This is a genomic window from Streptomyces griseobrunneus (genome assembly GCF_046713465.1).
GTDB classification, from domain to species: Bacteria; Actinomycetota; Actinomycetes; order Streptomycetales; family Streptomycetaceae; genus Streptomyces; species Streptomyces microflavus.
Genome location: NZ_CP177080.1, coordinates 7,897,811 through 7,955,481 on the forward strand (window position 1 = coordinate 7,897,811; position 57,671 = coordinate 7,955,481).

General features: G+C 71.9%; 39 protein-coding genes and 1 pseudogene (2 of these 40 running past the window's edge). 23 read left to right on the forward strand and 17 right to left on the reverse strand.

The features are described from left to right. On the forward strand, window positions 1-385 hold the 3' portion of the coding sequence (locus ACK8N7_RS35905) for an ABC transporter permease (protein ID WP_403215340.1). The gene continues 407 nt to the left of window position 1, outside the view; 385 of the gene's 792 nt are visible here — the last part of the coding sequence; the start codon falls outside the window, past its left edge; the stop codon is at window positions 383-385. 37 nt (window positions 386-422) lie between these two features. On the opposite strand, the gene ACK8N7_RS35910 is transcribed toward ACK8N7_RS35905, so the two are convergent. Then, complete coding sequence (locus ACK8N7_RS35910) at window positions 423-1,502, reverse strand: hypothetical protein (RefSeq protein WP_403215586.1); 1,080 nt, start codon at window positions 1,500-1,502, stop codon at window positions 423-425. Between the two features lie 270 nt (window positions 1,503-1,772). Here ACK8N7_RS35910 and ACK8N7_RS35915 point away from each other — a divergent pair, with 270 nt between their 5' ends. The 3 genes from ACK8N7_RS35915 to ACK8N7_RS35925 are packed head-to-tail and all read left to right on the forward strand — an operon-like array spanning window position 1,773 to window position 4,590. Next, entirely contained in the window at window positions 1,773-2,456 is a 684-nt protein-coding gene (locus ACK8N7_RS35915) for a response regulator (RefSeq protein ID WP_403215338.1), read from the forward strand. Between the two features lie 2 nt (window positions 2,457-2,458). Beyond that, window positions 2,459-3,940 (forward strand): ATP-binding protein, encoded by a 1,482-nt coding sequence (locus ACK8N7_RS35920; protein ID WP_403215337.1) that lies wholly within the window; start codon window positions 2,459-2,461, stop codon window positions 3,938-3,940. Next, on the forward strand, window positions 3,937-4,590 hold the full coding sequence (locus ACK8N7_RS35925) for a hypothetical protein (RefSeq protein ID WP_403215335.1): 654 nt from the start codon (window positions 3,937-3,939) through the stop codon (window positions 4,588-4,590). The genes ACK8N7_RS35920 and ACK8N7_RS35925 overlap by 4 nt, the downstream gene beginning before the upstream one ends. Window positions 4,591-4,753: 163 nt before the next feature. On the opposite strand, the gene ACK8N7_RS35930 is transcribed toward ACK8N7_RS35925, so the two are convergent. Further along, window positions 4,754-8,098, reverse strand: coding sequence for a S8 family peptidase (locus ACK8N7_RS35930; RefSeq protein WP_500445276.1), 3,345 nt, complete (start codon window positions 8,096-8,098; stop codon window positions 4,754-4,756). A 297-nt stretch (window positions 8,099-8,395) separates the two neighbouring features. Continuing rightward, complete coding sequence (locus ACK8N7_RS35935) at window positions 8,396-9,664, reverse strand: RICIN domain-containing protein (RefSeq protein WP_500445278.1); 1,269 nt, start codon at window positions 9,662-9,664, stop codon at window positions 8,396-8,398. Window positions 9,665-10,214: 550 nt separating this feature from the next. Between ACK8N7_RS35935 and ACK8N7_RS35940 the strand changes: the two genes are divergently transcribed. Next, window positions 10,215-13,052, forward strand: a complete 2,838-nt coding sequence (locus ACK8N7_RS35940) for a PQQ-dependent sugar dehydrogenase (protein WP_500445280.1) — start codon at window positions 10,215-10,217, stop codon at window positions 13,050-13,052. After that, window positions 13,049-14,869 carry a ThuA domain-containing protein gene (locus ACK8N7_RS35945; protein ID WP_500445282.1) on the forward strand — a complete coding sequence of 607 codons (1,821 nt, stop codon included), beginning with the start codon at window positions 13,049-13,051 and terminating at the stop codon, window positions 14,867-14,869. Before ACK8N7_RS35940 ends, ACK8N7_RS35945 begins: the two co-directional genes overlap by 4 nt. Before the next feature lie 152 nt (window positions 14,870-15,021). On the opposite strand, the gene ACK8N7_RS35950 is transcribed toward ACK8N7_RS35945, so the two are convergent. After that, complete coding sequence (locus ACK8N7_RS35950) at window positions 15,022-15,417, reverse strand: hypothetical protein (protein WP_403215326.1); 396 nt, start codon at window positions 15,415-15,417, stop codon at window positions 15,022-15,024. A 197-nt stretch (window positions 15,418-15,614) separates the two neighbouring features. Between ACK8N7_RS35950 and ACK8N7_RS35955 the strand changes: the two genes are divergently transcribed. Then, a complete protein-coding gene (locus ACK8N7_RS35955) occupies window positions 15,615-16,811 on the forward strand; it encodes a glycoside hydrolase family 64 protein (RefSeq protein WP_403215324.1) in 1,197 nt (398 codons plus the stop codon). Window positions 16,812-17,039: 228 nt separating this feature from the next. Then, a complete protein-coding gene (locus tag ACK8N7_RS35960; protein ID WP_500445284.1) occupies window positions 17,040-17,777 on the forward strand; it encodes a carbonic anhydrase in 738 nt (245 codons plus the stop codon). 92 nt (window positions 17,778-17,869) lie between these two features. Here the strand turns inward: ACK8N7_RS35960 and ACK8N7_RS35965 are convergent, their stop codons facing one another. From ACK8N7_RS35965 to ACK8N7_RS35975, 3 genes are read right to left on the reverse strand one after another with little or no spacing between them, the layout of a single operon-like run. Then, window positions 17,870-20,035, reverse strand: a complete 2,166-nt coding sequence (locus ACK8N7_RS35965) for an MMPL family transporter (RefSeq protein WP_500445286.1) — start codon at window positions 20,033-20,035, stop codon at window positions 17,870-17,872. Between the two features lie 38 nt (window positions 20,036-20,073). Further along, on the reverse strand, window positions 20,074-20,622 hold the full coding sequence (locus ACK8N7_RS35970; protein WP_403215321.1) for a TetR/AcrR family transcriptional regulator: 549 nt from the start codon (window positions 20,620-20,622) through the stop codon (window positions 20,074-20,076). Window positions 20,623-20,646: 24 nt separating this feature from the next. Then, window positions 20,647-21,426: a hypothetical protein gene (locus ACK8N7_RS35975; protein WP_403215319.1), complete on the reverse strand. Its 780-nt coding sequence runs from the start codon at window positions 21,424-21,426 to the stop codon at window positions 20,647-20,649. Window positions 21,427-21,726: 300 nt separating this feature from the next. Between ACK8N7_RS35975 and ACK8N7_RS35980 the strand changes: the two genes are divergently transcribed. Then, complete coding sequence (locus tag ACK8N7_RS35980) at window positions 21,727-23,190, forward strand: alpha/beta hydrolase family protein (RefSeq protein WP_403215317.1); 1,464 nt, start codon at window positions 21,727-21,729, stop codon at window positions 23,188-23,190. A gap of 95 nt (window positions 23,191-23,285) precedes the next feature. On the opposite strand, the gene ACK8N7_RS35985 is transcribed toward ACK8N7_RS35980, so the two are convergent. Beyond that, window positions 23,286-24,170, reverse strand: coding sequence for a glycoside hydrolase family 19 protein (locus ACK8N7_RS35985; protein WP_500445927.1), 885 nt, complete (start codon window positions 24,168-24,170; stop codon window positions 23,286-23,288). 312 nt (window positions 24,171-24,482) lie between these two features. On the opposite strand from ACK8N7_RS35985, the gene ACK8N7_RS35990 reads away from it, so the two are divergent. Beyond that, a complete protein-coding gene (locus ACK8N7_RS35990; RefSeq protein ID WP_500445288.1) occupies window positions 24,483-25,817 on the forward strand; it encodes a phytase in 1,335 nt (444 codons plus the stop codon). A gap of 64 nt (window positions 25,818-25,881) precedes the next feature. Here the strand turns inward: ACK8N7_RS35990 and ACK8N7_RS35995 are convergent, their stop codons facing one another. From ACK8N7_RS35995 to ACK8N7_RS36005, 3 genes and pseudogenes are all read right to left on the reverse strand, one after another. After that, entirely contained in the window at window positions 25,882-27,105 is a 1,224-nt protein-coding gene (locus ACK8N7_RS35995; protein WP_500445290.1) for an McrC family protein, read from the reverse strand. After that, entirely contained in the window at window positions 27,102-29,321 is a 2,220-nt protein-coding gene (locus tag ACK8N7_RS36000) for an AAA family ATPase (RefSeq protein ID WP_500445292.1), read from the reverse strand. The genes ACK8N7_RS35995 and ACK8N7_RS36000 overlap by 4 nt, the downstream gene beginning before the upstream one ends. A 184-nt stretch (window positions 29,322-29,505) precedes the next feature. Then, window positions 29,506-30,281 (reverse strand): annotated as a pseudogene (locus tag ACK8N7_RS36005) (helix-turn-helix domain-containing protein). Between the two features lie 114 nt (window positions 30,282-30,395). Between ACK8N7_RS36005 and ACK8N7_RS36010 the strand changes: the two are divergent. From ACK8N7_RS36010 to ACK8N7_RS36040, 7 genes are all read left to right on the forward strand, one after another. Further along, window positions 30,396-30,989: an NADPH-dependent FMN reductase gene (locus ACK8N7_RS36010; RefSeq protein WP_500445294.1), complete on the forward strand. Its 594-nt coding sequence runs from the start codon at window positions 30,396-30,398 to the stop codon at window positions 30,987-30,989. Window positions 30,990-31,192: 203 nt separating this feature from the next. Next, window positions 31,193-31,954: an isocitrate lyase/PEP mutase family protein gene (locus ACK8N7_RS36015; RefSeq protein WP_500445295.1), complete on the forward strand. Its 762-nt coding sequence runs from the start codon at window positions 31,193-31,195 to the stop codon at window positions 31,952-31,954. Between the two features lie 328 nt (window positions 31,955-32,282). Next, the gene (locus tag ACK8N7_RS36020; protein WP_500445297.1) at window positions 32,283-33,143 is read left to right on the forward strand and encodes a DUF4132 domain-containing protein; all 861 of its coding nucleotides are present in this window, start codon (window positions 32,283-32,285) and stop codon (window positions 33,141-33,143) included. Then, window positions 33,140-38,332: a hypothetical protein gene (locus ACK8N7_RS36025; protein WP_500445299.1), complete on the forward strand. Its 5,193-nt coding sequence runs from the start codon at window positions 33,140-33,142 to the stop codon at window positions 38,330-38,332. Before ACK8N7_RS36020 ends, ACK8N7_RS36025 begins: the two co-directional genes overlap by 4 nt. Continuing rightward, the gene (locus ACK8N7_RS36030) at window positions 38,329-39,549 is read left to right on the forward strand and encodes an ATP-binding protein (protein WP_500445301.1); all 1,221 of its coding nucleotides are present in this window, start codon (window positions 38,329-38,331) and stop codon (window positions 39,547-39,549) included. The genes ACK8N7_RS36025 and ACK8N7_RS36030 overlap by 4 nt, the downstream gene beginning before the upstream one ends. Before the next feature lie 3 nt (window positions 39,550-39,552). Beyond that, a complete protein-coding gene (locus ACK8N7_RS36035) occupies window positions 39,553-43,353 on the forward strand; it encodes a vWA domain-containing protein (RefSeq protein WP_500445303.1) in 3,801 nt (1,266 codons plus the stop codon). Then, entirely contained in the window at window positions 43,350-45,278 is a 1,929-nt protein-coding gene (locus ACK8N7_RS36040) for a WD40 repeat domain-containing protein (protein WP_500445305.1), read from the forward strand. The genes ACK8N7_RS36035 and ACK8N7_RS36040 overlap by 4 nt, the downstream gene beginning before the upstream one ends. 240 nt (window positions 45,279-45,518) lie before the next feature. Here the strand turns inward: ACK8N7_RS36040 and ACK8N7_RS36045 are convergent, their stop codons facing one another. Next, a complete protein-coding gene (locus ACK8N7_RS36045; RefSeq protein ID WP_403215296.1) occupies window positions 45,519-46,223 on the reverse strand; it encodes a GPR1/FUN34/YaaH family transporter in 705 nt (234 codons plus the stop codon). A 438-nt stretch (window positions 46,224-46,661) separates the two neighbouring features. Here ACK8N7_RS36045 and ACK8N7_RS36050 point away from each other — a divergent pair, with 438 nt between their 5' ends. Continuing rightward, window positions 46,662-48,410 carry a bifunctional phosphatase PAP2/diacylglycerol kinase family protein gene (locus ACK8N7_RS36050; RefSeq protein WP_403215295.1) on the forward strand — a complete coding sequence of 583 codons (1,749 nt, stop codon included), beginning with the start codon at window positions 46,662-46,664 and terminating at the stop codon, window positions 48,408-48,410. Beyond that, window positions 48,410-49,363 (forward strand): YihY/virulence factor BrkB family protein, encoded by a 954-nt coding sequence (locus ACK8N7_RS36055; protein ID WP_500445307.1) that lies wholly within the window; start codon window positions 48,410-48,412, stop codon window positions 49,361-49,363. Before ACK8N7_RS36050 ends, ACK8N7_RS36055 begins: the two co-directional genes overlap by 1 nt. 224 nt (window positions 49,364-49,587) lie before the next feature. On the opposite strand, the gene ACK8N7_RS36060 is transcribed toward ACK8N7_RS36055, so the two are convergent. Further along, window positions 49,588-50,100 carry a hypothetical protein gene (locus ACK8N7_RS36060; RefSeq protein ID WP_403215293.1) on the reverse strand — a complete coding sequence of 171 codons (513 nt, stop codon included), beginning with the start codon at window positions 50,098-50,100 and terminating at the stop codon, window positions 49,588-49,590. A 268-nt stretch (window positions 50,101-50,368) separates the two neighbouring features. On the opposite strand from ACK8N7_RS36060, the gene ACK8N7_RS36065 reads away from it, so the two are divergent. Further along, window positions 50,369-50,611: a DUF6411 family protein gene (locus ACK8N7_RS36065; RefSeq protein ID WP_403215292.1), complete on the forward strand. Its 243-nt coding sequence runs from the start codon at window positions 50,369-50,371 to the stop codon at window positions 50,609-50,611. Between the two features lie 175 nt (window positions 50,612-50,786). Here the strand turns inward: ACK8N7_RS36065 and ACK8N7_RS36070 are convergent, their stop codons facing one another. Then, window positions 50,787-51,200: a hypothetical protein gene (locus tag ACK8N7_RS36070; protein WP_500445309.1), complete on the reverse strand. Its 414-nt coding sequence runs from the start codon at window positions 51,198-51,200 to the stop codon at window positions 50,787-50,789. Window positions 51,201-52,334: 1,134 nt separating this feature from the next. Here ACK8N7_RS36070 and ACK8N7_RS36075 point away from each other — a divergent pair. Beyond that, window positions 52,335-52,796 (forward strand): hypothetical protein, encoded by a 462-nt coding sequence (locus ACK8N7_RS36075; RefSeq protein WP_403218119.1) that lies wholly within the window; start codon window positions 52,335-52,337, stop codon window positions 52,794-52,796. Window positions 52,797-52,907: 111 nt separating this feature from the next. Continuing rightward, a complete protein-coding gene (locus ACK8N7_RS36080; RefSeq protein ID WP_403218118.1) occupies window positions 52,908-53,264 on the forward strand; it encodes a hypothetical protein in 357 nt (118 codons plus the stop codon). Between the two features lie 157 nt (window positions 53,265-53,421). Here ACK8N7_RS36080 and ACK8N7_RS36085 read toward each other — a convergent pair whose 3' ends face one another. The 3 genes from ACK8N7_RS36085 to ACK8N7_RS36095 form a co-directional block, all read right to left on the reverse strand. After that, on the reverse strand, window positions 53,422-53,832 hold the full coding sequence (locus ACK8N7_RS36085; RefSeq protein ID WP_403218117.1) for an Imm10 family immunity protein: 411 nt from the start codon (window positions 53,830-53,832) through the stop codon (window positions 53,422-53,424). Window positions 53,833-54,039: 207 nt separating this feature from the next. Continuing rightward, entirely contained in the window at window positions 54,040-55,905 is a 1,866-nt protein-coding gene (locus ACK8N7_RS36090; protein ID WP_500445311.1) for a glycosyl hydrolase family 18 protein, read from the reverse strand. Between the two features lie 405 nt (window positions 55,906-56,310). Next, a complete protein-coding gene (locus ACK8N7_RS36095) occupies window positions 56,311-56,511 on the reverse strand; it encodes a hypothetical protein (protein ID WP_500445313.1) in 201 nt (66 codons plus the stop codon). Between the two features lie 584 nt (window positions 56,512-57,095). On the opposite strand from ACK8N7_RS36095, the gene ACK8N7_RS36100 reads away from it, so the two are divergent. Continuing rightward, window positions 57,096-57,671 carry the 5' portion of an IS630 family transposase gene (locus ACK8N7_RS36100; protein ID WP_500445315.1) on the forward strand. The gene runs 519 nt beyond the window's last position, so the window shows 576 of its 1,095 coding nt (coding positions 1-576); it begins with the start codon at window positions 57,096-57,098; the stop codon falls past the right edge of the window.

Consider the following 57,671-nt stretch of genomic DNA (forward strand, 5'->3'; position numbering starts at 1 on the left):
CATCGGCTTCCGGTCCACGGACGCGACCGCCGTGGAGTGGCTGGCGGCCTTCGGACTCCTCGTGCTCTTCGCCACGGCGCTCACCTGGATCGCCGTCGGCATGGGCCTGGTCAGCCCGAACGCCGAGGCCGCGAGCAACAACGCGACGCCGCTGATCCTGCTGCCGCTCCTCTCCAGCGCCTTCACCCCGGTCGACTCCATGCCCGGCTGGTTCCGGCCGATCGCCGAGTACCAGCCGTTCACGCCCGCCATCGAAACCCTGCGGGGCCTGCTGCTCGGCAGCGAGATCGGCCACTCCGGATGGCTCGCCGTTGCCTGGTGCGTGGGGCTCGCGGTGTTCGGCTACCTCTGGTCGGCCGCGAAGTTCGACCGCGAACCGAAGTGACCGCCACGGCGGCGCGGGTCGCGGGAACCGCCCTCCCTCAGGAGCGGGTGGCGGTCCCGCACCCCGCGTCGCCGGCTTCCCGCATACGCTCCTCCATCGACGTGCTCCGGTCGTACGGGTCGACCACGGCACCGTCGCCCGCACCGGTGGCAGCGCGCTCGGCGCCGAACACGGGCGTGAAATAGCCGGTACAGGTGTCGCAACCGCCGTTGGTGGCGTCCACCTTGTAGGAGACGAGGGAGAACGTCCCCGGCTCGACCTCGGCCTGCGCCGGGTCGTTCCAGCTCAGCACCACCTCACGGCGCACGATGGTCCGCACGACTTCGTCGCTGCCCGCCTCGGCGCGCACGACCGGATAGACGTACGTGACGTCGGTGGACACTTCCACCGCACCCCGCCCGCCCTCCCGGAAGCTGATCCGCCCGCGGGTCTTGACCACGTCCCCGACCAGCCGCACATCGGAGGGCCGGAAGCGGCTGAACAGCAGAAGGGGGTCGTTCTCGCGACCGGGCGCGCGGAACGCCTCCTCGATGAAGTCCTGGACGTCGGACTGGTGCGGGTCGATGAACGCCATGGCTCCGCTCGGCCGCTCCCCGCGCAGGACGGCGCCGTCGAGGCTGGACGCGGCAAGGAAGTCCCGGGTCCTGTCGAGCGCCTGCTCCACCTCCGACCGGCTCATCCAGCCGGTCGCCCGCGCCGCCGGCAGATGGATCCCCGCCTCACCGTCGGCCCGACTTGCCGCCGGTGAGCCGCTGAACGGCCTGTCCGGCGTGGGAAGCCGGCCCGCGGCCTTCTGCGCCGGCGGCCCGTCCGGACGCTGCGACTCCCCGGCGACACGCGGCGCGTCGGTCCCGTCCCCACCGCCGAACCAGCCGGCGACCAGCCCGGGGACGAGGGCCACGACCAGCAGAGCGACCGCGGCCGCCAGACCTACCAGGTACCAGCCCTTGCCGCGCCGCCGTCGCCGGGCCGGCCGGTACGTCCGCCACCCCTCCGGCTGACCGGGCTGCTCCCGCAGCCGCCGCGTCACCATCCGGGCCCGTGCCGACGGCTCCTCGGGCGCCCCCGGACTTCCCGCCTCGGCCTCCCTGAGGAACCGCTCCCGGCCGGAGATCAACTCCGAGGCGGCGTGCGCCTTCCCGCAACGGGCAGCTTCGTGGCCCCCGTTGCCGTAACGCACCGCCACAGCCAGGGAGTTCTCGAACCGGTCGGCGGCCCGTCCCACCGGCACAGGCTCCGGGCCGCCCGCACTCCCGGCGCCGACACGGGCGGGACACGCGGGGTAACCTCCTTCCTCGACCCCTTACGCAACGCAGGTGAGGACGGTCGCGCCGGAAGCCAGGGCCCTCCACGACTTCCCACTCCCCACGACCCCGGAGACACCGCCATGCCACGCGTCCTCCTCGTCGAAGACGACCCCTCCGTGCGCGAGGGAGTCGAGCTCGGGCTGCGGCGCTGCGGGCACGACGTCCTCGCCGCCGCGACCGGTGAAGCCGGTCTGGAGGCACTGCGTGCGTTCCGCCCCGACCTCCTGCTGCTCGACCTGATGCTGCCCGCCATGGACGGCGTCCAGGTGTGCTGCCGGGTGCGCGAGAACAGCCAGCTGCCGATCATCATGCTGACCGCGCTCGGCGACGACGTGGACATCGTCGTCGGCCTCGACGCCGGCGCGGACGACTACATCGTCAAACCCGCCCGCACCGAGGTCATCGAGGCCCGCATACGTGCCGTGCTGCGCGGCATCGAAGCCCCGAACGACGCGAGGCCCGCCGTCGAGCACCACGGTGAACTCGACATCGACCGTGGCGGTCACACCGTCAGCAGGTCGGGCGACCAGGTCGCCCTGGCCCCCTCCGAACTGAAGCTGCTGCTGCACCTGTCCGCCGCGCCGGAACAGGTCTTCAGCCGGCAGCGGCTCCTGGCAGATGTCTGGGACCACAGCTACTACAGTGACGTCCGCCTGGTGGACGCCTGCGTGCGGCGGCTGCGCATCAAGATCGAGGACCCGTCCTGCAGCCCTCGGTACATCCAGACCGTCCGCGGCCTCGGCTACCGGTTCGGTCCGCTGTGAGGATGCCGACAGCGGCCTCGGCGTTCGGGCTGCGCACCCGCTTGGTGCTCGCCTTCCTGCTGGTGGCCGCGGTCAGCGCCGTCACGACCGCCGCGCTGACCTATCGGGAGGCACGCAGCGCGGTCCTCGTACGCGCGCAGGACACCGCCGTCGTCTCCTTCCGCGAGGAGGCCGAACGGTTCGTCCCCAGCCTGCCCCTGGACCCCGAATCCCTCCGGTGGAACCTCTACGACATCGCCGCACGCGCCAAACCCCATCCGTGGATCGTCTTCGCCGAGTACGGCTCGCTGCGCGCCTCCTCGGGCGACCGGCCCGTCTCCGGCGTACTGACCGCGGAGCTGCGCCGCACCGCGCATGCCTCGCCGCACGGCAGCTTCGAACGGGTCGTCAAGGACGGGAAGGCGTATCTGACGATCGGGATGCCCGTGATGACCCGGGTCGTGGCCGGCGGCCGCGCGGTACCCAGCGGCCTGGTCCTCTTCGCCGTGATGCCCATGACGAACGAGGAGGTGGACATCGACGCCCTGGTGACCGCCGCCCGCGACGGCGCACTGCCCGGGCTCGCCGTCGCCCTGGTGCCCGCGCTGCTCGCGGCCCGCAGCGTCCTGCGCCCGGTCCGTGAACTGCGGCGTGCCGCGCACTCCATGGGCGGCGGTCAGCTCGACACCCGGATCGCCGTACGCGGCCGGGACGAAATGGCCGCCCTGGCCAGCACGTTCAACGAGTCGGCGGCCCGCCTCGAACACTCCGTACAGGAGCTGCGGGACGCCGGGACGCGGGCACGCCGCTTCGCCTCGGACGTCTCGCACGAGTTGCGCACCCCGCTCGCCGGCATGCTCGCCGTCACGGACGTGCTGGACGAGGACGCCGGGACGCTCGACCCGGACACCGCACGGGCGGTGCGCCTGATCAGCGCCGAGACCGGCAAGCTCGCCGTGCTGGTGGAGGATCTGATGGAGATATCCCGCTTCGACGCCCGGGTGGTGGCTCTCGTCGCCGACGAGGTCGACGCGGCCGAGGCCGTGCGCAGCACCCTGTCCGTCAGACAGTGGCTGGGACGGGTCCGTACGGAGCTGCCCGAGGGCTTCCGTATCCGCCTCGACCCGCGCCGCTTCGACGTCATCGTGGCCAACCTGGTCGGCAACGCCCTGCGGCACGGTGCCGAACCGGTCACCGTACGGCTGTCGAAACGCGGCGATGCGCTGATCATCGAGGTGCGCGACAGCGGCCCCGGGATCGCACCGGACGCGCTGCCGCACATCTTCGACCGCTTCTACAAGGCGGACGCCGCACGTTCCCGTTCGTCGGGCAGCGGCCTCGGGCTCGCGATCACCGAGGAGAACGTACGGCTGCACGGCGGCATGATCCACGCGCGGAACGCACCCGGCGGCGGCGCGCAGTTCACGGTGGAGCTGCCCTTCGAAGGGCCCGCGCAAGCCGCGGCACCGCCGGACGGCCGCGACGGAACGGGGGCCACGGCATGAGGGAGCAGACGTTCCGTGCGCGCAGGGCGGTCCGGCTGGCCGCGCTGCTGGTGCTCGCCGGAGCCCCGCTCACCGGCTGCGGTATCCAGGAGACGGCCGTGGTCGAGGCCGGCCGCCCGCCCGTCGCCGATCTGCTTCCGCCGCGTGAGGGACGTGTGCTGCTGTTCTTCATCTCCCCGGACGACGAACTGCTGCCCGTGCCACGGATCGTCGAACGGCCGTGGCTCAGCGGCACCGCCGGACCTGACGGCTCGTCCGCCGGCCCCGACGAGGTGCACGGACAGGACGGCCTGGGCGGTACGCCCCTGACGGGGGAGGAGATGAGCGAGCCCCTCCCCCCTCTCGCAGCCGTCACCGCCCTGCTCGCCGGGCCGGACAAGGCCGAACGGCGGGCCGGATTCCGCAATGCTCCCTCGCTGCCCCGTACGGCATCCGCCGCCGGCCGGATCGTGACGGGTGGCCCCACCGTCGAGGTGAACCTCAAGCTGAGGGTGACACGGCTGACCGCGCCCGCCCGCGACCAACTCGTCTGCACGGCCGCGTACGCGGCACATGCGCAGGGGGCCGTGTCCGTGAGCCTGGTGGGGCAGGACGGACGTCTCGCCCCGGCGGACTGCCCCGTTCGCGCGGTCCGGGTGCCGGCCCGCTGAGCCGTTGTCCGGGTGCCGGCACTCCGAGCCGTGGCGGAGGGCGCGCGCGCACGGCTGAGCGGCGGCCGGGGAGACCGGCCGCCGCCACGGCCCGCCGGAACTTCAGTTCCGGCGGGCCGCTCTCCTCCAACTCACCCGGGCGGGAGGCCCGCCCGGCGGAGCCTCACCTGCCGAAGAAGGCGTTGTGGATCGTGACCGCCGACTCGTTGTCGCTCTTGTCGGTGACGACGGCCTTCAGAGAGATCGCCCTGCCCTTCTCCGGGGCACGCACCGTGATCTTCCCGGCCACGACCGGGGCGGGCAGCCACTTCGCGTCGTCGTACGACACCAGCACCCGCAGCGTCTTCAGGTTGGCGCCGGCCGCCGCACCCTGCACCTCGACGGGAACGGTCTGCTTGCCGCCCGCCGGAACGGTGGAGTCCAGCGCGAGCTGCGGCAGGAATCGGACCGTGGAGACCGGAAGCATCGCCGGGCTCTCGGTGCGGGCCGAGGTGAAGGTCCACGAGGCGTCGATCCGGGTCCCGGCGCGGTTGACCGCGGGGTTCCGCTGGATCGTGGTCTCCACCTTGTACGCGGCGGATTCGGCCGGCAGCGCGAAGGGCTGCTGGTCGATGGCGGCGTCCTCCCGCAGGTACAGCCGGCCGTCGCGGTGGATGGTGGTGCTCGCCTTCGCGTACTCGGCGAATCCGGAATGCCCTGCCCCGTCACTGACCAGCGGGAACGCGCCGAAGATGTCGTCGCCGTCGCGTACGATCCCGTCGTCCGCCTTCATCCGCGGCCCCAGCACACCGACGTTGAAGGTCTCGGTGTACGTCGCCCCCGCCGAGAACTGCCGGTACCCGCCGAGCTCGTACGCCGAGTCGAGGCCCCGGTAGCCCGTCGGGTCCGCCTCGCCCAGGACACCCGCGACGATGTTCCAGGTGGCCCCGCCCGCCGTGGACAGGTACACATTCCGTGTCTCCGGTGCCGACCGCACGGTGTAGAGGGCGTCGACGCCGCCGCCGTGCTCCAGCATGCCGTGCGCCGCGAGGACACCGTCGACACCGGGTACGGACGAGCCGATCCTCGCCCTCACCAGGGCCATGTTCTTCGTCGTGTAGGTCCGGCTGAAGCCGGTGGCCAGTTCCCGCACCGGGCCGCCGGTGAGCATGTTGTACTCGTTGCCGTTCCGCTCCCAGTGGGCGGACCACTGCTGGGCGAGGGCACCCTCGGCCATCGGGGAACCCTGGTACGCGGTACGGAGGTTGTCGAAGCTGCTGTACTCGCGCCCCTCGATGATGAACGTCTCGGGTGTGCTCAGCGTGTACATCATTCCGGCGCGGGTGGGGCGCGCGGCCGCGTCCGGCACCTTGACGGTCACGGGCCGGGTGGTCCGGGCGTCGAGGGTGACCGTGGTGGGCCCGGTCACCGAGAGCTCGGGATTGTTGATCAGATCGGCGCCCTTGCGCGGGTCCACCGGGTCGACCAGCATGTCGGCGGCGAGGCTGTAAGTACCGCGCGGCAGCCGGACCGTGGTGGTGCCCGACGACAGATCGGGGAAGAACCGCAGGCCCGAGGCGGACTCGCGGTAGCCCTTCAGGTCGGCCTGCCAGGCGGTGCTGGGCGCACCGTCCCGTCCCAGGGTCTTGAAGGTGACGTCGTACGACTCGCTCTCACGCTCCACCGCAGCCGGGGTGCGCACGCTCACACTGCCTCCGGACGCGACGACCGTGGCCGAGTACGAGCCGTCGACCGTACCGCCGAGCCGGGTGTCGGCCGTCAGGTTCACGGCGGCGGTGCCGCCCGCCGGGACCGTGATCCGCTGCGCGTCAAGGGTGAAGAACCCGGCCGGGGCGGGCTGCCCGTCGCCGCCGGTGGGCGCCGCGAGCGACAGGTCCAGCGTCACGTCGGCGGTGCCGCTGTTGCGGTACGTCACCTCCTTGGTGACGGGGGTGTCGTCGGTGTGGGGCCACTGCTGGGTGGCCAGACCGACCGAGACCGGTTCGGAGACCAGTGTCCGGTCGATCGCCTTGTCGACGGCGAGCCGCCCCGCGCCCTGCTGGAAGACCGAGTGGGAACCGCCCTCGGCCGAGCCGGTCAGGGCGGCCTTGATCTGGGCGCCCGTCCAGGCGGGGTTCTTCTGCTTGAGGATCGCCGCCGCGCCCGCGACGTGCGGGGTGGCCATCGAGGTGCCGTCCTTGGTGGTGTACCCGGGCGGGTTCTGCCCCCCGGTGCCCGCCGCCGCGGCCGCCGTGATCGCCACGCCCGGCGCGGTGATGTCGGGCTTGACGGCTCCGTCCCCGGTGCGGGGCCCGACGCCGGAGAAGTCGGCGATCAGGTCGTCGTCGTCGACGGCGCCGACCGTCAGGGCCGCGTCGGCGCTGCCCGGCGATGCGACCGTGCCCCGCCCGGGCCCGCTGTTGCCCGCGGCTATCGCGAACAGGACGCCCTTCTCCGCGGAGACCTTGTTGACCTGGGCCTCCATCGGGTCGATCCCCGGGGTGTCGGGGCCGCCCAGACTCATGTTGATGACGTCGGCGCCCTGGGCGACAGCCCAGTCGACCCCCGCGATGATGCCGGAGTCGTCACCGATCCCACGGTCGTCCAGGACCTTGGCGCTGATCAGCTGAGCCCCGGGCGCCACGCCCTTGAACCGGGCGTCCTTCGCCCCGGTGCCGGCCGCGATGGAGGCCACGTGCGTGCCGTGTCCGACACGGTCCAGGGCGTCGGGGGAGCCGCTGAAGTTCCGCTCGGCCACCACCCGGCCCGTCAGATCCGGGTGGGTGGCGTCGATCCCGGTGTCCACGACGGCGATCTTCGTACCGGTGCCGTCGTACGAGCGGGCCCAGGCGGCCGGAGTGCCGATCTGCCCGGTGCTGCGGTCGAGCGACGCCTTACGGGTGCCGTCCAGCCAGATGTGCGCGATGCCGGAGGTCGTGGCCGCCGACCCGTCACCCCGCTGACGGGTCAGGGCATCCCACAGCGACCCCGTGCTGTCCGTGGCTCCGGCGCTGGTTACGGCATCGGCGTCGAGCGCCGACAGGGTCCGGCGTACGGTGGTGCCGTCGGAGGCCCGCACCTCGGCGCGGGCGGACCCGGCCGCCGACCCCCGGTAGCCGACGATCACCTTGAGTCCGGCCCGGTGGGCCTTGCGGCCCTCCGCCGCGGCGAGTCCGGTGATGTCGAACAGCCGCTGGTCCAGCGTGCCGTCGGCGATGAGCCGCCTGGCGTCCCGCGGCACCACATACGTACGGCCGTTCTGGGTCTGCGTGAAGAAGGGCATGTCCTCCCGGCCCTTCGCCCGCTCGATACCGCCGGCCCGGCCGCGGGAGTCCACGAGGACCCGGTCACCGGTGATCAGGGTGACGGTGTGCACGGTCCTGCCGACCGCCCCCAGGCCCTTGGTGGTGACCGGGAGAGCCGTGTCCGGGCCGCTGGTGTCCGCCGCTGCCGGACCTGTCATGCACGCCGTCAGCACGACGGCGGCCGCAGCGACGACGGCGTACGCCTTCTTTGATCGTTTACGCAAGATTGCCCCTGCTCAGGAGTGGATCGGGCGGGCGAAGGCCCAGCCCGCGCGGGGCCTGTTCGATTGCGCCCGGCCCCGGGGCTCTGAAGTATGCCGAGGCCGTTCGAACCCACTCAATGATCGTTGTGTAACAGCCGATCGGAGCGATGGGGCTTACGTGAGGGGCGACGGACAGGCCCGTACACGCGCACGTACATGTACGCGCCCGGGACCGTGTTCGCGGTCCCGGGCGCGTACGTGGTGCGTCCCGCGGTCAGCCCGTGCAGGGGCCGTTCACCGTGGGCGCGGCGGGGCTGTTCAGGCGAGCGTCCACTTCTGGTTGGCGGCCCCGGTGCAGGTCCACAGCTGGGCACGGGTGCCGTTGGCCGAGGAGCTGCCGGTGGCGTCCACGCACTTGTCCGCCTGTGGGTTGACGATGTCGCGGGCGCCGGTGACGGTCCATCGCTGGTTCGGGCCGGCACTGCAGTCCCAGAGCTGGAGCTGTGCCCCGTTCGCGGTGCTGTTGCCGGTCACGTCGAGGCACTTGCCGAGGGCCCGGACGGTGCCGTCGGAGCGTACGTCCCACTGCTGGGCCGCGGTGCCGTTGCAGTCGTAGAGCTGCACGGCGGTGCCGTTGGCGGAGCTGGCGCCCGCCACGTCGAGGCACTTCCCGCCGATGCCCCGGATGGTCCGGCCGGCCGGCGGGTTGGTGCCGCCGTCGGTGCTCACACGCACGTAGTCCACGACGAGCTGCTGCGGGAAGCGGGTGGAACCGTCGGGGTCGCCGGGCCAGTAGCCGCCGACCGCGAGGTTCAGGATCATGAAGAAGGGCTTGTTGAAGACCCACTGCCGGCCGCCGAGGTCGGCGGGGGTGCGGGTCTGGTAGACGTTCCCGTCCACCGACCACCTGATGGAGTTGGGGCTCCAGTCGATGGCGAAGGTGTGGAAGTTGTCCGCGAAGGCCGCTCCGCCCGGCAGGGTGTATCCCGCGCCGATACCGCCGGAGCCGGAGTAGCCCGGTCCGTGCAGCGTGCCGTGCACGGTGCCCGGCTCGAAGCCGACGTTCTCCATGATGTCGATCTCGCCCGCGGCGGGCCAGCCGATGTTGCCCATGTCGTTGCCGAGCATCCAGAAGGCGGGCCAGATGCCCTGGCCGCGCGGGAGTTTCATGCGGGCCTCGACGCGCCCGTACTGGGCGGTGAACTTCCCGGCCGTGTTGAGCCGGGCCGAGGTGTACTCGCACCGGCCGTACCAGCAGTTGTAGTTGGCCGGGTTCTCCCTCTTCGCCGTGATGACGAGGTTGCCCTGACCGTCGAGCGCGGCGTTGTTCGTGCCCGAGGTGTAGTACTGCCGCTCGTGGTTGTTGACGTTGTCGCCGGTCTCCAGCTGCCATCTGGAGCCGTTGACGCCGGAACCGGCCGGCCCGTCGAAGTTCTCGTCGAAGGTCACGGCGAGGGGGGTGGCATCGGCGGAGACCGGGGCCGGGGCGGGGGCGGCCTGCACGGCGGTCGGGCTGAGGGAGGCGAGACCGAGAACGGCTGCTGCCGCCAGCCAGGTCAGGGATCTGTGGCGCCAAGGCGTGCGCACGGGGCATCACATCGCTTTCGTGGGGGTGTGGGGAGGAGAGGGAGGACCAGCTGAGTGACGCGTACATGACAGGGCGGAGTGCGCCAACGGTCACGTACGAACACGAAATGAAGTGATCCGGGGATCCCGGGGGGAAGCGGTGTTCAACAGTTGGCGATAACGATTTAAGGAGGGCGCCGGAGGTCCGTCAAGGTGTTCGTCTGGACCAATTCCCTTCACCGCAGGTCAGGTTGGTGTTCCACCGGACGGCACGCGAGCGGCCCCACGGTCGGCGGTGGTACTGGAGCCACGGCTCCGGGAGCCGCCGCGCCCCCCGCCTGCGGACCTCAACCGGAAGCCCAACCAGCGACTTTGTCCCCCCAGTAGAGAAAGATGAGGCCAGGTACGTCAAAGGGCTTTCTGGTCCGCGAAAAAGCCATTACCTTCCTGCTCTGTACCGAACGGCAAAGGACCGGGCGCCCCTTCCTCCCCCCGGGGGCACCCATGTCCGCGGCGCGACGGCGCGCGCCTGTGCTCCAGACCTCACCCCGTCATCACACGGAGGATGCGCGTGCACAGGAGACTCACCAGACCCCTCGCGGCGCTCGCCTGCACCTTGCTCGCCGCCGCGGGCGCCCTGACCGCCCAGCAGAGACCCGCCGCAGCGGCCCCCGAACCCGTGGCAAGCGTCGCGGCCGACGAGTTCCAGCAGGTCACCCTCGCCAAGGGGGTGGCCGAGACCGGCGAGCCCATGACCCTCGCCGTCCTGCCCGACCGGTCCGTCCTGCACACCTCACGGGACGGCACCCTCCGCCTCACCGACGCCGCCGGCACCACCAAGGTCGCCGGGAAACTGGACGTCTACTCGCATGACGAAGAGGGCCTCCAGGGCGTGGGCGTGGACCCCGGCTTCACCACCAACCGCTTCGTCTACCTCTACTACGCACCGAAGCTGACCACCCCCGCCGGCGACGCACCCGCCACCGGCTCCGCGACGGACTTCGCCCCCTTCGACGGAGTCAACCGGCTGTCACGGTTCTCCCTCAGGACCGACGGCACCCTCGACACCGCCAGCGAGAAGAAGGTCCTCGACGTCCCCGCGAGCCGTGGGCTGTGCTGCCACGTCGGTGGTGACATCGACTTCGACGCCCAGGGCAACCTGTACCTCTCCACCGGCGACGACAGCAACCCCTTCGCCTCCGACGGCTACACCCCCATCGACGAGCGCGCCAACCGCAACCCCGCGTACGACGCCCAGCGCTCCTCCGGCAACACCAACGACCTGCGCGGCAAGGTGCTGCGGATCAAGATCGGCGCCGACGGAAACTACACCATCCCCTCCGGCAACCTCTTCGCGCCCGGAACCGCGAGGACCAGGCCGGAGATCTACGCCATGGGCTTCCGCAACCCCTTCCGGATGAGCGTCGACAAGCCCACCGGCACCGTCTACCTCGGCGACTACGGCCCCGACGCGGGCACGGCCAACGCCGGACGCGGACCCGCCGGACAGGTCGAGTTCAACCGCATCACCAAGGCCGGCAACTACGGCTGGCCCTACTGCGTCGGCAACAACAGCCCCTACGTGGACTACAACTTCGCCACCTCCACATCGGGCGCCGCCTTCTCCTGCACCGCACCGAAGAACACCTCGCCCAACAACACCGGCCTGACCGACCTGCCCCCGGCCCAGCCCGCCTGGATACCGTACGACGGGGGTTCCGTCCCCGAATTCGGCGGCGGCTCCGAGTCACCCATGGGCGGGCCCGTCTACCGCTACGACGCGGCCTCGGCCTCCACGGTCAAGTTCCCGCAGACCTTCGACGGCGACTACTTCGCCGGTGAATTCGGCCGCCGGTGGATCAAGCGCATCGAGCAGGGCTCCGACGGCGCCGTGCAGTCGATCAACGCGTTCCCCTGGCAGGGCACCCAGGTCATGGACATGGCCTTCGGCCCGGACGGCGCGCTGTACGTCCTCGACTACGGCACCGGCTACTTCAACGGGGACGCCAACAGCGCGGTCTACCGCATCGAGTACGTCACCGACGGACGCGCCCCGCTCGCCAAGGCCACCGCCAACCGCACCTCGGGCCAGGCGCCGCTCGCCGTGGCGTTCTCCTCGGCCGGGACCTCCGACCCCGACGGCGACCCGCTCACGTACGCCTGGAAGTTCGGTGACGGGGCCACCTCCACCGCCGCGAACCCCTCGCACACCTACACCGCCAACGGCCGCTACACCGCCGAACTGACCGTCTCCGACGGCACCGGCAACACCGCCACCGCCTCCGTCGTCATCACCGTCGGCAACACCGCGCCCACAGTCACCCTCAACCTGCCCGCCGACGGCTCCATCATCGACCCGGGCGCCGCCGTACCCTTCACGGTCACCGTCACCGACCCCGAGGACGGCACGATCGACTGCTCCAAGGTGAAGGTCACCTTCATCATCGGCCACGACAGCCACGGCCACCCGCAGACCTCCGCCACCGGCTGCTCCGGCACCGTACAGACCATCGCCGACGGTGAGCACGACCCCAACGCGAACATCTTCGGCGTCTGGGACGCCGAGTACACCGACAAGGGGGCCAACGGGCAGCCCGCCCTGACCACGCACGACCAGAACGTCAGCCAGGGCAGCAAGCGGCAGGCCGAGCACTTCGGCGGCTCCGCCGGCATCCAGATCGTCGACAAGGCCACGGCGAACGGCGGCAAAACCGTCGGCTACATCGACAACAACGACTGGATCTCCTTCACCCCGTACATCCTCGGCAACGCCACCAAGCTGACCGCCCGGGTCTCCTCCGGCGGCGCGGGAGGCACACTGGAGGTTCGGGCCGGCTCACCCACCGGCACCCTGCTCGGCTCGGCCGCGGTCCCCGTGACCGGAGGCTGGGACACCTTCCGGGACGTGAGCGCGGACCTGACCAACCGCCCGGCCTCCACCACCACCCTGTACCTCGTCTTCAAGGGCGGCAGCGGCTCCCTCTTCGACCTCGACGACTTCACCTTCACCACCAGCGGGGCCACCGCGCCCGGCGGTGAACTCAAGGGAATCGGCGGCAAGTGCGCGGAGGCCGCGGGGGGAGCCGGCGCCGACGGCACACAGATCCAGTTGTGGACCTGCAACCAGAGCGCCGCGCAGAAGTGGACGCCCGGCACGGACGACACGCTGCGCGCACTCGGCAAGTGCCTGGACATCAGCGGCGCGGGAACGGCCGACGGCACGAAGATCCAGCTGTACGGGTGCAACGGCACAGGCGCCCAGAAGTGGGTGGCACAGGCCGACGGAACGTTGAAGAACCCGGTGTCCGGCAAGTGCCTGGACGCTTCCGGAGCCGCCTCGGCGGACGGCACCAAGCTCCACCTGTGGACCTGCCACACCGGCGCCAACCAGAAGTGGACCCTGACATGAGCCGACGACTCACCCGTCTCGCCTGCTGGGCCGCCTGCGGCCTGCTCGGCGCCGCCGTCCTGCCCACGGCGGTCTCCACGGCCTCCGAACCGGCGCCGGCCGTCCCCGCCCGCGTGTCGGCCGTCCCCGCCCGCGTGTCGGCCGTCCCCGCCCGCGTGTCGGCCGCCCCCGTCCGCGCGGCGGCGGTGGCCGCGGACCCCGCGTACGACGTGCTGGTCTTCTCCAAGACCGCCGGCTTCCGCCACTCCTCCATCGACGAAGGCATCACCGCCCTGCGCCAGCTGGGCACCGCCAACAACTTCACCGTCACCGCGACCGAGGACGCCGCCGCCTTCACCCCCGCCAACCTCAGCGGCTACGAGGCCGTCGTCTTCCTCTCCACCACCGGAGACGTCCTCAACACCGCCCAGCAGAGCGCCTTCGAGGGGTACATCCAGTCGGGCGGCGGCTACGTCGGCATCCACGCGGCGGCCGACACCGAGTACGACTGGACCTGGTACAGCGGCCTGGCCGGCGCCCTGTTCAAGTCCCACCCGCACATCCAGCCGGCCACCGTGAAGGTGGAGGACCGCGCCCACGACGCCACCGCCCACCTCGGCTCCACCTGGCAGCGGACCGACGAGTGGTACGACTACCGCACCAACCCCCGCACTTCGGCCCACGTCCTGGCCTCGCTCGACGAGTCCACCTACAGCGGCGGCACCATGGGCGGCGACCACCCCATCGCCTGGTGCAAGGGCTACGAAGGAGGGCGCGCCTTCTACACCGGCGGCGGCCACACCGAGGACTCCTACGCCGACCCCGTCTTCCGACGCCATCTGCTCGGCGGCATCCGCTGGGCCGCGGAGATGACGGAGGCCGACTGCCGCCCGGAGACCGGCTACACCACCCTGTTCGGCACCTCCGGGACCACCGGCTGGAAGCAGGCCGGTCCTGGCTCCTTCGCCAACGCCGACAACACCCTGACCTCCCGGGGCGGCCTCGGCCTGTTCTGGTACCAGGCGAAGGAGTACAAGTCCTACTCCCTGAAGCTCGACTGGCGCCAGGCCGGTGACGACAACTCCGGTGTCTTCGTGGGCTTCCCGGCCTCCGACGACCCGTGGTCGGCCGTCAACAACGGGTACGAGATCCAGATCGACGCCACCGACACCCCCGACCGCACCACCGGCTCCGTCTACGGGTTCAAGTCCGCCGACCTCGCCGCCCGGGACGCGGCCCTCAACCCGCCGGGGGAGTGGAACACGTATGAGATCCGGGTCGAGGGCGAGCGCCTCCAGCTCTTCCTCAACGGCCGCAAGATCAACGACTTCACCAACACCGACCCCGCCCGTAGCCTCCAGCAGGGGCACATCGGCCTGCAGAACCACGGCGAGGGCGACGACGTGTCCTTCCGCAACATCCGCGTCAAGGAGCTCGGCGGCGCGACCGGACCCCGGGAGGGCGCTGTCACCGGCATCGGCGGCAAGTGCGTCGACGTGGCAGGCGGGTCGAGCGCCGACGGCACGCAGATCCAGTTGTGGACGTGCAATCAGAGCGCCGGCCAGAAGTGGGCGGTCGGCACGGACGACACGCTGCGCGCACTCGGCAAGTGCCTGGACATCAGCGGCGCGGGAACGGCCGACGGCACGAAGATCCAGCTGTACGGGTGCAACGGCACGGGCGCCCAGAAGTGGGTGGCACAGGCCGACGGAACGTTGAAGAACCCGGCGTCGGGCAAGTGCCTGGACGCCTCCGGGGTCTCCTCGGCGGACGGCACCAAGCTCCACCTGTGGACCTGCCACACCGGTGCCAACCAGAAGTGGGCGCTCCCCGGCTGAGCGGCCCTCCCGACTCCGGGGCCGCCGCGGGAGGCGGTGACCCCGGGACCGGCCGCCACACGGGGCCGGTGACGGCGGCGGGGCGCAACGCCGAAACGCACCGCCGCCGTTCTTCGACCGCCGGGCCCGGCTTTCTGCCGCGCACGCGCTCGTCAGACGCCGACGGGCACTTCGATCCCGAAGTGGCCGTCGGCCTCCGGCTGCGCGGCGGCGTAAGCGCCCATCCGAGTGGCCAGGCAGCCCACCACACGTCTGGTGAGGGGTTCGTCGGGACCGGCCGTCCCCTCCGGAGGCAGCAGGGTCTCGGCCTCGGACGGCGGACTGCCACCGAGATAGCGGGCCGTGTCCCTGTTGACGACCCAACAGGCCACCGCGACCCTCGCCACTCCCGGCCGGGTGCGCTTCGCGCGGACGTGGGCGTACATGCTGAAGTCGTCCCCACCGAGAGAGACGGTGGTGCTGAACTCCCCGCCACGGGGAAACCTGCCCAGCAACTCGGCCACGGCGGGTTCCACCACCGCTCGCGCCATGGGTTCCGCGTACACCATGATGCCTCCCCTTCAAGAGATGAGCACAGGGCGGAGCGCCCGGCCCTCCTCCATGCTCCTCCCATCTCCCTTGTGGATTAAATGAGTTGAGCCACGCTCGTTGACAGCCCTCCCTCCCGGCAGGACGCTTGAGAGCGCTCTCAAGAGTGATGTGCACACCGTTCCACCCACGGATCCGACCGATGAGGAGGACGAGCATGCCCGCTCCATGGAAAGGTCTCGCTTCACTGACCGCCGCGTTGGCCCTGGCGGCAGGTCTGACCACCGCCGTCGCCCCGACCGCAGCCGAAGCCGCGGTGCCCGCGACCATCCCGCTGACCATCAAGAACGACTCGGCCCGCGGCGACCAGATCTACGTCTACAACCTGGGAACGGAGCTCTCCACAGGCCGGCAGGGCTGGGCCGACGCGAACGGCACGTTCCACCCCTGGCCGGCCGGAGGCAACCCCCCGACCCCGGCGCCGGACGCGTCGATCGCCGGGCCGCGCAACGGACAGTCCCTGACGATCCGGATGCCGAAATTCTCCGGCCGCGTCTACTTCTCGTACGGCCAGAAACTCGTCTTCAAGGTCACCACCGGTGGACTCGTCCAGCCCGCGGTCCAGAACCCGAGCGACCCGAACAGGAACATCCTGTTCAACTGGACCGAGTACACCCTCAACGACGCCGGCCTGTGGATCAACAGCACCCAGGTCGACATGTTCTCCGCCCCGTACTCCGTCGGGGTCAAGGCCCCCGGCGGAAGCGTCAAGAGCACCGGCCGCCTCAAGGCGGGCGGCTACAACGCCGTCCTCAACTCCCTCAGGAACCAGCCCGGCGGCTGGGCCGGCCTCCTCCAGACCCGGTCCGACGGAACCGTCCTGCGCGCTCTGTCCCCCGGCCACGGCGTCGGTGCCGGCACCCTCCCGGCCGGCATCCTGAACGACTACGTCAATCGTGTCTGGAGCCGCTACAGCAGCTCCGTCCTGACGGTCACCCCGTTCGCGCACGAGCCGAACACCAAGTACTTCGGCCGGGTCTCCGGGAACACCATGAACTTCACCAACAGCGCGGGTGCGTTCGTGACCTCGTTCCAGAAGCCGGACTCGGACAGCATCTTCGGCTGCTACAAGCACCTGGACGCCCCCAACGACCTGGTACGTGGCCCGATCTCCCGCACACTGTGCGCGGGCTTCAACCGCTCCACCCTGCTGACCAGCGCGAACCAGCCGGACAACAACGCGGCGAACTTCTACCGGGACGCCGTGACCAACCACTACTCCCGCCTCATCCACGCACAGATGGTGGACGGCAAGGCGTACGGCTTCGCCTTCGACGACGTGGGCGCCCACGAGTCGCTCGTCCACGACGGCAACCCGCAAGAAGCGTTCATCACGCTCGACCGGTTCAGCTGACCATCTGCTCCTTCCTGGCCGCAGGGGCCCACGGCCGTGATCCCGTACGCACCGGCCGTCGGCTCCTGGGGCGTTTCTCGCCCTCGCCCTCCGCTCCCGGCACGGACCGCTGCGAAATGGCGGTCGACGGTCACACTCCGCTGATGTCCGGCCAAGAGATGATCAAGGCGTGACCAAGTCTTGTCATGTATGAAGCTCCGTCAGTCATGTGGAAGTTAGCGTCCGGGCGTGAAGACGACCCGACATGCCCAGACGCCGACGGCGCCCACGCGCCGCACGCTGCTCCGCGCCTCCGCCGCCACCGCGGCAGGCGGTGTACTCGTAGCCGGTGCTTCGCCCGTGGGAGCCGTCACCCGGACCCGGGCAGTACCTTCGACGCGACCCGCCACTCCCGCAGCCGCCCTGGCCGCGCTCTCCACGGGCAACCGCCGGTGGCGTACCTTCCATCAGCAGCACCCCCACGAGTCCTCCTCGGTGCGCCACTCGCTGGTGTCCGGCCAGTCGCCCTTCGCCCTGATACTCGGCTGCATCGACTCCCGCGTGCCGCCGGAGCTCGTCTTCGACCAGGGGCTGGGCGACCTCATGACCGTGCGCTCGGCCGGTGAGGTGCTGGACGAGGCGGTGCTCGGGAGCATCGCCTACGGAGTGCTGGAGCTGGGCATCCCGCTGGTCGTGGTCCTGGGACACCAGGCGTGCGGTGCGGTCGCCGCGGCCGTGCACGCGGAGGAGACCGGGGAGCACCTGCCCGCTCACATCCAGTACGTGGCCGACCAGATCAAGCCCGCGATCGTCCACTCGCAGCACGGTGACGCACGCGTGGACGCCACCGTCAGCGCACAGGTCCGGCTGGTCAGGTCCCGGCTGGCCCGCGAGAGAGACCTCGCGGCCAAGGTGGCCGCCGGAGAGCTGGAGATCGTGGGCGCGCGCTACGAACTGAGCACCCAGCTGGTCCACCGCATCAGCTGACCGCCGCAGGGGGGCGAGCCCTTCGGCGTCGGGTGGCGGGGCGGGCGACACCGAAGGGCTCATCTCAGGACTTCACTAGCTCTGCCCCGGGCTCAGGACTTCACGAGCTCTGCCTCCGGCCGCTGTTCGGGAATCGCCTGGTTCAGCCGCTCGCCCTCGATGTCGAGGTCGGGCAGGACCCGGTCGACGGGGCGGGGCAGCCACCAGGCGGCGCGGCCCAGAAGATGCATGACCGCGGGCACCAGGGCCATGCGGACGACGAACGCGTCGATGAGAACGCCGATGGCGAGGGCGAACCCGATGGACTTGATGACGGGGTCGTGCATGAAGACGAATCCGCCGAAGACGGCGGTCATGATGATCGCCGCGGCGGTGACCACCCGGGCGTTGTGGCCGACGCCGCTGATGACGGCCTGGCGCGCCTCGGTCCCGTGGACGAAGTCCTCCCGCATCCGCGAGACGAGGAAGACCTCGTAGTCCATGGCCAGACCGAAGAGGATCCCGATCAGGAGGATGGGCAGGAAACTCACCAGGGGGCCCGGGGTGTCGAGGCCGACCAGCTGCGACAGATGCCCTTCCTGGAAGATCGCGACGGTGATGCCGAACGTGGCGCCGATGGTGAGGAGGAAGCCCAGGGCGGCCTTCAGCGGCACCAGGACCGACCTGAAGACGAGCATCAGCAGCAGCACCGACAGGCCCACGACGAGCAGGAGATACACCGGCAGGGCGGCGGCAAGCTTCTCCGACACGTCGATGCCGACCGCGGTCACCCCGGTCAGCGCGATGTCGGCGCCCTGAACGCCCGCCACCCGGTCGCGGATCGCGTGCACGGTGTCCTCGGTCGCGGCGGCGGTGGGCCCCGTCCTGGGGATCACGGCCAGCAGAGCGGTCGTGCCCTGTTCGTTCAGCTGAGGGGCGGCGACGGCCAGGACGCCGTCGGTGTCCAAGATCAGCGCGGTGGCCTCCTTGGCCGCCTGTGCGGTCGCCTGTGCGTCGGCCGCCGAGACGACGGCGACCAGGCGACCGTTGAAGCCTTCGCCGAACCCCTCGGTCGTCAGGTCGTAGGCCTCGCGGTTGGGCGAACCGGCCGCTTCGGTGCTCGCGTCGGGCAGAGCCAGACGCATGTCCTGTACGGGGAGGGCGAGTGCGCCGAGGCCCACGACGCCCACGAGGAGGACGGGGACGCGCAACCGTGCCACGATCCGGCCCCAGCGGAAGCCGAAGGCCGTCCCCGTACCGGTGGACGAGGGTGCGCTGTCCTGCTTGCGGCGCGTGCGGGGCAGGACACGGACGCCCGCGAATCCGAGGACGGCCGGCAGCAGGGTCAGGGAGACCAGCACCGCGAGGGCGACCGTGGCGGCTGCGGCGAGACCCATGACCGTAAGGAAGGGGACACCGGCGACCGCGAGTCCCGCGAGCGCGATGACGACCGTGGCACCGGCGAAGACGACGGCCGAACCGGCCGTACCGGCGGCCCGCCCGGCGGCCTCCTCCCCGTCCATGCCGTCCGCGAGGTACTGCCGGTAGCGGGAGGTGATGAAGAGCGCGTAGTCGATGCCCACGGCCAGGCCCAGCATGAGCGCCAGAATGGGCGCCGTGCTGGTCAGTTCGACGATGCTGCTGAGGGAGAAGAGACCGGCCATGCCGGCGGCCACCCCGACGAGGGCGTTGAGCAGGGTCATCCCGGCCGCCACGAGGGAGCCGAACGTGAGGACCAGCACGAGCGCCGCGACACCGACGCCGATGATCTCGGTCGAGCCGATCTCGGGGGCGCCCCGCATGATCTCGCCCCCGTGTTCCACCCGGAGCCCCTCGGCGGACGCGCCTGCCGCGGTGAACGACTTCCGCTGCGCGTCGGTGACGCTGTCGGCCACCGAGTCGAACTGCACCTGGATCAGGGCGTAACGCCCGTCCGGCGAAAGGGTCCGGGCCTGGAACGGGTCGATGGCCGCGAGGACACCGGGCACCTCGGCCGCTTCCTCGACCACCGGGGCCACGGCGGCGGGAGTGAGCTTCTCACCCTCGGGGGCGGCCACGATGATCGTGCCTGTCGCACCTCCCGCCTGCGGGAACTCCCGGGCGAGCGAGTCCAGGGCCTGCTGCGACTCGGTCCCGGGTATGGAGAACTCGCTGGTGGCCGGCGCGCTGAAGGCGATCGCGCCACCACCGAGCAGGGCGAGCAGCAGCAGCCACAGGGCGAGTACCCGGCCTCGACGGCGGAAGGACAGCCGGCCGAGCCGGTACAGGAGAACAGCCATGCGAAGCGGCGCCTTTCTCTTCGGTTGCACAGCCTGTCTCAGCTGTGAGGATGCCCGAGGGTTCTGAGTGCCCCTCGGATCAGTTCGTCGCGCATCACGTCGGGCGGGACATCGACGCCGCCGGCGACCGCGACCGCCACCCCGCCGATCACCATGCGGGCCGAGACGAGTGCGCCGGGCTCCCGCGAGCGGCCGGCCAGCGCGTCGGCGAGCCGGTCGACGGCAGGAGGGATGACCGCCAGAGCGGGATGCCCGAGCATCTGCGGCAGCTCCGCGAAGATGATTTTGAGTTCCAGGTGGAACAGCATCGCGAGGCCGACATATCCCGTCACGGCCGGTTCCACCGCGCGCGAGCCTTCCAGAGCGGCCAGTTCGCCGTTGAGTGCGGAGAGCCCCTCGGCCGGCGGCGTCAGCAGTTCGGTGAGGATCGCTTCCTTCTCGGCGAAGTGGTAGAGCAGGGAGGCCTTCGAGCACGGCACCTCGGCCGCGATGTCCTGCAAGGAAGCCCCCTTGAAGCCGTGGTGGGCGAACAGGCGAAGGGCGGCATCCAGAATGTGACGGCGCATCTCGGAACGCGGACGAGGCATGCGTCATGGTAGCTGACCGATCGGTCAGGGTCGTGCGAGGTACCGCAGCCCCTGTCGCAGCGCGGCCCGGGCGCCGGGTTCCAGCTGGCGGGACCAGGGCGGATCTGTTTCGCCCCGGAGCAGGCAGTAGCACGCCAGGGCGTAGCCGAACTGGCGCTCGGTGAGGTAGCCGAGGTGGTGGGTGGGGTCCAGGGCGGTTCCGGTGAGCATCCGTTCGGTGAGGTCGCCCAGCGGGAGGACGGAGAACCCCTGTACCGACTTGGTGAAGCGATAGGCGGCGTTGGCGGTGAAGAAGCCCATGCCGAGGAAGACCGTCACCAGGTCGGTCAGTCTCTCGTGGTCGACGTCGAGGCCCTGGATACGGTCCTCACCGAGCAGACGGACATGACCGAGCTCGTGGGCGATGATGGCCGTGAGCACAGCCGGTTGCCCGGCCTCGCGGAGGTCGAGCTCGATCACGGCGTGACCGTCGGCCTTGTGGTACCGGCCGACCGCCCGGTGCCTGCTGCCGCCGCTCCGCAGGGCGTCGGGCACTTCGTCGGCGCTGTCGAAATACCGCACGCGTACGTCACCGGGGTCGACCCCCATCACCGTGCAGACCCGCCCGACCAGCTCCTCGACCTGGGCCGGGGTGCCGACGAAGTCCGCAGGGAAGAGGCCCGAGGACGGGAGCGCCGTCTCACGCTTCACGGCCTCGGGCCCGAACTCCTTCACGCACCAGGTCATCCATCTCTCGACCCACTCCTGGTCCTTGGGCGGCACCGGGCAACGGTCGAGCTCGTCGGAGCGGGCCCAGGGTTTCACGCTCGGGGGCGTCGCGGCCCGGCTCGGGGTGCGGGGGCGCCGGCCGCGCCAGATCCGTGCCCATCGGGATGGTGTCCGGCTCATCCTTGGTGCCCCCGCCCCCAGGTCGCTGCGACTGCTCCGATTCTAGGAGCCCGGAGGGCTCTTGGGCAGGCCATGTGAGGGGGAGCATCGCGGGGTGACGCCGGTCGACGTACCCGTACAGGCTGATCCTTCGCACCTCCGTATGCGTCTCAGGTCGCACCGGACCGCGACGTCAGGCCGATGCGGCGGGATGCCGGCCGCCCGGACGATGACCCCATGCCCTCAACGATCACCGGTCTCCCGCTGTCCGGCCCGGAAGCCCTCACCGTGTTCGGCGCCATCACCCTCGTACTGGCCCGCTGGCTTCCCGACCGCTTCCGCGGCCCGGCCACGCTCGCCGCCGGCGCCCTGCTCGTGGGGTCGGTGACCGTCCTCGTCGTCGGGGGGCTGCGATGGCAGATGGTTCCGGTGGTGGCCGCGGCGGCCGTCGCGGCGCCGTTCGCGCTCGTACCCATGGTCCGGCGGCGTACCGGGCGCACTCCGTGGCGTGCCCGGTGGTGGCTGGCCCTGCCGGGTTCTGCGGTGTGCGCCGCCCTGATCGCGTCGGGCCCGGTCTCCGCGTGGGCTCTGCCCGTACCCGAGTTCCCCGAGCCCTCAGGACGCTTCCCGGTCGGCACCCAGGTCCTGGAGTGGTCCACGCGCCCCGAAGGAGCCGGCCGGGGCGAGGAGAGCCGCACGCTGGTGACGCAGCTCTGGTATCCCGCCGGGCGGAGCACCCCGGACGCGCCGCGGATGCCGTACCTCGGGCGGACCGGGGCCGAGTCGCGCACGGTGTCCTCGGCGCTGGCCGGCTACGTGGGGGTCCCCGGCTTCCTGCTCGACGGTCTGCCGCGCGCCCGCAGCCACGCGGTGCCCGGCGCGCCCGTCACCCGGGAGGGCGGACGCTTTCCGGTGGTGCTGTTCTCCCCCGGACTGGGCGGAGTGCGCACGCAGAACACCGCCTGGGCGGAGGAACTGGCGAGCCACGGCTACGTGGTGGCGGCGGTCGACCACCCCTACGACTCCGCTGCCGTGGTCCTCGCGGACGGCCGGACGCTGCGTACGCGGGTCTCCGCGACCGGCGACCGGGAGGAGGACGCGGCACGGGCGGAAGGCTGGACACGCACCCGCGCCGCGGACCTGCGTACCGTGCTCACCAGGCTGACGCGCATGGACCGGGGTGACGCCGACGGAACCCTGGCCGGACGCCTCGACACCGGCCGGGTGGCGGTGGCCGGTCACTCCATCGGCGGCGCGGCAGCTCTGCAGGCGGCCCGCCAGGACCGCCGGTTCGACGCGGTCATCGACCTGGACGGTTTCCCGCACGGCCCCACCGGGGGACGCCTCGGGCAACCGGTACTGGCGCTGACCCAGGAGATCGGCCCCGGGACCGACCCGGACTACCTGCCCCGGCTCACCCGCGTGCTGGAACTCGGCGCCGCGACCAACTACCGGCTGACCGTGCCCGGCACCGCGCATCTCACCTTCACCGACGCCCCGCTCTACCTGCCGCCGGTACCCGGGGTGGTCGGTTCCCTGGGCCGCACGGAGGGCCACCGCATCACCGCCGCCGCCTCGCTCTCGTTCCTCGACGCCATGCTCCGGGGCGCCCAGACCGACCTGCCCACCGCCCTCGCGGCCCACGGGGAGGTGACCGTCCACCGGCCGAAGCCGCAGGCCGTATCTCAGGGACCTGGATGATCGCCCCCCCAGGGAACCCGATGATCGTCGGCATGCCGCTGCGCCGGCAGGTGAGAGCGTGCGCCCTCGCCCAGGGGCGGAGCGGCCTTCCCGCCTCAGCAGGTGAGCCCGGACCCCGGTGCCACGTCGAGGATGCCGGTGATGCGTTCGTACCGCTGCACGCGCGCGGCCACGGACTGCGGGTTGCCGCCGTCGCACTCCAGGGCTCCGTTGAGCGAACGGATCGTCTCACCGAACCCGGCGCCGCCGACCATCGCCTCGTGCGAGGTCATGGTGCCGGGGCCGTTCTGGGTGTTCCAGTACCAGAGCGCGGTCCGCCAGGCGACGGAGGGATCCCGCTCGACCAGCCACGGATCGTTCAGCAGGTCGAGCCCGAGGGCGTCACCGGCGGCCTTGTAGTTGAAGTTCCAGCTGAACATGATCGGGCCCCGCCCGTAGTACGCCTCCCGCCCCGCCGGGCAGCCGAAGGGCTGGGTGTCGTCGCACTTGCGCCAGTAGTTGGCCTCGTTGATCTCCTTGACGTACTTCAGCCCCACCGACTCGAAGTCAGCGTGCGTCAGGAAGGCGGCCGCCTCCCTGGCCCGGGTCTGCGGCGTCCCGGTGTTGGCGAAGCGCGGGTAGGCGTGCAGCGCGTCGATCAGGCCCTGGTAGGTGTAGAAGGGGTGGCGGTCCGGGAAGATCTCGTCGAACCGCTCCGGGCTGATGACGAAGTCGGAGACCCCTCCCGTGCAGGCGCCCCGGTCGGACCAGGCGGACCCGGCGCCCGGATTCTCGTTGCGTGACCACCACTTCGCGGTCCAATTGCGTCCGTGGTGCGAAACGGTGTCCCCCGCGCGGTAGTCGACCGAGGCGCTGTGGAGCGGGGCGCACGGCTCGGCGTCGGGTGAGGCGGCCGACGCGGCGGGGGTCGCTGTCAAGAAGCCGGCGGCGAGCGCGGCCAGGGCCGCCGGTACGGTCAGGAACCTCTTGATGCGATGCAGGGCTGCTCACTCCTTCGGCGCGGCGCACCGGGTACCCGGCAGCGACAGGGCGGACCACCACCCAAGCGTGATTGGTCTGGACCTGTCAAGGTCTGGACCGGCCAGGAGCGCCCCCTGTCAAGGTCTGGACCGGGCGGGAGCCCCCCTCCATATCTCGTCAGGAGTTCTCCGTACCTGTCCGTCCCGTGCCGACGGTGTTCATCGCCCGTGCACGTGAACTCGGGGCTGTCGGCCGCCCGGTGGCTGCCGGACGGACACCTGCGCAGACCACGCTCACCCGGGACCTGACAGCCCCTCGAAGAGGAGACTTGCGTGATTCGCTCCACCATCGTCCGGGCGCTTGCGCTGACCGTGACGTCGGCCCTCGCGACTGCGACTCCGGCAGCGCCTGCCCATGCCCACGCCAATACCCATGCCCATGCCCATGGTCGTATCGGCAGCGATCTGCCGGCCGTCACGCCTCGCGCGGAGACGCAGGTGCTGCACGACGACGAAGCGGGCGGCAACGCCGACGCGGACGACCCCGCCATCTGGCGGAACACCGCCGCACCCGGTCGCAGCCTCGTCATCGCGACCGCCAAGGAGGGCGGTCTGCGCGTCTACGACCTGAAGGCCCGGACGCTCCAGTCCCTGTCCGCGCCGCCGGCCGCCGGACCCGACGATGCCCCTGGCCGCTTCAACAATGTGGACCTCGTACACGGCCTGAGGCTGTCCTCGGTCCGGGCCGACCTGGCCGTCGTCAGCGACCGGGGCCACGACCGGCTGCGCTTCTACCGCATCGACCGTGACCGCGCCGGCGGCCCGCTGACCGATGTGACCGATCCCGCCGCGCCGCCCGTGTTCTCGAAGAACCAGGCCGAGATCAACGACCAGCGGACCGCATACGGTCTCGCGACCTGGACGGATCCCACGTCCGGCAAGTCCTTCGCCCTGGTCAGCCGTCGAGAGCGAACCAGCATCACGCTGCTGGAACTGCGTCCGACGAGGGCCGGAAAGGTCACGTACCGCACGGTGCGGACCCTGAACCTTCCCTCCACGTTCCGGCTGCCCAACGGCACCTCGTGGTCTCCCTGCGGCGAGCCCGGCGAACTCCCGCAGGTCGAAGGCATGGTCGTCGACCCCGTCAACGGCACCCTCTACGCCGGTCAGGAGAACGTCGGGATCTGGCGCCTGCGCGCCGACCTGACCGGTGGCCGGCCGAAACTGATCGACAAGGTCCGTGAGTACGGTGTCCCGGGGGTCTACGACGAGGAGACCGAGGAGTGCACGCCCGGAGACGACCCCGGCTACGGCGGATCCAAGCTCTCCGCGGACGTCGAGGGCCTGACGCTGGTCACCGAGTCCGACGGCGACGGTTACCTGCTCGCCTCCAGCCAGGGCGACAACACCTTCGCCGCGTACGACCGGCAGGTGAAGGACGACAACGAGTACGAGGGCGGGTTCCGTGTCGCGCCCGCGAACAGCAGGCTCGACGGCTCCGAGGAGTGCGACGGCGCCGCCGCGCTCAACGCCCCCCTCGGCTCGCAGTATCCGAACGGTCTGCTCGTCGTGCAGGACGGCCACGACGCACCGGGCGAGGGAGACCGCCCCGCGACCAACTTCAAGTTCGTCGACCTCGGCACGGTCATGAACGCCCTGCACGACTGACGGTGCCGGAATCCGGGTTCTCCCGGCAGCCATCACCACGCTCCCCACGAAGACGGCCTCTTCCTCACCCGGGAGGCCGTCGGGCTCGACCCTGTGTCCCTGTTACGGCGGCCAGGGCCGCGATCTGCGCCAGGACTCCGGCGGGGGGTTCGCCGAGGTTCAGGGCGTGGGCGGTGATCGTGACGGGGGAGCGGCGGATCACGTGGTCGGTCGAGGCCGCGCCCGGGGCGGTGGCCGCGTAGACGAGGTGACCGTGGGAGAGGCCCAGGGCGGTGCAGTAGGCGAGGAGCTGGTGGAGGTGGTCAGCGGGAGGGGCCGTGGCCCTGAGAAACACGTACTTCGTGTCGATCACCGAGACCGGGCGGCCCTCGCGGTACAGGACCAGGTCCGGGCGGAAGGGGGACCGGCCCGCCTCGTCCAGGCGATGGACGTCCTGGTGAGCGCAGCGGATGCCGTGGCTGGCCAGGGCCTCTCCCAGCGTCACTGCCACGAAGCGTTCGAAGACCCGCGGCAGATCCAGCAGGAACCCGTCCGCCGGGACCGGCGCGCCCCCCTCCGGCTGTATCGAGCGGCCGGACAGCAGCAGCTCGGCCAGCCGGACGGCCGGGGCGTAACGGGCGTTGAGGCGTGTCGGGGTCCAGGGAGGGAGCGCCTGGCCGGGGTGGGGGCGCTGGACGCCGTGGAGGCGGTCGGCGAGGTGACGGAGGGTGAGGCGGGTGGGGTGGGGGACGCCCGGCAGGTGGGCGGCCAGGTGCAGGGCGGCCAGCAGGATGCGGTTCTCGGGGATGTCGGGGGTGTGGTCGTCGTACCGGACCGCTATCGGCAGCGGCAGCCCCGTACGGCGGAGCTGGGCCGTCGTGCGTATACGGCCCCTGATCAGGGGGAGTTCCTCTTCCACCTCGCGGTAGCCGTGCAGGACGCCTGTCTCCAGGGTGCGGTGGGCGGTGCGGGCCAGCAGGTCGGCGAGGGCGGGGAGGAGGTCGTCGGCCGTGGCCGCGGTGACCGGTTCCGGGTGCCAGGGATCGGTGGGGGAGTAGGAGAGGAGGAAGAGGAGGTCCCTGATGCCGAGCTTCGGACGCAGCCGGAGATGGATTGCCCCGCCGGACCGCGTACGCAGACGGACCAGGCCGGCCTTCTGGTTGCCGCGCACACTCCAGCGCCCTCCCGGTGCTGGAGTCAGCCGTACCAGGTCGGGCACGGCGACCAGGGCCGCCACCTGGTCCCCGGTCAGCTCGTACGGGATGCCCGGGCCGGTCTCCTGAACGGTGAGGGCGAGGTCGGGGGTCACGATTCGACGGCCGGCGACGGGGGGCCGACCGCCGGGTCCGACGGCCCGAGGGCCGCGCGCAAGGAGTCCAGGCCGTACTCCACCTCGACGTCGATACCCGTGCCATGGAGCTGGTCCTCCAGGAGCGGCAGGATCTGGGTGCGCCAGATGAGGTCCAGGCCCCCGGGGCGGGCAGCGCCGGGTTTCATCAGGTACGACGGGCCGATGGCACGGTCGGGTTCGCCGAGGCGGGAGTTGAGCTCGTCCAGCAGCCGCGCGGCGGTGTCCGGGAGGCCGCGGGCGTGCAGCCAGCGGGCCAGCAGACCTCGCACCGGCGGCCTCTCGGGGGAGAGCCGGCGGAAGGCGAAGCGGCGGCGCATCGCCGCGTCGACCAGGGCGATGGAGCGGTCGGCGGTGTTCATCGTGCCGATGAGGAAGAGATTGCCGGGCAGGTGGAACGGATCGTGCGGGCTGTACTGGACGGTGATGGGCTCTTCGCGGTACTCCAGCAGGAAGTACAGCTCGCCGAAGACCTTCGCCGGATTGGCCCTGTTGATCTCGTCGATGATCAGGACGTACGGGTTCGCCGGATCCTTCCGCGCCCGCTCGGCCAGCAGTTTGAACGGGCCGGGCAGCACGTCGGACACGACCGAGCCGCCGTCGCCGCGCACGGGACGGAAGCCCTCGAAGAAGTCCTCGTAGGTGTAGGAGGGGTGGAACTGGATCAGCTCCACCCGGTCAGGGCCCGCCAGGTGTCTGGCCAGCGCACGGGCGAGGTGGGTCTTCCCGGTGCCGGGCGGTCCGTGCAGCACCAACTGCCGCTGCTCCTGGAGCTGCTCGGCGGTTTCTCGCAGCCACTCCAGCGGCATGAGCAGTCCGTCCGCCAGCTCCTGGGTGACCGGCGGGAATTCGAGGCGCTTTGTGACATCGACGTCGGCGAGTTCCTCGGCGACCACGGACTCCAGGCCCGCCCGTTCGGCCAGCTCGGCGGCCACACTGCTGATGTCGTACACCGTCGGCGGCAGCGGCAGCCGCGCCTGGACCTTCCCGGGGAGGTCGGCCCGGACGAGGGGGCGTTCGGCGGTGGCCCAGCGCACCGGGCGGCGGCGGGCGGTGTCGACCCCGTCGGAGGGGTCGTACGTCGGTGGGCCCTGGACGGTGCCGACGTGCACCTCGTCCGGGGTGACGGTGATGACCAGGTCTCCCGGCTGCATTTCGGTCAGGAAGACATGGAGCTGGTAGGAGGCCGCGCCACGCAGCTGGGCGGTGGCCTCGGGCATGGACTCGGCGACCGCCTGCCGGATCTGCTGCTTGGTGGCGCCGCCGGGAATCTCCGGCGCCTCCCGCCAGGAGAGCGAGCAGTAACCCCGGCCGAGCCAGTCCGGGATGACGTCGTGCCCGCCCACATTGTGCCCGCGGACCAGCCAGCCGCGCTGCTCGTGCTGGACCGCGCCCTCACGCCAGCGGCCGACCCAGGGCTCGTCGTAGAAGTCGACGGGCCGCCCGATCTGGACCTCCAGCGTTCTGCTGAGCGCCAGGAGGTCCTTGTCGTCGTTGCCGGAGGGGTCGGAGAGCTCCTCCGCGAACGCCTTGAGGATCTCGTGTTTGTGGTGGGCACTCGCGATCGGCTGGAAGGTGTCCGGGAAGAGGGCGAAGAGCAGGACATGGATCTGGGCCCGGCCCTTCTTATGGCCGACCGAGTCCTGGATGGCGAAGCAGAGGTCCCGGAAGCGCCAGGGGTCCTCGAGAAGCGCCTTCCGCTCCGGTTGCCGCGTCCCGGCCAGCCGCTCCACGAGGAGCACCAGGATCTGGAACTGCGCCCAGCGGTAGTTGAGGAACCCCTGCCCACCGTGGAGGAAGCCCTTGAGGGCGGGTTCCAGGTCCGGGGGCACATCAATGGGACGGCCGGCCCAGGACAGCACCTCGCGGAGGATCTGCAGCTTCTTCGGAAGGCCGATCTGCTCGGGTATCAGCGGGGCCATGTTCACGAAGAGCAGTTCGGCGGCGAGGACGATCGTCCCGTCCGGGGCGTCGGCGAGCTGCCGGCGGAGCTTGACGAGAAAGGTGTCCGTCGATGTGTCGGGCTGGTCGACGAAGCGGGCGCGCAGATCGGAGGCGGTCACGTCGGTCCAGGCGGCCACTTCCGGCTGGAACGCGGACTGACCGCCGAGCAGACCGCCGCGGAAGACACGTTGCACCACCGCCGCGACCTCGGCACCGTCAGGCCGTCTCGCCACAGCTCCCCCTCTGCTCCGAAGTGCCCACCCTAGTAAGGGGGCAGACCTTGCGTCACTACAGTGCGCGCGGCGGCACTGTACGAAGCACTCCCTCCTGGGGACTGAGGGCTCAGAAATCCCCCGGGCCCGAAATCCCCCGGGCCCGAAATCCCCCGGGCCCAGCGCCCGGGGACCGTACGGTGATTCAGACGGCTCGCAGCCGGCCCGGGGCCCGTCCATCGAGCCGCTCGACGGCCCGGGCCGTTTCCCTGTCCGCGGGGAGGAGGACGACCAGTTGCTGCGCGTCCGAGGGCAGTTCGAGGGTCTCGCGGTCCAGCAGCAGCTCGCACCCTGACGGATGGCGTAGGCGCAGAGGCCTCCGCCGCGGCACCACATGCCGGTTCAGGCGGTGCGTGAAGTCGGGCCCCGCGACAGGGGCCAGTTCCGAGGCGAACCACTCGAAGCTCGCCGCCGAAGGGCCACGCCACAGCTCGAAGACCTGCTCGTCCGCGACCTCGCCCCAGTCGGCGAAGAACGTCCGGGCCCGGGGATCGGTGAAGACGTACCGGGTGAGATTCGGCGCGGGGACGTCGAGCAGCCGGTGCGTCACCATCGCGATGCCCGGTTCAATGAGAGCCAGGGTCCGCAGGACGGACGGGCGGACATCACGTTCCGGCCGGGCGGCCCGGGTGTGCGCTACGCACTCGCCGCCGGTGATCTTCGTCAGACAGCGCAGGTGATCGCGTTCCGGCGGGCTCAGGCCGAGCGCGTCGGCGAGGGCGTTCACCACGGCCACCGAGGGGTTGCGGTCACGGCCCTGCTCCAGACGGGTCAGATACTCGACGCTGACGCCCGCCAGCGCGGCGAGATCGGAGCGCCGCAGCCCCGGTGCCCTGCGGCGTCCCCGGTCCGGCAGCCCAGCGACTCCGGCTGGACGCTGTCACGCCGGCCCCGGATGAAATCCCCCAACGGCGAACCCATGCACCGAGAGTACGACGCCACCCTCCGTCGCGGGACCTCGCCGAGTAGCTCTGCGGGGGGCCGGTCCTGAGCACGGTCTGGCGGTAGCCGCGCCGCCGCCGGATCGTGGTGGCCATGGACAACAAGCCCAAGCTGGTCATCATCGTCGGAAGCGTCCGAGAGGGGCGGTTCGGCCCGACCGTGGCCTCATGGGTCGCCGAACAGGCGCTCACGCACGGTGCCTTCGACGTGGCCGTCGTCGATCTGGCCGACATCGACGTCCCGTTGGTGCTGCCCGCCGCGTCACTGAAGCACGCCGGTGCCAACTACCCCCGCCCCACCGGGATGGCTCCACTCACCGCACACCTGGACGACGCCGACGCGTTCGTCATCGTCACGCCGGAGTACAACCACAGTTACCCCGCCTCGCTCAAAGCGGCCATCGACTGGCACTTCACCCAGTGGGCGGCCAAGGCCGTCGCCTTCGTCAGCCACGGCGGCGCGGCGGGCGGAAGACACGCGGTCCTGCACCTGGAGAACGTCCTGACCGAGTTGCACGCGGTGACCATCCGGGACGGCCTCGCCTTCCCGAACTACTTCACCACCTGGCAGGACGGCCGCCCCCTCGCACCCGATTCCTCCGACTACGCCGGGACACTTCTCGACCTGCTGGCCTGGTGGGCGACCGCACTCCGTTCCGCACGTCACGCGGCCCCCTTTCCGGCCTGAACGCGTCGCCACGGGCGGGCCTCGGCACCATGTCCCGTACGAGGCGGAGCACGAGGAACGCCATGGGCCGGGAACCGAATACCCGCTGGAGGAGACAACCGCCCCACGTGACCGATCCGACGCCGGGTCCCCGGCCACCGCCGTCACAGGTCGGCGCCCCGTCGGCACGTTGTTCGCGGCGATCGGGGGGTAGCGTCCTCGGCATGGACTTTCGTATCACCGTTGAGCGCGCTCAACGATTCAAGCAGCTGCACGCCGAGTTCAAGCCGCTCGTGCTTCCGACCGTCTGGGACGTCTGGTCCGCGCGGACGGCAGCCGGCGCCGGGTTCCCCGCGCTGACCATCGGCAGTCATCCGCTCGCCGACTCCCGTGGGGCCCAAGACCAAGAGGGGCAGACCTTCGAAGAGGTACTCGCCGCCGTCAGGCCGATCATCGCGGCGGTCGACGTCCCCGTGTCCGTGGACCTGGAGGCCGGGTACGGACAGAAGCCCGCGGATCTCATCGCCGGACTCACCGAGGTCGGCGGCGTCGGTCTCAACATCGAGGACACCGTCCACTCGGACGGCGGACGCGTGCGCACCACGCAGGAGCACGCGAGCTACATCGCCGGCCTGCGCGCGGCGGCCGACGACGCGGGGGTCCCGGTCTGGATCAACGGGCGCACCGACCTCTTCCTCCACGCGGAAGATGCCTCCGATGTCCTCGACGAGGCGATCGAGCGACTGCGGGCCATGGAGGAGGCCGGCGCCGACAGCGTCTACCCGGTGAGTATCCAGGACAACGACGACCTGCTCGTGGCGGTGACCGGCGCCGTCGGCGTTCCCGTGAACTCCACAGCCCATCCCGTCAAGCACGACCTTGAGCGCTTCCGCCGCCTCGGCGTCGGCCGGATCACCTACGGCCCGCTGCTGCAGCTCGCGATGACGGATGCGATGAAGGACATGCTCCGGCCCTGGGCCCCCTAGTGCCGCCCGGTGGACGGTCGCCGTCTTCTCGTAGCGGGCGGCGACGCCCCGCCACTGCTTGAGGCGGTTCCGCCGCCGACGGGCCTCACCTGGAGGAACGTCGGCGCGTTGATGGGGCCGCGCTGACGGGAGCGGACAGGGGACTGCCTGCGTGAGCGGAGGCAGCCCCTGGTCCGCGGGGATCAGCGACGACGCGGAGGGGGCCCGGACGCGTTGTCAGTGGGGCCGCCTAGAGTCTCTCCCAATCGTCACGGTGCGTTGCCGTCGACGGGTTTCATCAGCGTGCCGCCGGGTCGGCGGCCGTCCGGAACGACGGGGAGAACAGCGCATGGGGTGGGTTCCGGCGGGCGACTACGAAGTCGCCCTGGAAGCGGGCAAGGTGGTCTGCCGCAACGGGACGGGACGGCGGCTGAAGACCGTACCGGCCAAGTTGAAGGACGATCCGGCGGTCATCGGGCTCCGGCAGCTGACCGAGTGGCTGGAGCGGCACGAGCGCCAGTGCCTGACCGACGTCGAACAGTGGATGGTGCGTTCGCTGCCGGTCCCCACCGCCGTGCTCGCCAGGGTCTGGCCCGACCCGGCGTGGCAGGCGGCCCTGCGTGACGTGGTGGTCACCGGCGTGGACGGTGGCGTGGCCGGGTTCCTGCGCGATGTCGACTCCGAACGCGGTCTCGGCCTCGTCGACCTGGACGGCGACACGGTCCGCATCACCCCGGACGTCGTCAGCGTGCCCCACCCCGTCCTCCTCGACGACCTCGACGAGCTGCGGGAGTTCGCGGTCGAACTGGGGGTGCGCCAGAACGTGGAGCAGTTGTTCCGCGAGGTGTGGCGCCGCCCGGCCGGCCTCGCCCCGGACGCCACATCCGTGGACACCTACGCCGGCGGTGTGTTCAAGGAACTGCGCTTCCTGCACGGTCGCGTCACCCAGCTCGGGTACCGGTCGCGCGGCGGCTACGCGGTCTGCCCGGTCGTCGAGGACGGTGTCACGGCCGAGGCGCGTATCTGGATCGGCGAGCACGACGGATACGACGAGCACGGCACCGAGACAGGCCCCCTGGGCTGGACCGACCCTTCGGGGCGCGCGCTGACGGCCGCCGAGGTCGGCCCCGTCGCATGGTCCGAGGGCATGCGCATGGCGGCGGCGCTCTACGCCGGCCGCGACGTGGCGGACGAGGAGCAGGCGGCATGAGCACCACGACGACGAACACCAGGACGAGCACGACGGCAGCGGACGCGGCGGTCCTGCCCGCCCAGGCCCGGGGCGGGAACACCTCCACCCCCGCCGCCGAGGCCCGCGCGGCGGGCCTGCTGGAAGCGGGCGCGATTCTCCCGGTCGGCACCACCGAGCGGGAGGACGCCGACGCGCTGACCGCCCGCACCTACACGCACACCGCCCTCGGCGACCGCCCCGTGGTCCGGCTCGTACCCGGCACTCTCGGCGAAGCCGAGGACCTGGCCCTGGAGTTCCTCGGGCTGTCCCGCACCGCCGAGGCCCCCGTCGTGGGCCAGGTGCGCCGCGAGACGCTGGGCTTCCCGGCCTGGGCGCTGGTCAACGACCCGGCCAACGGGCACCACGCCCTGGCCCTGGTCAAGGACATCGAGCGGCTGGGCCGGCAGGCCAAGACCCGTGCCGGAGCCGCCAAGGAGGGCTTCGACGCACTCGGCACCCGGCTCGGCCGTGCCGTTCCGCACTTCCTCCCCACCTACTACGAGCAGGTGGCACGCCTTTTCCTCCAGGCCGAGAACACCGTCTATGCGGCTTCCTTCTTCGGCAAGGCCCGCGAGGCCGAGCGGGTGCACGGGCTGGTCGTGGACGAGGACCGGCAGCGGGCCGTCTTCCTGGAGTTCGCCTTCGCCGGCGCGCTGACCGTGAAGGCGCTGCGGCAGTACGTACGGGACTTGGTGGCCCGGCTCGCACCGGCGGACGCCTGGGCGCAGTTGCGCCGTCTGCTGGTCGAGCGCTGCGCGGCCGGCATGCCGCCGTACGCGGCGCTGCCGCAGGACGTGCGCGCGCTGGTCAAGGCCGCAGGCCTGGACCGCGAGACCGCCGAACGTGACCTGGTGGCCGATCTGATCGGCTCCCCGGGAGTCGTCCGGGCCCCCGCCTCGTTCTGGGCGGCCTACCACTCCTCGCTCATCGCCCTCGCCCGCCGGGACGCGGCCTTGCGGGCCCGGCTCCTCGGCTTCTTCCCGGAGACCTTCAGCGAGAGCGGCCGGGACGTGGACGGCGAATCCGGCTGGCTCGCGGTGCTGGCCGAGTCCGGTGCCGAGGACCTGTTGACCGCTCTCCCGGGCACCGCCGGCAACGCTGCCTCCGACTCCGCGTCCCCTTCCGACCCGTACGTCTCCCCGGCGGACTGGCTCGCCCGCTGGGAGACACACCGCCGGCGCAACCGGGCCACTTCGGGCCGCAGCCCGCAGACCCTCGACCTGGTCGCCCGGATGGCGGACCGGCTGCGCGCCGACGACCGCCCCGTCGAGCTGTTCCAGGGCCGCTGGCAGCGCACCGCCGATCTGGACCTGCTCGACCTCTGTCTGGCTTCCGGCGTCCGCGTCGCCGAGCCGGACGACCAGGACAAGGGCACCGCACACTCCTCCGGTGTCCCGTTGGTCCCGTGGCTCTCCGACACCGCGCCCGGCGCCCGGGATCTCACCGCCGTCGCCGAACAGCCGGTATTCCGCGCCCTGCTGAGCCGGAGCGTCGGCGGTATCGGCGACGCACGCGGCCAGCGGCTGGGCGACTCCGGCATGGCGAAGCTGGCGGCGCACCCGGTGCTCTCCGTAATCCTGCGGGAGTGGCTGACCGCCCGCGCCGAGGAGTACATGGCCGCGCGAGGGCTCCCCGGGCTGCGAACCGCTCTCAACAGGCTTTCGGCGTTCCGCACCGTGGTCGCGGACGTTGCCCCGGAGGCCGTGCGGCTCCTCGAGAGCCATGACATTGTGCCGTTGCTCGCTTCCACCCTGCGTATAGGCGTCCTCGACGAACTGGGCTGGCCCGCCCTCGACGAGACCTACGCCGAACTGGCCGCTGAGGCCGCCGCGCGTCAGCAGGGCCACCGGTCGGAGGGCGTCGGTGTCACCGGCGCCTGGCCCGCCCTGGTTCTCAACACGCTCGAACGGGCCGTCGTCATCGGCCCGGAGGGCGTTCTGCTGCGGCACACCCTGCGGCTTCCCGCCTCCGTCGACCGCTGGCGGACGCCCGCCTTCCGTTACGTCGACGGTGAGTTGCTGGTCATCTGGTGGGAGGACGGCAAGCAGCTCGGCTACTGGTCGCACCGCCCCGCTGAGGTGATCACCGTGGGCGGCGAGCAGACACCCCGCTGGGGCGGCTCCGGCCCCTCGGACGAGGTCTGCCTGCCGCTGCCCGGCGGCGGCCGAGCCACCGGCGGTAAGGCCCTGCACGCAGGCGACACCTCCCTCCCGCCCCAGCGCGCCGTCATCTCCGACGGCACCGGTCACTGGCGGGAAGGCCACCAGGGCACGCAGCGGGTGTGGCTGGAGTACGACCCCGTCGGCGGTACGCACGGCCGCGCATCCCTCCCCGCCTTCCTCCGCTCCGGGGTGCAGGACGGCACCCGGCTGCTCACCGAGCACTGCCAGGTGCTGCCGCTCCAGCCCGGTCTGGAGACCACCCCGTTCGGCACGGACGGCACGGTTCTCGGCCGCTGGGTACGCCGCACAGCCACCGAGCCCGGCACGGCCGCCCCCGCCGACGGGCACCGGACCGTCGCCGGCACCCCCGACGGCCACACGGTCACCCTGCCGCACCCGCTGCCCGACGGCAGCTCCGTGGTGCCGCTCGGCGCCCTCACGCTGCCCGGGGGGTCACGGCCCGTCGCGGTCCTGCGCCACCGCTCCGTCGAAGCGCACCCGGCGGACACCGACGGCACCGGCGGCGGCCTGTGGTCCGTCGGCACCGGCACCTCCGGCGGGAACGACGCGGCAGGCACCCCCTACGTTCCTCCCGTCGCCTACTGGCACGCCCTGCGCCCGAGGGACGAGCAGGGCTCCACCGCCCTGCGGAACCTGACGGACGACCGGGCGGAGGAGCTGATCAAGGAGGTCGCCGTCGTCGTCGCCCGGCACCTGGAGGCGTTCCGCGCCGTCGAGGAGTACACCGGACCCTCGGCGCAGGAGCTGAGCCAGGAGGTCGTCGCCCGGGTGCTGCCCGAAGTGTCCGACGTACGGCTCCTCGCGGGCGTCACCGCCCTCGTCCGGAGCGCGGTGGACCGGGCTGTCGCGTCCCTCCAGTACCTGGAACCGCCCAAGCCCGTGCAGCCGGCCACTCCTCGGGACACCGCGCGCACCCTGGGCATGTTCTTCGACCAGGAGCCCGAGCACGGTGACGACGCGACCCTGCGGAACGCCTCCGCCTGGGGCTCCGAGCGGATGCACGGCAGCTGGTGGGGGACCGGAAGCCGGTGGACCGTGATCCGGCAGATCCTCGCGGTCAACCATGTCCTCGGCGGCGAGCCGGCCTTCGGCCCGCCCACGCCGTCCAAGGTCCCGTTCACCCCCGTGGACGGTTGGCAGCGGGACGAGTGCACCGTGCCCGGTGAATCCCTCACCTGGACCTCACTCCTCGACAAGCTGCCCGAACTGGCCTACCGGGCCGCCTCGGCCACCACCTCCCCCGAGCACCGCACCGGTCTCCTCGTCCTGCTGGAAACCCTCGCCGCAGGCCCGCTGGCCGACCCGGCGGGCACCGTCCGGCAGGTGGAGCTCGTCGAGCCGCTGGGCGCGGGCGGCAACCGGTCGGGCCGCTCCGAGGCCGTGCACCGCCTCGGCCAGGTGCTGCGCAAGGGCGCCCGCACCGTCGTGGTCGTCGCCAACCGCGGCCGGAACTCCCGGGACGACGCGGCACGCTGGCTTGCCCTGGACCACGACCCGACCGGGGCCTTCGGCCCCGTCCCCGGCTTCACCCTGGACCGCGAGCACGTCCACCGGCAGGGCATCGCCCGCGACCGGCTCACCCGGCTCACCGCCCTGGTACGGGAGCAGGGCCCGGCACCCTGGCGTCCGGAGGCCGCCGAGGCGTTCCACACGGCCACCGGAATCGGCCCCCTCCAGTCCGCCGCCCTGCTGTCCGCAGCGGTCGAGGAGCCCGGCGCCGAGGCGCTCGCGCTGCTCGGGACGAAGGCACGCGCCTTCGAGACGGCCCGAACCAGGCTGGACACCCTGCCCCACGACGACCGGCACGCCCTGCTCCGAGCACTGCTGCCTCCGGACCCGGCCGAGCTGTGGTCCACGGGACCCGACGTCCGGGCCGCCGCCGAGGTCTGGCAGGAGCGCCTGGCCTCCCTCGTCCGCGTCCCCGAGGAACTGGACCTCGACCTCTCGGGCACCACGGCGGGCGCCGTCGACCTGATCCTCAACGCGGGCTCCCGGAACTGGCTCACCCACGGCACCGATGTCCAGGACGGCACCGGTCGCCCGGGCCTGCGCCGGGTGGGCGCACGCGGTGCGGTCTCCGGGGCCCTGGCCGCCCTGCGCACCCTCGCCTACACCCTGCCGTACGGGCACCCCCTGCGGGCGCACCTGCCCGTGGGGCTCGCGGCCCTGCGCGGCCGCCTCGCCGACCCGCACCTGGTGCTGGACCTCGGTCTGGACTGGACCGAGTCGGGAGGCTGGATCGCCCCGGTGATCCGCGCCGCCCACGGGCTCCCCGAGTCCGGCGGCGCCGACGCCGACGGTCTGGTCCGGGCCGGTACGGCGCTGCTCCTCGCCCCCGGCCACGGCAGCAACGAGAAGCTGCTGATTCGTCCGGCCGGCCTGGCCGGCCCCGACGACCCGGCGTTCGGCCTTGTCGAGGGCACCGCCGGCCGTCACGGCACCGGCGACCTGCACGCCCTGCGCGCACTGCTGGGCAAGGAGACCGACGAGCTGGTCTCGGCGGGCGCCCCCGACGGGTCCCCGCACCACCCGGCCCAGGACCCGACACGTGCGGTGCCGGACCTGGTGGCCGAGGCGGCCGACGCCCTCGGCCTGAGCACCGACACCGCCGCCCTCTACCTGATGCTGCTCGCGCTGCCCGACCCGACGGACCGCAACTGCGTCCGCTGGACCGAGTGGAAGCCGGCCCGGGTCAAGAAGGCACGGGCGGAACTCGCCGCCACCGACCTCGTCGTGGAGGCGAAGCGCGCCCGTGCCGGCCGCGCTCTGTTCCTCCCCTGCGGCTGGCTCGAACGCGGCGCCCCCGGGTTGCCGCTGGAGACCTGGAAGGAAGGTCTGTACCCCGTGGCAGGTTCCGCCCGGACCCTGCCCCACCTCCCGGTGCCCGCGCTGTTCGCAGCCGCCTGGGCACGGGTCCGCGGCGGCGACGCCCCCGCCTTCGAAGAACTCGACACCCGCGCAACCCGGAAGGGCCGCCGCCGATGACCGACACCACGACCACCATGGACAGCACCACCACGGACGGCGTCCCCGGCCAGGCGACGGCGCCCGGCCGGGAGCACCGCCAGGTCACGCCGCCCGAGGACCGGTACGCCACCGAGCTGGCCTTCCTCGCCGCCCACGACCCCGGGCCCCGCCCACCCGGCTGGCTGCTCACCCCGCGTGCCGTCGTCACCTTCGTGATGGGCAGCGCGGGCGAGGCACTGAGCCTGCCGAAGGGAGCCCGGCCCGGAGCCGGCGTGCCGCTCCGCCTGGTGATCGAGCAGAAGTTCGTCGGCGAGCGCGCCCTGGTCGAACGGTGCGTGGTCACCCTCGCCGGAGAGCGCGGACTCCTCCTCGTGGGCGAACCGGGAACCGCCAAGTCCATGCTCTCCGAGCTGCTGTCGGCGGCCGTCTGCGGGACCAGCGCGCTCACCGTTCAGGGCACTGCGGGCACCACCGAGGACCAGCTCAAGTACGGCTGGAACTACGCGCTGCTGCTCGCCCAGGGCCCCACCGAGCAGGCCCTGGTGCCCTCCCCGGTGTTCGCCGCCATGACCCGGGGCGCCGTTGCCCGTGTCGAGGAGGTCACCCGCTGCCTGCCGGAGGTCCAGGACGCCCTGGTGTCCCTGCTCTCCGAGCGGCGGATCGCGATCCCCGAACTCGCGGGCGGCGAGAGCGCCCAGATGCACGCGGCTCCCGGGTTCACCCTCATCGCCACCGCCAACCTGCGCGACAAGGGCGTCTCGGAGATGTCCGCCGCGCTGAAGCGCCGCTTCAACTTCGAGACCGTGGGACCCATCGGGGACGTGGACGCCGAGACCGCGCTCGTCCGACGCCAGTCGCGGGCAGCCGTCGAACGCGTCGGCGCCGCCTACCAGGTGGACGACGCGGTCCTCGAAGCCCTTGTCACCGCCTTCCGGGACCTGCGCGAGGGCCGCTCCGTCGAGGGCTGGGAGGTCGAGCGCCCATCCACCGTGATGAGCACCGCGGAGGCCGTCTCCGTCGCGGGCTCCCTGGCCCTGACCGCCGCCTACTTCCCCGGCGACCGGGACGTGCTCTCCCTCCTTCCCGGCCATCTGCTCGGCGTCGTCCGAAAGGACGACCCCGCCGACGCGGCACGGCTGCTGGGGTACTGGGACGGGCCGGTGCGCAGGCGCGCCGAGCAGGGGTCGGCCACCTGGCGTGCCCTGTGGGACCTGCGCGCGGTGCTGGAGAACTGACGGATGAGCGAGTCGACCGACCCCACGACGGGGTCCATCGCCGAGGTGCGGCCCGCCCCCGGGGCGCAGGCCGCTCCGCCGGTGCGGGGCCCCGGGGCCGGGCCCGTCACCCCGGAAGCCGCGGAGGCGGCCCTCGCGGCGACCGGACCCGGGCTGCCGTTCCTGATCGGGGTGCGCCACCACGCGCCCTCGCTGGCGGCCGCCCTCCCGGCACTGCTGGACGCGGCGGCCCCCGACGTCCTCCTCGTCGAGCTGCCCGCCGAGTTCCAGCCCTGGCTGAGCTGGCTCGCCCACGAGGAGACCGAGGCCCCGGTGGCGCTGGCCGCCGTGCCCGCCGACGGGCCCGGCGCCGGCTCGGCGGGCGAACGGGGACCGGCCTTCTACCCGTTCGCCGACTTCTCGCCCGAACTGGTCGCCCTGCGCTGGGCGGCGAGAAACGGGGTCCCGGCCGTGGCCTGCGATCTGCCGCTGGCCGACCGGGCATGGGCGGCCGGCGGCCCGGACACTCCCGCCCACCCCCCTGCCCCGGGCGCCGGCTCAGCCCCCGCGCCGGGGGAGGGGCACGGGCTGTCCGCCGCGCTCCGGTCCCGGCTCACGGGCCGGGACGGCGACGACCTGTGGGACCGGCTGGTGGAGGCCTTCGCGCCCGGTTCGACACCCGAGGCGCTCCGCCGTGCCGCCCTGCTCACCGGCTGGGCGCTGCGCTGCGAGGCCGGGGCGCGGGGCGGGGTGGAGCGCACGGACCTGGTGCGCGAGGCATGTATGCGCGGCCATGTCGCCGAGGCCCTGGCGAGCGGGCGGCGGCCCGCCGTGGTGGTGGGAGCCTTCCACACCCCGGCGCTGCTGCCGTCCGCCGCGGGGGCCACCGAGGGCCCAGGACCGGACGCGGCGGACGAGCCCGCCGCCACCCCCGAGCCCGACGCGGACGCCCGTGCGAGCGGCGGTGCCGGGGCGTCGGCGTGCACGGTCTCCCTGGTCCCGTACACGTACCCGCTGCTCGACTCACGGTCCGGCTACCCGGCCGGAATCCGGGACCCGGAGTGGCAGCACACCGTCCTGGACGCCGCCGGAGACCCGGACGCACTGCACGAGGCGCTGATCCGCACCGCGGTCCGTGTCTGCGTCGCCCTGCGCGAACAGGGCCACCCCTACGGTCCGGCGGACGGCCGGGAAGTCGTCCGGGTGGCCGGTGACCTGGCCCGCCTGCGCGACCTGCCCGCCCCCGGTCGCGGCGAACTCCTGGAAGCAGTACAGACGGTGCTGGGGCGCGGCGAAACCTACGGTACGGGCCGCGCCGTCGCCCGGGCACTCGAACAGGTACTCGTCGGAACCCGCACCGGACGGCCCACGCCCGCCGCTCCGCGCAGCGGACTGTGCCCGGCCATCGAGGCCGAGACCGCTGCGCTCTCCCTCCCCGGCCCGGAGGACGCCCACGAGAGGACACCGCGCGACCTCCGGCTCGACCCGGCCCGCTCCACCCTGGACCGGCGCCGCGAACTGCTGCTGCGCAGGCTGACGGTGTGCGGCATCCCTTACGCGAAGGAACAGGGGGTGACCGGCGCAGCGGGCTCCGAAGGACTCACGACGCGCTGGCAGGTGCGGTGGACCCCGGCGACGGCCGCGATGCTCACGGCAGCCGGGGCCCGCGGCGTCACCCCGGCCCAGGCAGCCGAGGGTGTGCTGCGGCAGCGGCGCGCGGCCGAGCGCGCGGAGGGCGGCCCGACGGCCGCCCAGGTCGTGCGCGGCCTCACGGAGGCCGCCGAGTGCGGGCTCCCCGCCCTGGCCGACGAACGGCTGACGGAACTGGCGGCCGTACTCCCCGCGAGCGGCACCCTTCCCGAACTCCTCGCCGGGCTCGACCTGCTGGACCGCATCGACGCCGGCCACCTGCCGGGCCTGGCCGCGCCCGACGACTCATCGGCCCCGGACGCCCTCGCCTCTGCCTCCGCCCGTGCCGCCCGCACCGCAGGCGCTGCCGAACTCCTGACCTCGGCAGCGGTCCGCCAGGTCGACGGCCTGCCCGGCTCCGAGGAGCCCGAGGACGCCCGGGCGCTGCTCGAACTGGCCCAGCGGGCCGACCGGGTGGGCGGTATCCGGCTCACCGACGCCCTCGCCCGGCTGGCCGCCGACGGCACCCCGCTGATCGCCGCGGCCGCCGGAGCGGTCAGGGTGCTCACGGGCCACCAAGAGGCCGAGAGCTTCGGGGCGCGGGTCGCCTCCTGGGTGGACGGAGCCGTGGACGGCACATCCCGGGCCGCGCTCACCGCCCGCCTCACCGGCGTCCTGACGGTGGCGGGCCCGCTCCTGACCGTCGGTGTCGGCGCCCTGGACCCATTGCTGCACCGGGTCGTCGAGCTGGACGACACCGCGTTCCTGGCCCGGCTGCCGGCCCTCCGCGGTGGCTTCGACACCCTGAGCCCGGCCGCCCGTGACCGGCTGCTGGACACCGTCGAGGAGCGGCTGGGCGAACGGGTGGGCAACCTCGACGCGGACGATCCGGCCGAGCTGGCCCGCCGTACGGCCGCCGACCTCGCGGCCCGCGAACTCCTGGCCGGTCTCGGCCTGCCCGTACCGCCACCCGCGTCGCACGACGACCGGTTGCCGCCGCTGTCCGGCCACCCCGCCGCGGCACGCCCCACCGGCACCTCCGCGAGCGCACCTTCCACCGAGGCCACCCCCGCGCGGACCCTCGCGCCCGGCGACCGGTGGCGGCTCGTCCTCGGCCGGCGTCCCGACCGACTGCCGTCCGGCGCCGCCCGCCTGGCGACCGCGCTGGACGAGCTCTACGGATCGGGACACGGCGAGGGGTCCCGCGGCGGCCTGCCCGGCCCCGGTGGCGGCTCCGGACCGCGCGGCGGCCGGGAACCGTCGTTCCCCGGCGTCCGCGAGTGGTCCGAGGAACTGGCCGCACTGTTCGGCCCCGGCGTCCGCGACGAGGTCCTCGCCGCCGCAGCCGTGACAGGTCGGCAGGACGTCCTCACCGAACTCGACCCGGCGTCCGCCACCCCCTCCGTGGAACTGCTCCGGACGATCCTGCGGTACGCAGGCGGCCTCCCCGAAGCCCGCCTCGCGGCGCTCCGGCCGCTGGTCCGCCACCTGGTCGACGAACTGACCCGGCAGCTCGCCACCCGGCTGCGCCCCGCCCTCACCGGCGCGATGGCGGCCCGGCCCACCCGCCGCCCCGGCGGCCGGCTGGACCTGCCGCGCACGCTGCGCGCCAACCTGGCCACCGCCCGCCGGACGGCCGACGGAACCGTCCAGGTGATCCCCGAGAAGCCGGTGTTCCGCAGCCGCGTCCGCCGGTCGGCCGACTGGCGCCTGATCCTGGTCACCGACGTCTCCGGATCCATGGAAGCGTCCACGATCTGGTCCGCGCTGACCGCCTCCGTGCTCGCCGGCGTGCCGACCCTGAGCACCCACTTCCTGGCTTTCTCCACCGAGGTCGTCGACCTCACCGGCCACGTGCACGACCCCCTCTCCCTCCTGCTGGAGGTGAGCGTGGGCGGGGGCACGCACATCGCCGCCGGGCTGCGGCACGCCCGCAGCCTGATCGAGGTGCCCTCCCGCACCCTCGTCGTCGTCATCAGCGACTTCGAGGAGGGCGCGCCGCTCGGCGGGCTGCTCGCCGAGGTGCGGGCCCTGGTGACCACCGGCTGCCACGTCCTCGGCTGCGCGAGCCTCGACGACGCCGGCCGCCCCCGCTACTCGACGGGCGTCGCCGGACAGCTCGTGGCCGCCGGCATGCCCGTGGCGGCCCTCAGCCCACTCGAACTGGCCCGCTGGATAGGGGAGAAGACCGCATGAGCGCCGCCCAGTTGCCCCCCGTCGCGCCGGAGGTCACCGCCACGCTCGTGGAGAACCTCTCGCCCCGGCTGCGCAAGCGGCTGGACGCGGCGGTCACCAAGCTCGGCGCCCGCCCGACGCACCGTGACGGGGACACCGTCACGATCCAGGTCGACGACGAGACCGAGTTGCGCCTGCACGCCCCGGGCGGCGTGGTGGCGACGGCGGACGCCATCACCTGCGGTTGCCTCCTCGCCCCGGCATGCGTCCACCGCGCGGCCGCCGCCTGCGCCGCCCCCACGGCGGACCCGCCGCCGGACCTCGCCGACCAGCCCACCCGAACAGCCCCCGAGCCCGCCTCCGTAACGGACCTCGAACCCGCCTCGGCAACGGGCCTCGCCTCCGTAAAGGACCCCGACTCCGCCCCCGACTCCGCCCCCGACTCCGCCTCCTGGCCCTCCTCGCCGGAGGTGGCGAGCCCGGCGCAGCGTGCCGCGGCCGACGCTCTGTGGTCGGCGGGCGCCGCCGTGCTGGAGGCGGGCATCGACGGGGCGGGGGCCGTCACCCAGTCGGCTCTCCTGCGGGCCGCACACACCGCCCGGATCCGGCACCTGCCGCGCGCCGCGGGCGCCGCGCTGTCCGTCGTCACGCTGCTGCGGGCGGCCCGAGCAGGGGACCCGTCCTACCGCACCGCCGACTTCGTCACGGCCCTGGCCGAACTCCTGGGCACCGCTCACCGAGTCAGAACGGCGTCCGGGGCGGAGCTGAACGGAGCCAGAGGCCACGCACGCCGCCCGTACAGCCCGGACGGCTCACTGCGCCTGTACGGCCTGTTCACCGAACCCGTGGTCACCGACTCGGGGCACGGTGGCGTCCGCACCTGGGTCGCCGGATCCGACGGCCGCCTCTTCACGGTCGGCGATGTGGCACCCGGCGGCGTCGGGCGCGCCGTAGGGGTGGCCGACCGGGCCGTGCGCCTGGGGGACAGCGCGCTCACCCACCGGGAGCTGGGCCGGGCCGGCCTGGCGGTCTCGGGAGCGACGGTCTCGCCGGACGGCAGACTGGGCGCCGGGAAGGGGGTCAAGGCCGTCACCGCCCGGGGCGCGGCGTGGACGGAGCTGCCGCTCGCCGGCCTGTGGGAGACGCCGCCGTCCGAACAGGCCGCCCGCGCTCTGCGGTCCACCTCCCGCTACGCGGACCCGGACGGCGGAGGCAGCGACCTGCTCTTCCTGGACGTCGAACTCATCGGCGCCGTACGGGAGTCGGCCGGCACCTGCCTGCTCGCGCTGAGCGAGAGTGGCATTGCGGTCCGGCTCACCGTCGCCGACGACGACCCCGCGCTGGCCCACCGCGACAACCTGATGCTGCTGGCCGCGGCGCCGGGGACACGACTGAGGATCATCGGCCGCCTGGTGCCCGCCCCCCACCCCCGGCTCACCCTTCTCGCCTGCTCGCACCCCACGGGCGAGGGCACGATCGACCTCGGCCTCGACCGCCTGCGCCGCGCCGACCTCCCGAATCCGGCTGCCCCCGTGCACCCGGCCCCGCCACAGCCCGGAGGGCAGGGCGCGCACTCGCCCCTGTACCTCCTGGAGCGCCGGGTCGAACAGACGGTTTCGGCGGGCCGCGCCGCTCTCGGCATGCTGGGCGACGTCACCGCCGAGACCCGCCGTATTCGCCGCGCGGGCCTCCCCACGGCCGCCGGTCTCCTCGCCGCCCTGTGTACGTCGGCGGCCCAGCGCGATCGCGACCTCTTCGGCCGACTCCTCCCCGCCGACACCGACAGCTTCGCCACCCACTGGCTCACCGCTGCCCTTTACACGGCCGCAGTGGCCGATTCCCTGTGCGCGGCAGCGTGGGAACCGGTGCGGGAGGGTCCGGCCGCGGCGCCATCCATACCGGACCAGAGGCCGGGACGGGCCGTGGCGCAGACCGCTCAGTATTAGCGGGTGCAGGCCCGGACCTGCAGTGGCATCAGGTCCGCAGACCGCGGTGGGATCCGAAACCGTCCCGGACTGCGCCCGGTGCCTTGCGTCGTAGTCGTGGCCCGCCGTTCTCAGGGCTGACGCCGGGTCAGGATCGCCTCCGACGCCTCGGGAGGGGGAAGCTGTCCGGTTCGGTCACGGCTCACGTGCAGCGTTCCGGCCCCATCAGGACGTTCCCTGAGCACAGTGCCACGGCGATGGTCATAGCTGGTGGCGGACCCCGGCCTCCTGCTGGGCCTCGGTGAGCTGTTCGCGCAGGTCGCCCTCGATGGACTCGCGGGCCTTGCCTCGGCGGAAGAGCGGCAGCACGGTGCGCTGTTTGCCGTCCTCGACAAGCAGGGCAAGACCGCCGTAGAGCGCGAAGACCCCGATGCCGAGACCGGTCCAGCCCGCCGCGATCTGCAGAGCGTTCCCGAGTCCCGCCTCGTAGAGGCCCGTGAGGGCGAAGCGCACGGCGGTAATGCCGAGCAGGACGGCGAACAGGGGCTTGGACTGCGCGGCCGCCCCCGCGAGCGCGAGTACGAACGGGACGAGCGCCAGGAGGAAGACAGCCTGGGCCACCACCGGCGTGCCGGGCGGGGAGTCCAGGGACGTCACGCTCGTTCCCGCCCAGGCGGCACCGAGCAGCAGCAGCGCCGTGCCGGCGCCCGCGTCGCGGGCCAGGAAGGCGAAGATCCCGCCGACGAGCTGGAGCGGCACGACGAAGATGAGGACGAGGAGCAGAAGGATGCTGCTCTGCTCGACCGGTACCCAGCCGAGCTGGAGGGAGGAGAGGACCGTGCTGCCCATGCCGAGAGCGAAGAAGCCCAGCGGCAGCGGGCTGGCGATCGGGCGTAGCACGATGCGCGTGACCGCATCGGTGGTCAGCGGTTCTGAGGGGCCGTTCGGGCCGGAATCGTGGGGCACCGCACAAGCTTACGAGTTCGGATCGGTTCGCCGCCACGGGCAGCGATCACGGCGGCGGCGGCGCTGCTCGCACGTCACCGGATCGTGGGCGGCGGCCCGGACCGTCGTCCGGCTTCTGCTGGGAGTTCCGGCCGGTGGTTGCTCCGTACCCTTCACCGTCCGGCGGGTCGGGTGCCTGCGTGATGGCGTCGGTGGGGGCATGGCGTCCGCGAGCGCGCCACTCCTCGGGCAGGGCGGTCCGCCAGGTCGCCGACCGGATCGACACCGTCCCCCTCTGCCTGCGGGCGTCAGTTCCATCACCGCCCCCGTACCGCTCTCCGGACCCTTGCCCGCCGCTGACAGGTCTGTCGTGGCGATGGCAGGGAAGACGGCGTAGGGCCGAGGGAGAACAGGCTCCCCAGGAACCGCCGTACGGCGGAGCAGATGTGGGGGGACCAGATGCCGACTGCCGTTCCGGCGAGATCGACCGGGGGGCCGGAAGCACCGGCCCCCCGACGCCCCGGCCGATCTCCCGCCCTGTCCAGCGGCGCCGCCCGGGCGGCGGTGCGCATCGGCGCCTTCGCCCTCTGTCAGGCTGCCGTGATGGCCGGGGCCGGTCTGCTGATCACCGGGCCGGGCCACGGCCGGTGGCCTCTGACCGTCGAGGACGCGGTCAACGAGTCGCTCGAGGGCGCCCGTACAACCGCCCTCACCACCGCCTCCACCGTCGTCTCCGCCTTCGGGGACACCAGCACCGTCGTGGGCATCACCTTCGTGTCCTGCCTGCTTCTGGTCCTGGTGCCCCGGCTGCCCCTGTGGCGCGAGGCGGTCTTCCTGGCGGTCGGGGTCTCCCTCCAGTCGGCGGTCTTCCTCCTGATCACCGCCTCCGTGGACCGGACACGTCCGGACGTGGAGCGCGTCGACGACTCGCCGCCCACGTCCAGTTACACCTCGGGTCACACCGGTGCGGCCACCGCTCTCTACGCCGGACTCGCCGTACTGGTCCTGTCCCGGGTTCGCGGCCCGTGGCGCAGGCCGCTGGCCGCACTCCTGCTGCTCGTTCCGCTCCTCGTGGGGCTGGCGCGGCTCTACCGGGGCATGCACCACCCCACCGACGTGGCCGGCGGGCTGCTGAACGGCTCGCTGTCCCTGATCGTCGTGGGCAGGGCCGTGCTCGCCGACCACTCCTGGGCGGCCCGCCCGCCGGCCGACGCGATGGACATCGCCGTTGCCGCAGCCGAACGGCGGGCCGCGCCCGCGCGGAAGCGCGCCACCGTCATCGTCAACCCCACGGTGACCGACTCGGCCACCCGTGACCAACTGGCACTGGTGCTCGCCCAGCACGGCTACAGCGCCCCCTCCTTCGTCGACACCACCGCGCAGGACACCGGCGGTGGCCAGACGGCCGAGGCCCTGCGCGGCGGGGCCGAGCTGATCGTGGTCTGCGGCGGCGACGGCACGGTCCGCGCGGTCGCGGACGCCATGGCCGGATCCGGCGTCCCCCTGGTCCTCGTACCGTGCGGCACCGGCAATCTGCTGGTCCGCAACCTCGGACTGCCGATCCGCCCCGCCGACGCGCTGGCGGCCGGACTGACCGGCGAGCCCCGCGCCCTGGATCTCGGCCGGATCGAGGGCGACGGATTCCCCACCGTCCACTTCACGGCCATGGCCGGCGCCGGGCTGGACGCGGCGATGCTGGAGGAGACCTCCGACCGCGCCAAGTCGGCCCTGGGCTGGCCCGCGTACGTCCTGGCCGGAGCCAGGGGACTGCGCGCTCCCCGGATGCGGCTGACCGTACGCCTGGACGGCGGGCCGGAGCTGCACCGCACGGCCCGCATGGTGCTCGTCGCCAACATCGGGACCGTCCAGGCGGGCGCGGCACCGGTGCCCGCCGCCCGGCCGGACGACGGGCTCCTGGACCTCGCGGTCTTCGACCCCCGGGGCGTGGGCGGCTGGCTGCGCGCGGCGGGCGTACTCGTGAGCGGAAAGACGCGGGGCGAGGGCAGCCGCCGGGCGGCCGGAACATCCCGCTCCACGACCGCCGTCGGCGGCCCCGTGGAGTTCCACACCTTCCGCCGCGCCGAACTGTCCTTCACCCGGCCGCAGCCGCGCGAGGTCGACGGAGACCCGGTGGGCCCCGGCCGGCGCCTCACCGCCGAGGTCCGCCCCGGCGCACTGACCGTCATGCTGCCCGCACGGGAGCGGTGATGGGAACCGCGACCCGGGTGCCGGTGACCCGCGACATGAGCGGCGACGAACTGTCCGGCGACGAGGCACTCGCGGCCCTGCGCCGGTACGGGCGCTGGCCACTGGTACGGGACGCCTTCGTACGCTTCCGCTACGCCGACGGCTTCAGCCACGCCCGCGCGCTGGCCCTGCAGACGATCCTGGCCATCATCCCCCTGGTGATCGCGTTCGTCGGCCTGTCGACCGAGCTCCACACCGAGAGCGTGGGCAGGCTCGCCGAACTCACGATCCGCGGCGTCAGCGAGGGCCCGAGCGCCCAGGTGGTGGACGACGCACTGAACCGCAACCAGCGGGGCGACGGGGACGGCCCCGAGGTCGCCCTCTGGCTGGGGCTGGCCTTCTCGCTGGCCAACGTCACCACCGCGATGTGCCAGATAGAGCGGGGGGCCAACCGCATCTACGGGGTGGAGCGGGACCGCGTCTTCCACCGCAAGTACCTGCGCGGCCTGATCATGGCCCTGAGCGCCGGCATCCCGCTCGGCATCGGCTCGATCATGATGGTGGCCGGCGGGGACCTCGTGGCGGCCGCCGCCACCGTGTACGGGCTGGGCGACACGGCCCGGAACGCCTGGGACCTGCTGCGATGGCCGGTGGGCTTTCTGCTCGCCCTCATCTCGGCGAGCGCGATCTTCCGCCGCTCCCCGCGCCGCAGGCAGCCCGGTTACACCTGGCTGGTGTTCGGAGCGGCCGTCTACCTCATCCTGTGGACGGCACTCACCTGGCTCCTGAGCCTCTACCTCGGGATCAGCGGCTCCTTCGACACCGTCTACGGACCCCTGAGCGCGTTCATGTCGCTGCTCCTGTGGGCCTATCTGACCTCCGTAGCCCTCTTCGTCGGGCTGTCCTTCGCCGCCCAACTGGAGGCAGCCCGGGCCCGCAGGCCCGGCCCGATCACCGCCGACCCCGGAGCCTGAGGCGCCACAACCCGCCTCGGCCCACCGCACTTCACGGGCCCGGCCCCTCCACGGACCCGTACCCGCGGAGCGGACCGCCGCCTCGGCGGTGCCGTTCGCGCTGCTCGCCAAGGTCGTGGTGGAGCGGGCCAGGCCGTCGCGGACGTGTCGGAAGGCCTTGAACCCGAGCTGACGGACGAGCACCCCGAGCCGGAGACGTACGGCGCCCGGAGCAGCTCGCCGGATCAGTAACCCTGGCCGGCCAGGAAGGAGTCGAAGTCGAGTGCCAGGGACCGGGCTTCGGTGATGTGCGCCTCGCTGTCCCCGTCGACCAGCACGAACGTGCAGATGCCCTGCCCGGCCCGGACGACCCACATGGCGCGGTCCCCCTCCCGCAGCAGCGCGAGCTCAAGTTCGCTCCCGGTGACCACGTCGGAGATGAGCTCCCGGCTCTCACGCTGCCAGAGGGTGCCCGCGATGCGCAGGCCCCGGGAGTGGACGGCCTCCTCGCACACCGTGCACAGGGCTTCGATGTCGTCCGCGCGGTCGTCCTCCCCGCCCGGGGTACCGACTCCTGCCCCGGCGGCGCTCGCCCTCGTCCGGAAGTACGGCCACGCGTCCTCGCCGCCCCGGCCAGCGGCGGCGAAGAACCCCGCCTCGGCGGAGAACGCGGCGGCGGCCAGCACCGGCGATCCTTCCTCGCCGAGCGCCAGATGCGTACGGAGGACTTCGCCCCACTGTTCGGTCACCGGAGACATCACTGGGTCCTTTCGTCGGCTTCCGCCGTGTCGTCGGTACGGTCCCGGAGCTGGTCAGGCGCCACCCGGCGGCCCGGATCCATCCGGCGGCCCAGCATCTTCTGCCCGCATATCACCATGTCAGGCCCACTTCCGCCCCAGCGCGGCATGCCGGCCCGCCGCCCACCCCTGAGGCACTCAGCGGTGGGCGCCGGGTTCGAAAGTCGTCGGCCGGGCACACGAGGCAGACATCACCGTCCAAGCAACAGCACCACTGAGAGGAGTTCTCATGATGGTTGTAGGAATAGTCGCCGTCTGTGTCGTTCTCGCCGTACTCGCGTTCCTCGTCCCGCGGCTCTCCCGCGGTCCGGAGCGCGGTACGCAGCGCACTCTCGGCCTGGGGTCCCGCGCGGGCGGCAAGGCGCCCGGCATCCTGGGCCGCATCTTCAGCAAGCCTTTCCGTAGCAGCTCCAAGGCCGTCGGCCGCAGTGGCTCGGCCGGTCGCCGCACCCGTGGCCACATGCCGTTCTGACTTCGGTCCTGACATCAGGATCCGACCTCGGTCCTGCCAGATGACGACCCGGATCAGGACGCGGCCGACTGAATGCCGCCGTCCCCGGGCGGTCCGACGCTCCGCTCGGCGTGCGGTGAAGGAGGTGCCAGCACGCCGAGGGCCGCGCCGCCAAGGCCGATGAGTCTCCACACGGCTACCGGTCGATGTCGGTGTGAACCCCGCGCAGCTGAAGCCGGACTTTCAGGAACTCCATCTCCGACACCGTACCCACCAGGCCGACCTGGCTCAGTTCCCCGGCCAGCTCAAGAGCCCGCGACAGCGAGGTAGCTGCTACCTCACGGAGGACCTTCGCAGCTGGGACGAGACTGGGAACGGGACCGGCCAGCCGCAGCCTGGCAGGCCCGTGCGCTGTGAGGAGAGCCTCCCGGACATCATCAGGTGCTGGTCGTCCCGGACCGGCGTGTTCGCACAAGTAGGTGCCGCAGAACCCGCAGGAGAACTCCGAGTCCCACCACAACTCACCGTCCAGGATGAACTGGTTCACCTGGCGCACCGCCGTGTTGCCGCACTCGCAACGCGATGCGATCTTCGCAGTCCGACCAGTCACCCGGGCTCCCTCACATTCCTCCCAGGTGATCCTGTCGCAGTCGGCAACGCTGCCGCGAGCGATTTCGGGCCCCCGAACCCGAAGTCGCGGGGACCTATCCGCGTTTCACGTCCTCGTCCTCGCCCGCTCCCGATTCGGCGAACAGTTCCGGTCACAGCACTGGCCCGCCGGGCGGGACGCGTCTTTCGATACGTAACGCAGTTCACGGAATCCCGTACCCGTCGGCCCAGCACCCAGTCCAGGTTGGTCTCCTCCGAGGCCGGGGCATCGGCACCCAGCCAGGCGAAGGCGGGGTTCACCATGTCCAGTGCGGCGACGAGGAACTCCACCGCGCTGGAGCAGAAAGCGGGGTCGTCGAGCCCACCGCGATCCGCACCGAACAAGAGCTGGGCCTCGGCGTTGGGGCGGCGGACCCTGACGGCGGAGCTACGCACGTGAACGAGCGGCTTGCCCAAGTACTCGCGCATGAAGAGCAGGTGCGCGGTCTCCGGCTCGCGCGGCAGTTCCCCGCGCATGGCCTCCCACTCCGTGGCCAGCGGGTGGAACTCCCGGCTCGCAGCCCGCCCGTCCGCCCGTGTGCTTGCCGAGAAGAACGCCGTGCCCCGGGTCTCCTCCTGCAGCCAGCCATGCAGGGGGTGGGCGAATGCGGCGCCGAACCAGGAGGCCAGAGCGTTTCCCACCCCGCCCCCGTGTGGACATCGAACGTCGCGATGGCCCGCAGGCTCACGGCACGCTCCCCTCCGACAGTCTCCGGCAAAGTTCAATCGACTCACCCTGAGGGCCCCGCCCCAGGGTCAGGCTGCTCAACAGGGGCGCCGGTTCGGCGCTCAGCGGCGCGTTCAGGCCCACATCACGGGCTGTCCTGGCGGCTGCTGGACACGAAAGCCCAGCTCCGCGTCGTGTGCCTGGCAGCAGGGGCGCCGGGGAGAGTCGTCAAAGTGTTCCGCTCACGTCAGAAGTGATGCGAGGGTAGCGGCTTCTGGTAGAACCGGGCCGTCACCGTTCCGGAGCCGGTCGATGACTCCTCTGTCTGACAGTCGTCGGCCCGCTGTTACGGCCCACACCCTGGAGCCCGCTTCGCCCATACGAACAGTTGTCACCCGACCGATATCCCTTCTCCTGGCGGCCGCGACCGTGGCCGCGACGCTCACCGGCTGCGCGCTGCTGGATCTCGCCCAGGACTGCGAGGGGACGGACACCCGAGTTCAGGAGATGGCGGCACTCGACATTCTTGGGTCCCGGCCCGATGAGGCCACCGTCGCCCGGGGCTTCGAGAAGGCCGACGCCGGTTGCTGGGCGGACAGCGGCGAGGTCGCGGTCTACGCCGAGCGGACATACGCCTTCTCCGGCACACGGGCCGAGGTGGCCGAGCACTACTGGACGGCGACGCAGCAGGACGGATGGAGGCGAGACTCCGAAGCCGCGCCCGACGACCTGTGCTTCGTCAGAGAGGAAATGGGTCTGCGGATCGTCTTCCTCACCGCCGAACTTCTCAAGGAATACGGTCATGGGACCCGTCCCGACCTCACCACCGGGGCCAGCTACTCGATCCGCATCGACGCGAACGTGCACAGCGGTAGCGAGGCGGGCTGCTAGGAGCTGTAGTCGCGGAGGCACGCCCACATCGGCAGCGAGGGGCATCGCGATGAGCTGTGGGAGGCGTTCCTGGTGTGCCGGGTCCGCCCGGGGTGCGAGAGGGGGACGCGGGTGTTCGGCATCGTGACCGAGGTGTTCGACACGGTCGTGGACGTACTCGTCGTGGCCATGGGGCTGGGCTGCGTGTGGCTGGGGATGGAGGCCGTACTTCGGCCGCGGCGGCCGCCGGAGCCGATCCAGGGGCCCGTGTGGGTGGTCCGTACTTGGGGCATCGGGTTCGTCGTACTGGGCATCTGCCTCGCCGTCCAGATGGTGGTCCTCACGACCGGCGGGGACGCGGACGGAGTGGCGGACGTGATGCGCTGGGTCGCCGGGCCGCTGGTGGCCGGCTCGATCCTGGCCGCCTTCGTCATCCGGCTGCGCGAGCGCCGTTGGACCCGGGCCGCGCGCGGGAGGCGGCAGACGTGAGCGAGTCCGTCTCCCGGAACGAGGCGGCTATCGGCGTCGTGGCCTGCTGAGCAGTCAGCGTCCTGCGCAACACCGTGCTCGCGTCCTCCGACGAGTGGACGCCAAACCTCAACTTCCCCATGCCGAGTGTCAAGCGTGCTCTGGCCCCCTCCTCAGATCAGATTGCCACTCGCGTAGGCAGGGCGTCCGCCCGCCCATGGGCGAGCACCTGAGCAAGGACTTCTCGGAAACGGGACACGTCTTGGGCCGGCGCCTCGATGACCGCCTCGATTTCGCTGTCCTCCAGCCGAAGGCTTTTCAGCGCCTCGGGGTCCAGCACGATGCGAAGGACATTGCCTTCCAGGACAGCTTCGCGCACGCAGCCGTAGGCCGTTCCCTGCCCCGCCGTGACCAGACAGTGAGTGTCCATTCCCAGCGCGATTTCCTGGGCGTCTGGTTCTTCCTCGCCCGCCATGAACGACAGGATGAAGCCACGACCGTCCTCGCTGTCCGCGAGGCCGGCCTCGGTGAAGTAGCCGTCGGGATCAATTTCTGCGCCGGCGACGCGGGCGGTGAATCGGAACGTCATGACGAGGTTGTATCAAGGCGGTCGGACAGGGATCACAGGAGGGCGCCCACGTCACGACGGCCGGGGGGAGGAGTTCAGACCGTCGGCCCATTTCCCGTGCTAAGCGCTGCGCGAGCAGCCGGACGCTGCCCGGCAGGAGGCTCGTGCCAAAAGGAAGCCCGCCCGCCCCGTGTTCGGGGCGGGCGGGCTCGGTGGCCGTACCGGGGTCTACTTCAGGCCGTTGCTGATGGCGTTCACGAGTTCACCGTTGGCGGTGTCGCCGTTGAACTCCCAGAAGAACGCGCCGCCCAGGCCCTGGCTCTTGGCCCAGGCCATCTTGGTGCCTACGGTCGCGGGGGTGTCATAGCTCCACCAGTCGTTGCCGCAGTGGGCGTACGCCGTGCCCCCGACCGTGCCGGTGGCCGGGCAGGCGGTCTTGAGGACCTTGTAGTACTGGTTGCCCGGCTCGACGCCGGCCGCCGGGCCGGTGGCGCTGCCGCCGGGGGCGGACTGGGTGACGCCGGTCCAGCCGCGGCCGTAGAAGCCGATGCCGAGCAGCAGCTTGGAGGCCGGGACGCCCTTGGCCTTCAGCTTGGCGATCGCGTCCGCCGAGTTGAAGCCCTGAGCGGGGATGCCGGGGTACGAGGTCAGCGGGGAGTGCGGGGCCGTCGGGCCCTGCGCGGCCCAGCTGCCGAAGTAGTCGTACGTCATCACGTCGTACCAGTTGATGTACTGCGCGGCGCCGCCGTAGTCGGCCACGTCGAGCTTTCCGCCGCTGGAGCCGTCAGCGGTGATGGCCGCGGTGAGCAGGTTGTTCGGGCCGAACTTGGCGCGCATGGCCTGCATCATGTTCTTGATGGAGGCCGGGCCGCTGGTGTCGCAGGTCAGACCGCAGGCGTTGGGATACTCCCAGTCGAGGTCGATGCCGTCGAAGACGTCGGCCCAGCGCGGGTCCTCGACCAGGTCGTAGCAGGACTGCGCGAAAGCGGTCGGGTTCTGGACGGCCTGGCCGAAGCCGCCGGACCAGGTCCAGCCGCCGAAGGACCACAGCACCTTGATGTGCGGGTACTGCGCCTTCAGCTTGCGGAGCTGGTTGAAGTGGCCGCGCAGCGGCTGGTCCCAGGTATCGGCGACACCGTCGACGGAGTTGGCGGCGGTGTAGGACTTCTCGTAGTCCTCGTACGCGTCGCCGATGGTGCACTTGCCGTTCTGCACATTGCCGAAGGCGTAGTTGATGTGGGTGATCTTCGGGGCGGAGCCCGAGGTCACCAGGTTCTTCACCGTGTACGAGCCCCAGTTGGTGAAGTAGCCCAGGTTGATCTTGCCGCTGCCGCCGGGGTTCTCGCCGCCACCGCCGCCGGTGGTGCGGACCGCCGTGGCGGCGGAGGCCGGGCCGGTCTGGTCGGCGGTGTCGCGGGCGACCACGGTGTAGCTGTAGTCGGTGCCGGCTGTCAGGCCGGTGTTGGTGTAGGTGGTGCCGGTGACGGTGGCGACGGTGGCGCCGTCGCGCTTGACGTCGTAGTTCTTGACGCCCTTGTCGTCCGTGGCGGCCGCCCAGGACAGCTTCACCGAGGTGTTGGTGATGTCGCTCGCGGTGGGCTTGCCCGGGGCGGAGGGCGCGTTGTCACCGGGGTTGGTGGTGCCACCGTCGCAGGGGTTGCCGTTGAGCTTGCAGCCGGAGGGCGAGCCGGAGCCGGAGCCGTTGAAGCCGAAGGAGACGGAGGCACCGGGAGCCAGGGTGCCGTTCCAGCCGAGGTTCTTCGCCGTCCAGCGGTTCGCGGAGTTGGTGACGGTCGCGTCCCAGGCGGAGGTGACCTTGGTGTTCGCGGGGAAGTCCCACTCGACGGTCCAGGAGGCGAGCGTGGTGGTGCCGGTGTTCTTCACCGTCCACTTGCCCTCGAAGCCGGAGCCCCAGTCGGACGCCTTGGCGTAGGTGGCGGTGGCCGAGGTCGCGGCCTCGGCGGGGGTGGCGAGGCCGACCATTGCGGCCAGTGGGAGGAGCAGCGCGGTGGCGCCGGCGAGGACCTTGGACCGCCTGTTCGGGATGATGCTCTGCCGCGATCTGGTTCGGCGCCATCGTGTTTCCGTGCTCAAGGATGCTCCCCTGGTGAGGTTCGGAGGACAGGGGTGGGTCCCTGGCCTGTCAACCCTGCGTCGCCCTGAGCGCCGGGTGTCTCTTCTCGGCACTCCCGCAGTGTGTCCGTGACACTAGGAAGGCCTAGACCAATCGTCAAGAGGTCTGGACCAAGAGGTCGTTGGGAGTTGAGACTGAGGCAGCCAGGCGCTGACAGGCTCAGGCGCCACCACCCGTGCCGTGATCCTTCCGTGCGGGCAGCATGTTCCTAGAGTCTGCGTCGGCGTCGATGGCGGCGCCCGAAGTGGATGACGCCGACGCGGACCTGTCGTTGGCGGTGCATACCCGCCCCGCCGTCAAGGCCGTCCTTGGCTGGAACGCAGGGCGGGGCGAGCGCGGTCAGGCCGGGTCGGGGCAGGGAGGGGTCAGGCCACGCAGCCGGGAAGTTGGGCGCGTCCGGACTCGGCGACCTTCTGGCCGTTGACGTACATCTCGCCGTAGATGCCACGGACGTGCCCGAAGCCGTTGTAGCAGGCGTCCGCCGCGTCCAGTGAGCCCACGGAGAAGAACTGCTTGTTGTGGCCGAAGCGCACGTCCTCGCTCCAGGAGACGTCGGACCAGATCATGACCTCCACGGTGGCGTTGCCGCAGCCACTCCCACGTCGCTCGACCGTGGCCTTGGCCCTGCCGAATCCATCGCTGGTCGGGAGGTGAGCGGTGTTCGTGCACGGCAGTACGCGTGACGGTGCAGGGGCCTCCTGCTGGGCGGTTGCTGGTGCGATTGCGAGTGCGCAGAGCGGCGGTTGCGGCCGCTACGGTGCCGGCGGTTGGGACTCGCATGTCTTCTCCATACTTTCGGTTGGCCATGACGGCCGAGAGGGACCAGTGCGCCGGCCGGGGCAGCCATGCGGCCGTGGCCTGAACACCGGGGCGGAGCCCGTGCTCGGAAGAGATCGGGATCCGCGCTGCTGGCGGAGGCGATTTTGGGCAGATGAGCCGCCTCTTACAACCAGATCCCGGTTGCTTCGTGAATGTGGGGATAGGCGCGCTTCTGACCTGCTGGGACGTCCCTGTCCCGGGACATGAAACAAGCCGACTGGGCTCTCCTGAACTCAGGACCGCAGAAGCCAGGTGGTGACAGCGCAGTCCGCATCTAGTGTCTCGTGATTCCGTCAGCGTTACTTGATCTTGTGTGGCAGGGTTGTTTGGTGTGGAGCTCTCCGTGGAACAGGCCGCCGAGTTGCGGGAGTTGGTGAACAGCCGGGACGTGCCCGCCGACATGGCGACGCGGGGCCGGATCGTGCTGTGGTCGAGCGAAGGCCGTCGACGCAAGGACATCGCCGCGCTGCTTGGCGTATCGCTGCCGACAGTGGACCGCTGGAAGCGGCGTTATGCCGAAGTCGGACTGGCCGGGCTGGAAGGCGACCGGCCCGGCGGAGCCCGGGAACAGGTGCCGGCACGGGTACGGGCCCGCGTGATCGCGCTGACCCGCATGACGCCGCCGGATGGCACGGGGCTTTCGCACTGGTCCACACGCGAGTTGGCGAAATATCTGAAGCGGACCGAGGGCATCTCCGTGTCCTGGCACTACATCGCGCGAATCTGGCGCGAGGAGCATCTCAAGCCGCACCGGAACGGCACCTTCAAGATCTCGAAGGACCCCGCGTTCGCGGAGAGGGTCGCCGACGTGATCGGCCTCTACCTCGCCCCACCGGGTGGCGCCGTGGTCCTCTCGATCGACGAAAAGACGCAGATCCAGGCACTGGACCGGACCCAGCCGGTGCTG

Coding starts and splice junctions, on each gene's coding strand:
- ACK8N7_RS35915 (WP_403215338.1), top strand. CDS start 1,773: ATGCCACGCGTCCTCCTCGTCGAAGACGACCCCTCCGTGCGCGAGGGA.
- ACK8N7_RS35920 (WP_403215337.1), top strand. CDS start 2,459: ATGCCGACAGCGGCCTCGGCGTTCGGGCTGCGCACCCGCTTGGTGCTC.
- ACK8N7_RS35925 (WP_403215335.1), top strand. CDS start 3,937: ATGAGGGAGCAGACGTTCCGTGCGCGCAGGGCGGTCCGGCTGGCCGCG.
- ACK8N7_RS35945 (WP_500445282.1), top strand. CDS start 13,049: ATGAGCCGACGACTCACCCGTCTCGCCTGCTGGGCCGCCTGCGGCCTG.
- ACK8N7_RS35950 (WP_403215326.1), bottom strand. CDS start 15,417: ATGGTGTACGCGGAACCCATGGCGCGAGCGGTGGTGGAACCCGCCGTG.
- ACK8N7_RS35955 (WP_403215324.1), top strand. CDS start 15,615: ATGCCCGCTCCATGGAAAGGTCTCGCTTCACTGACCGCCGCGTTGGCC.
- ACK8N7_RS35965 (WP_500445286.1), bottom strand. CDS start 20,035: ATGGCTGTTCTCCTGTACCGGCTCGGCCGGCTGTCCTTCCGCCGTCGA.
- ACK8N7_RS35970 (WP_403215321.1), bottom strand. CDS start 20,622: ATGCCTCGTCCGCGTTCCGAGATGCGCCGTCACATTCTGGATGCCGCC.
- ACK8N7_RS35980 (WP_403215317.1), top strand. CDS start 21,727: ATGCCCTCAACGATCACCGGTCTCCCGCTGTCCGGCCCGGAAGCCCTC.
- ACK8N7_RS36010 (WP_500445294.1), top strand. CDS start 30,396: ATGGACAACAAGCCCAAGCTGGTCATCATCGTCGGAAGCGTCCGAGAG.
- ACK8N7_RS36015 (WP_500445295.1), top strand. CDS start 31,193: ATGGACTTTCGTATCACCGTTGAGCGCGCTCAACGATTCAAGCAGCTG.
- ACK8N7_RS36020 (WP_500445297.1), top strand. CDS start 32,283: ATGGGGTGGGTTCCGGCGGGCGACTACGAAGTCGCCCTGGAAGCGGGC.
- ACK8N7_RS36025 (WP_500445299.1), top strand. CDS start 33,140: ATGAGCACCACGACGACGAACACCAGGACGAGCACGACGGCAGCGGAC.
- ACK8N7_RS36030 (WP_500445301.1), top strand. CDS start 38,329: ATGACCGACACCACGACCACCATGGACAGCACCACCACGGACGGCGTC.
- ACK8N7_RS36035 (WP_500445303.1), top strand. CDS start 39,553: ATGAGCGAGTCGACCGACCCCACGACGGGGTCCATCGCCGAGGTGCGG.
- ACK8N7_RS36040 (WP_500445305.1), top strand. CDS start 43,350: ATGAGCGCCGCCCAGTTGCCCCCCGTCGCGCCGGAGGTCACCGCCACG.
- ACK8N7_RS36050 (WP_403215295.1), top strand. CDS start 46,662: ATGCCGACTGCCGTTCCGGCGAGATCGACCGGGGGGCCGGAAGCACCG.
- ACK8N7_RS36055 (WP_500445307.1), top strand. CDS start 48,410: ATGGGAACCGCGACCCGGGTGCCGGTGACCCGCGACATGAGCGGCGAC.
- ACK8N7_RS36060 (WP_403215293.1), bottom strand. CDS start 50,100: ATGTCTCCGGTGACCGAACAGTGGGGCGAAGTCCTCCGTACGCATCTG.
- ACK8N7_RS36065 (WP_403215292.1), top strand. CDS start 50,369: ATGATGGTTGTAGGAATAGTCGCCGTCTGTGTCGTTCTCGCCGTACTC.
- ACK8N7_RS36085 (WP_403218117.1), bottom strand. CDS start 53,832: ATGACGTTCCGATTCACCGCCCGCGTCGCCGGCGCAGAAATTGATCCC.
- ACK8N7_RS36095 (WP_500445313.1), bottom strand. CDS start 56,511: ATGATCTGGTCCGACGTCTCCTGGAGCGAGGACGTGCGCTTCGGCCAC.